General features: G+C 40.4%; 59 protein-coding genes (2 of these 59 running past the window's edge). 11 read left to right on the plus strand and 48 right to left on the minus strand.

From position 1 onward, the window contains the following. Positions 1 to 509, plus strand: partial view of a CPBP family intramembrane glutamic endopeptidase gene (locus tag H4075_RS15850; protein WP_182801806.1) — the 3' portion only. 172 nt of this gene lie to the left of the window's left edge; 509 of the gene's 681 nt are visible here — the last part of the coding sequence; its start codon lies off the left edge, out of view; its stop codon occupies positions 507 to 509. Between the two features lie 86 nt (positions 510 to 595). Here the strand turns inward: H4075_RS15850 and porQ are convergent, their stop codons facing one another. From porQ to pafA, 3 genes are all read right to left on the minus strand, one after another. Continuing rightward, complete coding sequence (gene porQ / locus H4075_RS15855; RefSeq protein WP_182801807.1) at positions 596 to 1660, minus strand: type IX secretion system protein PorQ; 1065 nt, start codon at positions 1658 to 1660, stop codon at positions 596 to 598. Positions 1661 to 1818: 158 nt separating this feature from the next. After that, a complete protein-coding gene (gene lon, locus H4075_RS15860) occupies positions 1819 to 4242 on the minus strand; it encodes an endopeptidase La (protein WP_255460209.1) in 2424 nt (807 codons plus the stop codon). Positions 4243 to 4340: 98 nt separating this feature from the next. Further along, positions 4341 to 5987, minus strand: a complete 1647-nt coding sequence (pafA, locus tag H4075_RS15865; protein WP_182801808.1) for an alkaline phosphatase PafA — start codon at positions 5985 to 5987, stop codon at positions 4341 to 4343. 149 nt (positions 5988 to 6136) lie between these two features. Between pafA and H4075_RS15870 the strand changes: the two genes are divergently transcribed. Both H4075_RS15870 and H4075_RS15875 read left to right on the plus strand, forming a co-directional pair. Continuing rightward, positions 6137 to 7444 (plus strand): aminotransferase class I/II-fold pyridoxal phosphate-dependent enzyme, encoded by a 1308-nt coding sequence (locus tag H4075_RS15870; RefSeq protein WP_182801809.1) that lies wholly within the window; start codon positions 6137 to 6139, stop codon positions 7442 to 7444. Positions 7445 to 7754: 310 nt separating this feature from the next. Continuing rightward, positions 7755 to 10223, plus strand: coding sequence for a T9SS type B sorting domain-containing protein (locus H4075_RS15875; RefSeq protein ID WP_182801810.1), 2469 nt, complete (start codon positions 7755 to 7757; stop codon positions 10221 to 10223). Between the two features lie 74 nt (positions 10224 to 10297). Here H4075_RS15875 and H4075_RS15880 read toward each other — a convergent pair whose 3' ends face one another. After that, positions 10298 to 10978 carry a LolA family protein gene (locus tag H4075_RS15880; protein WP_182801811.1) on the minus strand — a complete coding sequence of 227 codons (681 nt, stop codon included), beginning with the start codon at positions 10976 to 10978 and terminating at the stop codon, positions 10298 to 10300. A gap of 191 nt (positions 10979 to 11169) precedes the next feature. Beyond that, positions 11170 to 13704, minus strand: a complete 2535-nt coding sequence (locus H4075_RS15885) for an FtsK/SpoIIIE family DNA translocase (RefSeq protein WP_182801812.1) — start codon at positions 13702 to 13704, stop codon at positions 11170 to 11172. Between the two features lie 95 nt (positions 13705 to 13799). Here H4075_RS15885 and H4075_RS15890 point away from each other — a divergent pair, with 95 nt between their 5' ends. Next, the gene (locus tag H4075_RS15890) at positions 13800 to 15713 is read left to right on the plus strand and encodes a sensor histidine kinase (RefSeq protein ID WP_182801813.1); all 1914 of its coding nucleotides are present in this window, start codon (positions 13800 to 13802) and stop codon (positions 15711 to 15713) included. A 2-nt stretch (positions 15714 to 15715) separates the two neighbouring features. Here the strand turns inward: H4075_RS15890 and H4075_RS15895 are convergent, their stop codons facing one another. From H4075_RS15895 to rpsA, 3 genes are all read right to left on the minus strand, one after another. Next, positions 15716 to 16102, minus strand: a complete 387-nt coding sequence (locus H4075_RS15895; RefSeq protein WP_182801814.1) for a DUF423 domain-containing protein — start codon at positions 16100 to 16102, stop codon at positions 15716 to 15718. Then, a complete protein-coding gene (locus H4075_RS15900; RefSeq protein WP_182801815.1) occupies positions 16095 to 16601 on the minus strand; it encodes a shikimate kinase in 507 nt (168 codons plus the stop codon). The genes H4075_RS15895 and H4075_RS15900 overlap by 8 nt, the downstream gene beginning before the upstream one ends. Positions 16602 to 16837: 236 nt before the next feature. Next, positions 16838 to 18742: a 30S ribosomal protein S1 gene (gene rpsA / locus H4075_RS15905; protein WP_182801816.1), complete on the minus strand. Its 1905-nt coding sequence runs from the start codon at positions 18740 to 18742 to the stop codon at positions 16838 to 16840. 333 nt (positions 18743 to 19075) lie between these two features. Here rpsA and H4075_RS15910 point away from each other — a divergent pair, with 333 nt between their 5' ends. Next, positions 19076 to 19633 (plus strand): RDD family protein, encoded by a 558-nt coding sequence (locus H4075_RS15910; protein WP_182801817.1) that lies wholly within the window; start codon positions 19076 to 19078, stop codon positions 19631 to 19633. Between the two features lie 19 nt (positions 19634 to 19652). Here H4075_RS15910 and H4075_RS15915 read toward each other — a convergent pair whose 3' ends face one another. The 29 genes from H4075_RS15915 to rpsJ form a co-directional block, all read right to left on the minus strand. After that, complete coding sequence (locus H4075_RS15915) at positions 19653 to 20438, minus strand: hypothetical protein (RefSeq protein ID WP_182801818.1); 786 nt, start codon at positions 20436 to 20438, stop codon at positions 19653 to 19655. A 44-nt stretch (positions 20439 to 20482) separates the two neighbouring features. Further along, entirely contained in the window at positions 20483 to 21397 is a 915-nt protein-coding gene (locus H4075_RS15920; RefSeq protein WP_182801819.1) for a 1-acyl-sn-glycerol-3-phosphate acyltransferase, read from the minus strand. A gap of 112 nt (positions 21398 to 21509) precedes the next feature. After that, on the minus strand, positions 21510 to 22064 hold the full coding sequence (locus H4075_RS15925; protein ID WP_182801820.1) for a hypothetical protein: 555 nt from the start codon (positions 22062 to 22064) through the stop codon (positions 21510 to 21512). An 80-nt stretch (positions 22065 to 22144) separates the two neighbouring features. Further along, positions 22145 to 23431: an aminotransferase class V-fold PLP-dependent enzyme gene (locus H4075_RS15930; protein ID WP_182801821.1), complete on the minus strand. Its 1287-nt coding sequence runs from the start codon at positions 23429 to 23431 to the stop codon at positions 22145 to 22147. A 176-nt stretch (positions 23432 to 23607) separates the two neighbouring features. Beyond that, complete coding sequence (locus H4075_RS15935; RefSeq protein ID WP_182801822.1) at positions 23608 to 24861, minus strand: BaiN/RdsA family NAD(P)/FAD-dependent oxidoreductase; 1254 nt, start codon at positions 24859 to 24861, stop codon at positions 23608 to 23610. A gap of 5 nt (positions 24862 to 24866) precedes the next feature. Continuing rightward, positions 24867 to 26381, minus strand: a complete 1515-nt coding sequence (locus H4075_RS15940; protein WP_182801823.1) for a M20/M25/M40 family metallo-hydrolase — start codon at positions 26379 to 26381, stop codon at positions 24867 to 24869. 59 nt (positions 26382 to 26440) lie between these two features. Next, on the minus strand, positions 26441 to 27247 hold the full coding sequence (map, locus tag H4075_RS15945) for a type I methionyl aminopeptidase (RefSeq protein WP_182801824.1): 807 nt from the start codon (positions 27245 to 27247) through the stop codon (positions 26441 to 26443). Between the two features lie 62 nt (positions 27248 to 27309). Then, positions 27310 to 28650: a preprotein translocase subunit SecY gene (gene secY / locus H4075_RS15950; protein WP_182801825.1), complete on the minus strand. Its 1341-nt coding sequence runs from the start codon at positions 28648 to 28650 to the stop codon at positions 27310 to 27312. 76 nt (positions 28651 to 28726) lie between these two features. Next, entirely contained in the window at positions 28727 to 29176 is a 450-nt protein-coding gene (gene rplO / locus H4075_RS15955; protein ID WP_182801826.1) for a 50S ribosomal protein L15, read from the minus strand. Between the two features lie 125 nt (positions 29177 to 29301). After that, positions 29302 to 29484, minus strand: coding sequence for a 50S ribosomal protein L30 (gene rpmD, locus H4075_RS15960; protein ID WP_182801827.1), 183 nt, complete (start codon positions 29482 to 29484; stop codon positions 29302 to 29304). Between the two features lie 55 nt (positions 29485 to 29539). Further along, positions 29540 to 30058: a 30S ribosomal protein S5 gene (rpsE, locus tag H4075_RS15965; RefSeq protein ID WP_182801828.1), complete on the minus strand. Its 519-nt coding sequence runs from the start codon at positions 30056 to 30058 to the stop codon at positions 29540 to 29542. Between the two features lie 28 nt (positions 30059 to 30086). Beyond that, positions 30087 to 30446 carry a 50S ribosomal protein L18 gene (gene rplR, locus H4075_RS15970; protein ID WP_182801829.1) on the minus strand — a complete coding sequence of 120 codons (360 nt, stop codon included), beginning with the start codon at positions 30444 to 30446 and terminating at the stop codon, positions 30087 to 30089. 48 nt (positions 30447 to 30494) lie between these two features. Then, the gene (gene rplF, locus H4075_RS15975) at positions 30495 to 31049 is read right to left on the minus strand and encodes a 50S ribosomal protein L6 (RefSeq protein ID WP_182801830.1); all 555 of its coding nucleotides are present in this window, start codon (positions 31047 to 31049) and stop codon (positions 30495 to 30497) included. A gap of 86 nt (positions 31050 to 31135) precedes the next feature. Beyond that, entirely contained in the window at positions 31136 to 31534 is a 399-nt protein-coding gene (gene rpsH, locus H4075_RS15980; protein WP_182801831.1) for a 30S ribosomal protein S8, read from the minus strand. 90 nt (positions 31535 to 31624) lie between these two features. Then, positions 31625 to 31894 (minus strand): 30S ribosomal protein S14, encoded by a 270-nt coding sequence (rpsN, locus tag H4075_RS15985; RefSeq protein WP_182801832.1) that lies wholly within the window; start codon positions 31892 to 31894, stop codon positions 31625 to 31627. Between the two features lie 3 nt (positions 31895 to 31897). Continuing rightward, positions 31898 to 32473, minus strand: coding sequence for a 50S ribosomal protein L5 (gene rplE / locus H4075_RS15990; protein WP_182801833.1), 576 nt, complete (start codon positions 32471 to 32473; stop codon positions 31898 to 31900). Between the two features lie 27 nt (positions 32474 to 32500). Next, complete coding sequence (gene rplX / locus H4075_RS15995; protein ID WP_182801834.1) at positions 32501 to 32833, minus strand: 50S ribosomal protein L24; 333 nt, start codon at positions 32831 to 32833, stop codon at positions 32501 to 32503. Positions 32834 to 32964: 131 nt separating this feature from the next. Further along, complete coding sequence (gene rplN / locus H4075_RS16000; protein WP_129132878.1) at positions 32965 to 33333, minus strand: 50S ribosomal protein L14; 369 nt, start codon at positions 33331 to 33333, stop codon at positions 32965 to 32967. A gap of 101 nt (positions 33334 to 33434) precedes the next feature. After that, on the minus strand, positions 33435 to 33692 hold the full coding sequence (gene rpsQ / locus H4075_RS16005; RefSeq protein ID WP_182801835.1) for a 30S ribosomal protein S17: 258 nt from the start codon (positions 33690 to 33692) through the stop codon (positions 33435 to 33437). Positions 33693 to 33736: 44 nt separating this feature from the next. Next, a complete protein-coding gene (gene rpmC, locus H4075_RS16010; protein ID WP_182801836.1) occupies positions 33737 to 33946 on the minus strand; it encodes a 50S ribosomal protein L29 in 210 nt (69 codons plus the stop codon). A gap of 31 nt (positions 33947 to 33977) precedes the next feature. Next, complete coding sequence (gene rplP / locus H4075_RS16015; protein ID WP_182801837.1) at positions 33978 to 34397, minus strand: 50S ribosomal protein L16; 420 nt, start codon at positions 34395 to 34397, stop codon at positions 33978 to 33980. A 71-nt stretch (positions 34398 to 34468) separates the two neighbouring features. Then, positions 34469 to 35263 (minus strand): 30S ribosomal protein S3, encoded by a 795-nt coding sequence (gene rpsC, locus H4075_RS16020; protein WP_182801838.1) that lies wholly within the window; start codon positions 35261 to 35263, stop codon positions 34469 to 34471. Between the two features lie 17 nt (positions 35264 to 35280). Beyond that, complete coding sequence (rplV, locus tag H4075_RS16025; protein WP_182801839.1) at positions 35281 to 35631, minus strand: 50S ribosomal protein L22; 351 nt, start codon at positions 35629 to 35631, stop codon at positions 35281 to 35283. 64 nt (positions 35632 to 35695) lie between these two features. After that, positions 35696 to 35968, minus strand: coding sequence for a 30S ribosomal protein S19 (gene rpsS / locus H4075_RS16030; protein WP_182801840.1), 273 nt, complete (start codon positions 35966 to 35968; stop codon positions 35696 to 35698). A gap of 36 nt (positions 35969 to 36004) precedes the next feature. Further along, on the minus strand, positions 36005 to 36844 hold the full coding sequence (gene rplB, locus H4075_RS16035) for a 50S ribosomal protein L2 (RefSeq protein WP_182801841.1): 840 nt from the start codon (positions 36842 to 36844) through the stop codon (positions 36005 to 36007). A 60-nt stretch (positions 36845 to 36904) separates the two neighbouring features. Further along, positions 36905 to 37204: a 50S ribosomal protein L23 gene (gene rplW, locus H4075_RS16040; protein WP_182801842.1), complete on the minus strand. Its 300-nt coding sequence runs from the start codon at positions 37202 to 37204 to the stop codon at positions 36905 to 36907. A 32-nt stretch (positions 37205 to 37236) separates the two neighbouring features. Then, the gene (rplD, locus tag H4075_RS16045) at positions 37237 to 37869 is read right to left on the minus strand and encodes a 50S ribosomal protein L4 (RefSeq protein WP_182801843.1); all 633 of its coding nucleotides are present in this window, start codon (positions 37867 to 37869) and stop codon (positions 37237 to 37239) included. 22 nt (positions 37870 to 37891) lie between these two features. Continuing rightward, positions 37892 to 38509: a 50S ribosomal protein L3 gene (rplC, locus tag H4075_RS16050; protein WP_182801844.1), complete on the minus strand. Its 618-nt coding sequence runs from the start codon at positions 38507 to 38509 to the stop codon at positions 37892 to 37894. A gap of 277 nt (positions 38510 to 38786) precedes the next feature. Then, positions 38787 to 39092, minus strand: coding sequence for a 30S ribosomal protein S10 (gene rpsJ, locus H4075_RS16055; protein ID WP_129132889.1), 306 nt, complete (start codon positions 39090 to 39092; stop codon positions 38787 to 38789). Positions 39093 to 39775: 683 nt separating this feature from the next. Between rpsJ and H4075_RS16060 the strand changes: the two genes are divergently transcribed. Further along, a complete protein-coding gene (locus H4075_RS16060; protein ID WP_182801845.1) occupies positions 39776 to 41278 on the plus strand; it encodes an Ig-like domain-containing protein in 1503 nt (500 codons plus the stop codon). Between the two features lie 111 nt (positions 41279 to 41389). On the opposite strand, the gene H4075_RS16065 is transcribed toward H4075_RS16060, so the two are convergent. Continuing rightward, complete coding sequence (locus tag H4075_RS16065) at positions 41390 to 46021, minus strand: T9SS type A sorting domain-containing protein (RefSeq protein WP_182801846.1); 4632 nt, start codon at positions 46019 to 46021, stop codon at positions 41390 to 41392. A 474-nt stretch (positions 46022 to 46495) separates the two neighbouring features. Here H4075_RS16065 and H4075_RS16070 point away from each other — a divergent pair, with 474 nt between their 5' ends. Further along, on the plus strand, positions 46496 to 47326 hold the full coding sequence (locus H4075_RS16070; protein WP_182801847.1) for a glutaminyl-peptide cyclotransferase: 831 nt from the start codon (positions 46496 to 46498) through the stop codon (positions 47324 to 47326). Here H4075_RS16070 and H4075_RS16075 read toward each other — a convergent pair. Further along, positions 47323 to 47817, minus strand: coding sequence for a phosphoribosyltransferase family protein (locus tag H4075_RS16075; protein ID WP_182801848.1), 495 nt, complete (start codon positions 47815 to 47817; stop codon positions 47323 to 47325). The genes H4075_RS16070 and H4075_RS16075 overlap by 4 nt on opposite strands. 163 nt (positions 47818 to 47980) lie before the next feature. Here H4075_RS16075 and H4075_RS16080 point away from each other — a divergent pair, with 163 nt between their 5' ends. Further along, entirely contained in the window at positions 47981 to 49294 is a 1314-nt protein-coding gene (locus H4075_RS16080) for a (Fe-S)-binding protein (RefSeq protein ID WP_182801849.1), read from the plus strand. A 427-nt stretch (positions 49295 to 49721) separates the two neighbouring features. Here H4075_RS16080 and H4075_RS16085 read toward each other — a convergent pair whose 3' ends face one another. The 9 genes from H4075_RS16085 to H4075_RS16125 are packed head-to-tail and all read right to left on the minus strand — an operon-like array spanning position 49722 to position 56013. After that, entirely contained in the window at positions 49722 to 50414 is a 693-nt protein-coding gene (locus H4075_RS16085) for a LysE family translocator (protein WP_182801850.1), read from the minus strand. 34 nt (positions 50415 to 50448) lie between these two features. After that, positions 50449 to 51519, minus strand: coding sequence for an ATP-grasp domain-containing protein (locus tag H4075_RS16090; protein WP_182801851.1), 1071 nt, complete (start codon positions 51517 to 51519; stop codon positions 50449 to 50451). Continuing rightward, positions 51506 to 52240, minus strand: a complete 735-nt coding sequence (locus H4075_RS16095; RefSeq protein ID WP_182801852.1) for an NRDE family protein — start codon at positions 52238 to 52240, stop codon at positions 51506 to 51508. The genes H4075_RS16090 and H4075_RS16095 overlap by 14 nt, the downstream gene beginning before the upstream one ends. After that, entirely contained in the window at positions 52228 to 52728 is a 501-nt protein-coding gene (locus tag H4075_RS16100; protein WP_182801853.1) for a DinB family protein, read from the minus strand. Before H4075_RS16100 ends, H4075_RS16095 begins: the two co-directional genes overlap by 13 nt. A gap of 27 nt (positions 52729 to 52755) precedes the next feature. Then, positions 52756 to 53298: a YceI family protein gene (locus H4075_RS16105; protein WP_182801854.1), complete on the minus strand. Its 543-nt coding sequence runs from the start codon at positions 53296 to 53298 to the stop codon at positions 52756 to 52758. An 8-nt stretch (positions 53299 to 53306) separates the two neighbouring features. Further along, positions 53307 to 53711, minus strand: a complete 405-nt coding sequence (locus H4075_RS16110; protein WP_220494778.1) for a DoxX family protein — start codon at positions 53709 to 53711, stop codon at positions 53307 to 53309. Positions 53712 to 53741: 30 nt separating this feature from the next. Then, on the minus strand, positions 53742 to 54197 hold the full coding sequence (locus H4075_RS16115; protein WP_182801856.1) for a YHS domain-containing (seleno)protein: 456 nt from the start codon (positions 54195 to 54197) through the stop codon (positions 53742 to 53744). Positions 54198 to 54250: 53 nt separating this feature from the next. Then, positions 54251 to 54952 (minus strand): Crp/Fnr family transcriptional regulator, encoded by a 702-nt coding sequence (locus H4075_RS16120; RefSeq protein ID WP_182801857.1) that lies wholly within the window; start codon positions 54950 to 54952, stop codon positions 54251 to 54253. 20 nt (positions 54953 to 54972) lie between these two features. Further along, positions 54973 to 56013 carry an ATP-grasp domain-containing protein gene (locus tag H4075_RS16125; protein WP_182801858.1) on the minus strand — a complete coding sequence of 347 codons (1041 nt, stop codon included), beginning with the start codon at positions 56011 to 56013 and terminating at the stop codon, positions 54973 to 54975. Between the two features lie 94 nt (positions 56014 to 56107). Between H4075_RS16125 and H4075_RS16130 the strand changes: the two genes are divergently transcribed. The 3 genes from H4075_RS16130 to H4075_RS16140 all read left to right on the plus strand — a co-directional run. Continuing rightward, positions 56108 to 56887: a (Fe-S)-binding protein gene (locus tag H4075_RS16130; protein ID WP_182801859.1), complete on the plus strand. Its 780-nt coding sequence runs from the start codon at positions 56108 to 56110 to the stop codon at positions 56885 to 56887. A 118-nt stretch (positions 56888 to 57005) separates the two neighbouring features. After that, positions 57006 to 57509, plus strand: a complete 504-nt coding sequence (locus H4075_RS16135) for a hypothetical protein (RefSeq protein ID WP_182801860.1) — start codon at positions 57006 to 57008, stop codon at positions 57507 to 57509. A 37-nt stretch (positions 57510 to 57546) separates the two neighbouring features. Then, positions 57547 to 57671, plus strand: partial view of a hypothetical protein gene (locus H4075_RS16140; protein WP_182801861.1) — the 5' portion only. Its footprint extends 397 nt past the window's final position; 125 of the gene's 522 nt are visible here — the first part of the coding sequence; the start codon lies at positions 57547 to 57549; its stop codon lies off the right edge, out of view.

The raw sequence follows: 57671 nt of genomic DNA on the forward strand, positions 1-57671 counted from the left end.
TTGCTGCACGTAGTGAAAAGATCGAGATCCCGTTTAAAAGCAATTTCACTTATACTTCAGTTGCTGCTGCTGTTGCATTGATCGGCGTTGCGCTTGGTATTGCCTGGTTATCACAAAAATTTTCGAAAGAAAAAGACGAGAGTACGCTTCATCATATTCTACCCGATACTAATCTTGAACGCCTGATCTGGATACTCGCTTGTGTAGTAGCAGCTTTTTGTGAAGAATATATTTATCGTGGGGTGTTGTTCCAGATGATCATGGGGTATATGGAAAATACCTGGTGGTTAGCCGCTGTGTTAAGTGCTGTTGTATTTGCATTTGGTCATGGTACACAAGGTGAACGGGCCATTATACAGATCATACCATTTGCGGTAGGTTTTCAATTTCTTGCATGGATCAGCGGCGGATTGTTATTGCCAATGATCGCACACTTTATTTACAATATTCTGGTGGAAGTGTTGTTTGGTGAAAAGATCAAGAGAGATGCGGCGGAGGACAAGTTCTGAGTTCTAAAGTTCTTGGTTCCTTACGTATGCATTTTCTCAGTTGTTTTCAACTTTAGAACTTAACAACTCAGAACTGAAAACTATTTTCACCACCCAACCTTTTCTCCCCAACTACCTAACCCAAAATATTTATTCAGCGGCATGGTCAAGCCAATTTGATTATATGCTGTATTGTTTTGAAAATAAGTTCTTGCATAGCGGAATTGTAGTTTTGAAAATAAAACACCAGCACCCAATGAAAAACCTGTAAGACCATTACCGCCATTACTTACTTTTAATTCTCTTCCACGTAAAATATTATATGCAGCAGTTACCTCTACCCTTTCTCCAATAAGTATCTGTGTAGCGAAAACAAAATGCTGAAATATTTTATCAAGGGTGATCTTTTTTGTGGAAGCATTTTCATAACCGTTGTCGTTATTGAACAACGTATCGTTATACAAAATATCAAACCGATGAAGATGGTGCGCTGTCACAGAAAAACGAATAGGTGCTTTTGCCAGACGCTTGGAAATACCGGCTTGTAAATCAAAAGGCAACTCTTCCGGTTCAGCAGGATTATAACGTTTTAATTGTCCGCCCATATTTACTGCAACAATACTTGCCTGTAAAAAATTCGCCGTGTCTCTATACAATACACCCAGGTCGGCTGCAATAGCCGATGAACGATATGGCCCGTAATTGCTTGCTAAAAATTTCAACGACACACCATACTTCCACCGGTTAAGATACTCCCTGCTTGCCTGCACCTGCACAACAAAATCACGTGGACGATAAAGACCTTCCACATTACCGGAAGCATCTGTTTGTTGTGTAGTACCGTAATCGAAATACAAAATACCGGCGGCAAAATTTGTGTTTAACTTTTTACTTCTGAAAGCAAGTATCCAATGAACATTCTTTACACCGGCATACAATGCGTTGAAGTTGGCTGCCATTTGTGTATGCATACTTGAATCAAGTTGTGCAGGATTGAAAAAAGCAAGTGATACGTCATTTGATTCATTGGTAAGATTAATTCCTCCCAATGCAGAGAGCTGAGGCGATGCAGGAAATTTCAGAAAATTATAGGCAGCTCTGCCGCCTAATGTTTGTGCAAACAGGCTAGCAGAAGCAAACGAAACAACCACGAAACAAATCAATTCACGCATAGCAGAAGTAACTGAGGCTGTAATTTAGGCAAAAAAATATCCCCCATAGAAATGGGGGAGTCTCTTTAACCCTTAAAACAACCAACATGAAATAAATTCGTGTCGATGATTATAATAACAGCTTTTTCAAAGCTTGGTTCACTAAACTTGAAAAAAAATTACATTAATGCAAGATCCAATACTTGCTGCATTGTTTTTACATAATGAAACTTCATTCCTTTAATGTATAAGGAGTTGATTTCCTGAACATCCTTTTCGTTTTGCCAGCAGAGTACCACTTCTTTTATGCCAGCACGTTTCGCTGCTAATATTTTTTCTTTAATGCCGCCAACAGGAAGCACCTGACCACGTAACGTAATCTCACCTGTCATTGCAAGGAACGGCTTTACCCTGCGGCCGGTAAAGGCACTTGAGATTGCTGTGAGCATTGTTATACCTGCACTTGGACCATCTTTAGGTACAGCTCCTTCGGGCACGTGGATATGAATATTCTTTTTCTGAAATTCATCCAGGTCTACTCCTATCTTTTTTGCATTGGCCTGCAGATAGCTTAATGCCGTTGATGCACTTTCCTTCATCACATTGCCAAGATTACCTGTTAAACGTAATTCGCCCTTTCCTTCGGCAAGACTGGATTCGATAAATAATATTTCACCACCTACTGCTGTCCACGCAAGACCAACTGCAACACCGGGCATATTGGCCGTTTTATACAGTTCGTTACTGTAACGTGGCTTGCCCAATATTTTTTCAATATCATTCGCTGTAAGCGTTGGCTTCAGCTTTTCTTTCATGGCATATTCTTTCGCTTGCGAACGCATGATAGATGCAAGTTGCCTGTCGAGTTCACGCACACCACTTTCTCTTGTATAATCTTCAATTACTTTTCGTAAAACAGTATCACTTATTTTAAACGGAAATTTTTCTAACCCGTGTGCTTCTTTTTGTTTTGGAACAAGATAGTTTTTTGCGATCTCAATTTTCTCTTCCACTGCATAACCACTCAAATCAATAATTTCCAAACGATCTCTTAATGCTGGTTGAATAGATGCTAAACTATTTGCAGTTGCCACAAACAATACTTTACTGAGATCATACTCAAGTTCAAGATAGTTATCGTAGAAGGTATGATTCTGCTCAGGATCGAGTAATTCCAATAATGCACTTGAAGGATCGCCACGAAAATCATTACCCAGTTTATCGATCTCATCAAGGATCATAACCGGGTTTGATGTTTTTATTTTCCGTAACGATTGTAAAATACGGCCGGGCATTGCACCGATATATGTTTTACGATGACCTCTTATCTCACTCTCATCATGCAATCCACCTAAGCTGATGCGCACATACTTACGGCCAAGTGCACTCGCTATACTTTTTCCCAATGATGTTTTACCAATACCGGGAGGACCAAGCAAACAAAGAATAGGACTCTTCATATCGCCTTTCAACTTCAACACAGCTAAGTATTCAAGTATACGCTCTTTTACTTTTTGAATACCATAGTGGTCATGATCCAATACTTTCTTTGCTTTCTTCAGATCATATTGATCATTGGTGTATTCGCCCCATGGAAGATCAAGCATCAGATCAAGATGATTATAGACTACCGAATAATCCGGTGTTGACGGATGCATCCTTTCCAGCTTCTCAATCCCTTTGCGAAACATATCTTTTGCAGCATCGCTCCATTTTTTTGTTTCTGCTTTTTTCTTCATCTCCTGGATCTCCAGGTCGTTAGCATCACCACCTAATTCTTCTTTGATGCTTTTCATTTGCTGCTGTAGAAAATATTCACGCTGCTGCTTATCGAGTTCAGTTCTTGTTTTGTTGGTTACTTTATTCTTAAGTTCAGTGTACTGCAATTCTTTTTGCAATAAAGTAAGCAACAATTCAGCACGGTGCTTGATGGTTTGTGTTTCAAGCAAACGCTGCTTCTCCGAAATATCACTGTTAAGATTGTTACTTACAAAGTGAACAAGAAAAGCAGGGTTCTCAATATTTTTTAAAATAATGGATGCCTCGCTTGGAATATTAGGCGACAGTTGAATGATCTGCGCAGCCATATCTTTAATCGATCCTGCAACAGCTTTAAAATTTTCATCTTCGGGTGTTGGCTCTTCCTGCAATACTTCAATACTTGCTTTAAAGAACGGATCATCGGAAGTAAGCATGTTAATGCGGAAACGTTTCTTTCCCTGTATGATCACCGTTGTACCGCCATCAGGCATTTTAATCAACTTCACTACTTTAGCAATAGTGCCGGTATATTCAAGATCAATAACTGTAGGATCTTCAACATTGCTGTCTTTTTGTGCCACTACCCCAACCAGTTTGTTGGTTTTGTATGCTTCGTTTACAGCTTGTATACTTTTATCACGACCAACAGTTATTGGTAACACAACGCCGGGAAACAGCACGGTATTTCTTAAAGGAAGAATGGGCAACTCTGCCGGAATTTCAATATCCTCATCGCTGTCGCTTTCAGCTTCATTTAATGGAATGATGGGTAAAAAATCTACATCCTCATCGCCGGGTCTTAAAAACAAACTCTTTTCATTCATAGTTTTCGCTTTAGTCATTTTGACAGATAAGCCCCTCGAAAAGGGGCTTTCTGCAATTTAGTACTGAAGTGCCAAGATTAATGCCAGAGGCATAACCCTGAAAAATCTTCATGCATTTATTCCACAACCGCAAGTATGGGTTTGCCAATACAACCGCTGGGCATCTGGATACGCAACATTGCAGCAATTGTTGGAGCAATATCCGTCATGTAAACTTCTTGGTTGCTTTTGCCGGGCTTAATTCCCCATCCATACCAAAGCAATGGAATATGGCTATCGTATGGATTCCATAATCCATGTGTAGTTCCTGTGGGTCCGCCATCAATCCAGCCCGGTGCAAACATGATCTGAATATCGCCGCTACGTTTTGGATGCCAGCCATTACCCAGGCGCTCCTTTACTAACGCAGCCATTGGTTGTTCTGTTAATTCTTCAATTTCAAATACACGATCAACTCCTTTAATTCCTTTCGCATACTTTATTACCGTTTGAACAATTGCAGAACGATCAAGTTTTGCGGAATCAATTGTGTGATTGTTTAAACTAATTTGATAATTGTATGCACTCAACACGAGATTATCGGCACCAAATAATGTTTTCAATTGTTTATTCAAGTCGCTCACCATTTTATTATCATCCACTGCACCGCCGGGTAATTTATGTTCAGTTGAAAAACCCGGCACATGCGCCACTCCATGATCAGCCGTCAGAAAACTTACATACTGACCTTTACCGACAGTTTTATCAAGATAATCAAACAGCTCACCAAGATCTTTATCTAAACGCAGAAAACCATCTTCAGCTTCTATCGAATTAGGACCAAATGCATGGCCAATATAATCGGGTGATGAAAAGCTTACAGCAAGAAAATCAGTAATGGCATCTTTACCTAATGCTTCGTTTGCAATAGCTTCTTTTGCCAACATCATTGTCATTGTGTTACCATGTGGTGTTGAAGAAATAGCACCGTAGTTTTTCCCAACAAATTGCTTCAGATCATAAGGAAAGCCTTTCTGATCAGTACCAAATGGTTTTCCCTCATAAGCGTTTTCGTCTTTTGTACTTTGCACATAACTGTTGATGGGATAAACCGTGTTCCACCCTTTTTCATAAAAAGCATCTACATGTTTTTTATCATTGAATGATTTTACCCATTGAGGTAAATCGTTCATGTAGTATGTTGATGTGATCCAGTTACCATTTCGTCCATCATACCAATAAGCTGCATTTGCACTATGGCCTGCGGGTAAAATTCCACCTCTGTCTTTAATTGCAATACCTATTACTTTACTGCGAAAATTAGTTGCTAATCTGAGTTCATCACAAATAGTTGTAGTGAGCATATTGCGTGGGCTCATTTCGCCTGCATTAGATGTACTTCCCACAGTTTTTACTGTTTTGTCTTCGCTGCAATAAACAGTTCTTTTAAGTTCGTTATCAAACCAAGCATTACCCGTAATGCCATGCACAGCAGGTACTGTTCCTGTATAAACACTTGTATGGCCGCAAGCAGTTACAGTTGGCGCATAATTGATAAATGCATTTTCGCAACTCATCCCCTGGTTGAGCATACGTTTAAACCCTCCGTTGGCAGCATAACGGTCGTAATACCGGTAGAGATAATCCCAGCGCATCTGGTCGACCATGATACCCAGCACCAGCTTGGGGCGTGCCACGTTTGCATTGGCTGGATTTGCCGTTGTTTTTTGAGCTGATATCTGAATTGAGCAAAGGATTAAAAGAAAAGAAAAGACAAAACGCATACATTTGATTTAGAGGGGTAAAGATACCGTTGATTGCCTGTTTACAAAGTGATTTTTACACGAACGAATCTCTTCGTTTTCATCCTTTTCTTATCGGTGGCAAAACCTTACCTTTGCCGCAAATTTTTCACCCTTAACAATTTCATCATATGGCAGACATTTTTGAGAAGATGCTTAAGAATTCCGGACCCATTGGTCAGCACAGAGAAAGAGCACACGGTTACTTCGCTTTCCCCAAACTGGAAGGCCCTATCAGCAGCCGTATGATGTTTCGTGGCAAAGAGAAAATTGTGTGGAGTCTTAACAACTATCTCGGATTAGCCAATCACCCTGAGATACGTAAAGTGGATGCTGATGCAGCTAAAGAATGGGGACTTGCTTACCCTATGGGTGCCCGTATGATGAGTGGTAATTCAACTCTTCACGAACAACTGGAAAGAGAGCTGGCTGAATTTGAAATGAAAGAAGATTCAATTCTTTTGAATTTTGGTTACCAAGGTATCATGAGTACAATTGATGCGATCTGCGGCCGGCATGATGTGATTGTGTATGATGCAGAAAGCCATGCTTGTATCATTGATGGGTTACGTTTACATCCAGGTCATCGTTATGTGTTTAAGCATAATGATGTAGAAGATTGCGAAAAGCAATTACAACGTGCCACGGCTCTTATTGAAAAGCAAGGCGCTGGTGGTATTCTGTTGATTACAGAAGGTGTGTTTGGAATGGCTGGTGACCAGGGCAAATTGAAAGAGATCTGTGATTTGAAGAAACAATATGATTTCCGTTTATTGGTAGATGATGCACATGGCTTTGGAACACTTGGTAAAACAGGTGCAGGTGCAGGCGAAGAGCAAGGTTGTCAGGAAGAGATCGATCTATACTTCAGCACATTTGCAAAATCAATGGCATCGATCGGTGCTTTTTTAGCTGGACCAAAAGCAATCATTGATTTTATCCGTTACAACATCCGTTCACAAATCTTTGCCAAGAGTTTACCTATGCCAATTGTGGTTGGTAACCTGAAGCGTTTGGAAATGTTGAAAACAATGCCTGAGCTGAAAGAAAAATTGTGGAGCAATGCCCGCAAGCTTCAAACTGGCTTAAAAGAACGAGGCTTTGATATTGGGAAAACAGATAGTCCGGTTACTCCTGTATACATGAGTGGTGGTGTTGAAGAAGCTACTGCAATGGTGATGGACTTACGTGAGAACTACCACATTTTTGCTTCTATTGTTGTTTATCCTGTTATTCCAAAAGGACATATCATTTACCGTTTGATTCCTTCTGCAGCCCATACTGATGAGGATATTGAGCAAACATTGACTGCATTCTCTGAAACAAAAGCAAAGCTTGATGCCGGTGCTTATAAAGTTGAAGCTATCCCTGATATGGCTGAAGACACAGTGAGTGGCAAAAGATTTGACTACATGCTGGACATACCAAAAAATAAATAAATACAAATAGGTCAATTGACTAAAAGAGGCTTTATCAGATGATATAGCCTCTTTTCATTTTCAGTAAAGTCTTTTGCTGGAATGTAGAAATTACGGTAAAACGTTACGAGTTTTCCTAATATCTGCTAATTGTTACCTATTAACACATACGATAGGGTTGTATTTTTCGTTACTCTTCTTTATTTTCGGGCATTATCATGACATAGTTACGTGTTGGGATAATCACTCAATCATAAAATCCGTTGAGTGTAAATCAGAAAACCGATATCGCTAAAAAACCAATATTCTATTCGACCCAAAAAAATACCGCATGAACTGGATTAGAAAAACCATCCTACTAACCTGCTTTTTTATTGCAACACTTTCCTCGTTTGCACAAATTGATACTGAGTTTTGGTTTGCTGCGCCGGACATTTCTTCAAGTACCGGTCTGGATCGACCTGCCTTCTTACGTATTGCTTCTTTTAAAGATGCCGGCACAGTGACAATCTCGCAACCGGCAGGCGGCGGTTTGCCAACACAAGTGATTAATCTTCCTGCCAACTCCAGCGCATCCATTGATTTAACAGCATGGCTTGCTGCTGTAGAATGTGGGCCTGGCAATACAGTACAGAACAAGGGTATCAGAATTGTTTCAACAGCACAGATATCTGTTTACTATGAGGTGAACCATACAAGTCGTAATCCTGAATTATTTGTATTGAAGGGAAAGAATGCATTAGGAAATGATTTCTTTATTTCATCTCAAAATGCTGGATCAAACACTACAGCGCATACACCTTTGCCTTATTCTTCATTCAATATTGTTGCAACAGAAGATAATACAAACATAACTATAACTCCGGCAAAAAATATTGTTGGTCATTTGGCTGGCGTACCATTTACAATTACACTTAACCGTGGACAGACCTATGCTGCCATCGCAACATCACAGGCACCGGCTGATCATTTAGAAGGTTCGAAAGTTACTTCAACGAAACCAGTAGCAATAACACTTGCAGATGATTTAGTAATATCGCCGGGTTATGCCTGTGCTGATTTAATTGGAGATCAAACAATTCCAATAAGTGTAACAGGCACAGAATATGTAGTTACAAAAGGTTATTTAATAGGTACACAGGAAAAAATTTACATTACTGCCACTGCTAATGGAACTACAGTATCACAAGACGGCATTGTAGTTGGCACATTAAATGCCGGACAGACATTACAAACAAATCTTTCAAATGCATCCTCATATATTGTTGCTTCAAATCCCGTTTATGTTTACCAGATTTCTGGTATAGGTTGTGAACTTGGGGGTGCTATTTTACCGCCAATTAAATGTACAGGTAGTTTGTCCGTAACCTATACAAGAAGCAGCAGTCGTTCAAACTATTTGAATGTACTTATCAGAGCTGGCGGGGAATCATTCTTTAAGGTAAATGGCAGTAATAGTGTCATTAAGCCTACAGATTTTTCACCTGTTCCAGGTACAGCAAACCAATGGCTATCGGCAAGTGTTCTTTTATCTAACTCCATTTCAGCAATCGATTCACCCGTAACTATAACAAATTCCCGAACGTTCTTCCACTTAGGTGTATTGATTGGCAATGACAGAGAAGGAACAGCTTTTGGTTTCTTCAGCAGCTTCAACAATAACTATGCTAATGCAAGCACCACAACTCCATTTATTTGTGATGGAGGTAAGGTTTCTCTTTTTGCAGACACTTTACTTACTGCTACATATCAATGGACGGGGCCCAATGGTTTTACCAGTAATCAACAAAACCCGGTGATAAATAATGCAACAACTGCAAGTGCCGGAAAATATTACTTGACCGTTTCACTACCCGGCTGCGGCAATCAGCTCGACTCAGTTACAATTGGAATTGGTGGAAGCAAAACATCAACTGTCAATCGAACAATTTGCGAGGGTGATACAGTTGAAGGTTATACAACCAGTGGAACATATATTGATACATTAAACACAGCACTTGGTTGTGACAGCATCCGCACATTAAATCTTATTGTGTTGCCAAAATCTGTTCTTACGCTCACTCAAACTATTTGTGAAGGAGGTTCTGTTTTTGGTTACACACAAACAGGTATTTACATTGACACATTAACAGCAGCAAATGGCTGCGACAGTATCAGAACAATTAACCTTACTGTATTACCAAGATCAAGATCAACACTTACAGAAACCATTTGTCAAGGACAATCCTATCTCGGATATTCAACCGCAGGAATACATGTAGATACGTTAGTAGCGGCAAATGGCTGCGACAGCATCAGAACGTTAATCTTGAACGTTGATACGCAACCGCTACCCAATTTAGGTCCCAACAGGGAATTGTGTGTTGGGGATACCATTCAACTTTATCCGGGGCTATATGCTTCGTATCTATGGCAGGATAATTCAACCAATGATCGGTTTGTAGTTAATCAAACCGGCAACTATTCGGTAACTGTAACTAATGCCTGTGGCTCAGCCTCAGATGCTGTTACAATAAGGGCAGTTGATTGTGTAATACTGTTCCCGAACGCCTTTACACCTAACGGTGATGGAAGAAATGACTATTTTAAGATTCTGAATGCATTTAATCTCACAGATTATAAATTAACTATTTACAACAGGTGGGGGCAGCTTGTATATACCACTACCGATTTCAGGCAGGGTTGGGATGGGCAATTGAAAGGCATGCCCCAAGACCCCGGAATGTTTGTTTACTATTCAAGTTATAAAAAAGACAACATCCCTGTTACAACCAAAGGCTCTTTCATCTTAATCAGATAAATTGAAAAATTAATAATTAAGAAAGCCACCATCAAATGATGGTGGCTTTCTTAATTCGTATATTTTTATTTCCTTTAGCGAAGATCAACTACTTCTACACCGGGATATTTTGCTTTATCAAATACAAACTGCGCATCTGCAACAGCGGCTTTTCCATTAAGAGTTGCAACAGTATAAGTATACTTATTACCACTCTTCTCTAACACTTTAGTGCTGTAGATGGTTTGAGCTGCTTTATCTACCCACACAATTACTTTGAAAAAAGATTTTGTTTTATCAACAGGAGTTAATTCAATTTCCTGTAATGTTTTACCGGCTTCTTTCTTTTCCCCATTCAGTTTATAAAGAAAATCTTTATCGTAAAAATTGGTAAACAACTTTTGTGGTGTAATAGAATTCTGTGAAGCATCATATTTTGAAATAGTTACTTCATTTACCGATTTATCATAGTTCCAGATATTGGTACCATCACAATAAATATCCTGACCACCCGTAATGTTTACCCGATACTTTGTACCCTTTGTAAACAAAGAGCCTTTCTTAATGCCCAGCACCTTCCCTTTAGCATCTTCATTCTTAAAAGAAAAACTTGCTTGCACTGCTTTAAACGTCTTGAATTTTGCGCTTACTGCATCAAGAATTTTTTTAGCTGCTGGATCGCTCTTACCCAAACTCTGGCTCTGGGCCATGATCGATAAACTAAAGATCGCAGCTATTGCTGTTAGGAGGATCGCCTTCATTCTAATGGTATTCATTCTGTTCTCTGGTTTTTATATATGGATCGCTTGCACAATCCGGTTGTTTAGTATTCAGAGTGCTATCCAAAGTGATTGGTTGCAACTGAAAAACTTAAGAATTTGTAAAGGTGCTGAACAAATCTAAGGCCGCAAAGATAGGTATCTGCAGGAAAATGGTTGAGTGGAAGCCGCTGAGCAAACTTTAACAACTACCCCATCATCTCGAGATGCTGGTTAAGCTCCGATTCTGTCTTGATCAATACATCTCTTGCCTTACTGCCTTGGCTTGGTCCAACGATCCCGGCTGCTTCCAGTTGGTCCATTAAACGACCGGCACGGTTATAACCCAGCTTCATACGGCGTTGCAGCAAGGAAGTAGAGCCAACCTGGTTCTGGACGATCAAACGGGCGGCATCTTCAAAGAGAGCATCTCTATCTGACAGATCAAAATCCTTTCCCTCCAATTCTTTCTCATCAACATACTCAGGCAGTAAAAACGGCTGCGGATAGCCACGTTGTTTACTGATGAACGAAACGATATCATCCACCTCCGGTGTATCAACAAAAGCACATTGTAAACGGGTGAGTTCACCATTGTAACTGATGAGCATATCACCTTTACCGATCAACTGTTCAGCACCGCCTGTATCAAGGATGGTACGACTGTCGACCTTAGACGACACTTTAAAAGCGATCCTTGCAGGGAAGTTGGCCTTAATTGTACCAGTGATAATATTTACTGAAGGACGTTGTGTTGCAATAATGAGATGGATACCAACAGCACGGGCCAACTGTGCCAGGCGTGCAATCGGCATCTCCACTTCTTTACCGGCAGTCATGATCAGATCAGCAAACTCATCAATAACCAATACAATGAATGGAAGATATTGATGCCCTTTTTGCGGATTGAGTTTACGTGCAACAAATTTTTCATTGTATTCACGAAGGTTACGACATCCTGCTTCTTTCAACAGATCATAACGGTTGTCCATTTCAATACACAAAGCATTAAGTGTATTGATCACTTTCTTGGTATCTGTAATGATCGATTCTTCTTCACCCGGCAGTTTTGCTAAGAAATGGTTTTCGATGTGACGATATAAACTCAACTCCACTTTCTTAGGATCGATCAACACAAACTTCAATTGCGATGGATGTTTTTTATACAACAGCGACACAAGTATCGCATTCAAACCAACTGATTTACCTTGTCCCGTTGCACCTGCCATGAGCAAGTGAGGCATAGTTGTAAGATCAACAATGAAGTTTTCGTTATCGATCTTTTTTCCAATGGCAATCGGCAAACCAAAATTGTTATGTTGAAATTTTTCTGAAGACAAGAGTGTTTTCATACTCACCACCGTCTTCTTCACATTCGGCACCTCAATACCAATGGTACCTTTGCCGGGAATTGGTGCAATGATACGGATACCCAACGCTGCAAGACTTAACGCAATATCATCTTCCAGGTTTTTGATACGTGATATACGCACACCTGCGGCAGGAACAATTTCATATAATGTAACTGTTGGACCAACCGTTGCAAATATTTTCTGTATTTCTATATCGTAGTTGCGGAGTGTGCTGATGATCTGATTTTTGTAACTCTCCAGTTCATGCGGATCCTGTACAATTTTTTCGCTACCGTGATTTTCCAGCAAATTCAGTGATGGAAATTTGTAATCTTTCAGATCAAGAAACGGATCATATGGTGGCAAATTCTCTACTACTTTTTTAACAGGCGTTTCATCATCGTCATCTTCGTCCTCATCATCAGTTACATTCTTTATTTCCAATGCAGGCCCAATTTCCTCTTCATCGATCTTAGCTGCCTTCTTTGGTTTATCTGCATATGGAATGGTCATTTCAACTGATGACTCAGTTTGTGGTTGTTCTGCAAAAGGAAGCGGCGTTAGAGGCGCAACATCTTCTTCCTTTTCATTGATGATAAAACTATGAAGTGGATTTTCTTTTTCTTCTGTTAATGGAACCGGTGTAAAAGAAGATTCTTTTTTCAGTTGGTTTTTTGCCTGCTCTTCAATTGCAAATTTTTCATTCACATCAATGGCAACACGTTCAGCAATTTCTTCGGGCAATGGATCAACAATAATTTCTTTTGGTTTGCGTGCAGGCAATTTAAACACCGGGTTAAAACGCCAGATAAGGTAAGAAACTGCAGCTAATGACAAGATCAATCCCGTACCGGCAGTACCAACAAAACCATTTAACCAACTTGCTGAATAATTACCAAATGCCCCACCCCATGGAAAACCAAATCCTTTCATGAAAAATGAAAAGAACACGGGCAACACCAGTAAGCCAACCAACACATACTTGAGGTTACGGGCCATGGAAAAAACTTTCTTCCCGAATAAAAAATTGGTACCGATGATAAAAAAGAAACTGCAGATGAGATAAGATGATACGCCAAATCCTTTGTAAAAAAACAAATGTGATACCCAGGCACCAAAGCGGCCCAACAGGTTAGAGACTGCTACTTCTTCATCAAACAATACACCCGCTCCATGACGCAATACTTTGTCCTGGTCTTCTTTCCAGGTAAACAGGTAAGACGTAAATGCAATAAACAAAACAAGTGAAACAATAAACAAAGCAATGCCGGCGATCTTATGTGTTCGCTCGTCTTTCACCAGTTCCTTTACGTTTATCTGCTCCTCTTTTTCCTGCTTCAGCTGTTCAGGGCTTTCCTTTTTCTTCTTGTCTTTCGTGCGGTTTGAGGCCATAAAAACAAAGATAAAGAATGGAAACATCCTAACAACGGCCAAAAGGAACCTGCTTTCCGCAAAAATTTCTATCTTTCTGCTGAACTTTCTGCTACATGAAAAAATACTGTCTACCCATTATTCTGTTCTTTCTGAATCTTTCCGTGGCCGGTGCCCACCAGGATACAAGTTTGTCGGTGATCTATACATCCAAGGTGATCAATCTGCATTTTCTTCAACCCAACATGCACGTGTTTGTTGATAAACAAAACAATACCGATATACAGACTCTCCGGGGATCAATGTTTCTCCACCTGAACGAAAAACCAAAGCGGAGTGTATCGAAAAACTCTCTTAGCGGATCAAATATCTATCTCCTCTTCTGGATCAATAATGATGAAGAAAAACCCCGTAATTTCTATATTTCGCCGGGCATTTATGCAAGAGAATGTGTTGTGTTTTCAAGGTTGAATAATGATTATCCGTGGGTTGAGATACCCGGGCAGATCGATCCTTCAAAAAACGAAAACGCTTACCGTTATTTTACTGTTCCGTCAGGTGTGGAGATGCAAATACTTGTCCGTTGCCGGTACGCAAAGGCTGCTGTTGTATCACTAAAGCCGTTCCTGATCAATCCTATTTATTTCGACGATCACGTTAACAAGATCCACAATAACTGGTATGGTTTAAATACGTTTACTTACTTGTTATGTGGATTGCTGTTAATGATGTTACTCTATTCATTTGCAAACTATGTGCAGAATTATAAACGATCATTTTTATACTATTCTATCTATGCACTTTCTATTGCTGCACTCCTTTTTTTAAAAGCAGTTTTATACCAGCGATCGATACCCTTCAATTTCTTTTATGAAGAATATTTCGATTACTTCCTGCAGATCATAGGTTACATTTTCTACATCGGCTTTACAAGAATGTTTCTTGATACGCCAAAGAATTATCCCCTGCTGAACAAGATGTTCATTATTGCAGAAATAATACTGGCAGTGTTCCTTACTGTTTTTACAATACTATATTTTACCGGCGAAGCATACAGCAAGCTTGAATCAACAGAAAATGCAAGTAAATTCTTCCTGATCTTTCTCGGAATTATGTACCTCGTTTTGGGTATTGTGAAACGTAACAAGCTGATGAATTATTTACTGATGGGAAATATCGCAAATCTCATCGGTGGTGGTATATCCATGTTTCTTATTTCATTTCCTTCAACCAGTATTTTTCCTTCAACAGGATTATTCCGTCAATCATTATTTTATTTCGAAGTAGGTATTTTGTTTGAATTGATTTTCTTCCTGCTTGGTCTTGTCTATAAAAACAAAATAGAATTGATTGAAAAAGTAAAAATGGATGAAGCCATTAAACAGGAAGCCGACAGGCAGGAGTACGAAAAACAGATCGCTATATTAAGTGCGCAGCAAGATGAACGTAGCCGTATTTCTGCAGACATGCATGACGAGTTAGGAAGTGGTGTTACAGCTATCCGCTTGTTGAGTGAAATTGCACGGCAGAAAACAAAACAGCAACCTATCGACGAAATCTCACGCATCTCCTACAATGCCAATGAACTCATGACCAAGATGAATGCCATCATCTGGAGTATGAATCCCGGCAACGATACGATGAGCAGCCTTGTAGCCTATATCCGCTCCTATGCATCTGAATACCTCGATAATTTTAATATGGATTACAACATCAATGTTACAGCTGATATTCCTGATGAAGATGTGTCAGGTGTAAAGCGCCGTAATATCTTTTTGGTATTAAAAGAGTCGATCAACAATGTAATGAAACATGCAAAAGCTACACAGGTTGAGATCAACATTCGTTTTGCCAATGAAAATATGCTGGTTGAAATCGTTGACAACGGCAAAGGAATTGATCCTGAAAAATTAAACCAGTTTGGTAATGGTTTAAAAAATATGCAGCGACGCATGGAAAGTGTTGGTGGAAGTTTTACCATTCTTAACCATAATGGAACAACTGTAAAATTAGAAATGCCTTTGCACTGATTCTATTCTTTTCGTACACCCAGGAAGAGAAACAACCATCCGGCAATAAAACATACACCGCCAATTGGCGTAATAGCACCTAGCCAGTTTACTGATGTGGCACCTGTTGCTTTTAAAAGTATCATAGTGTAGAGTGATCCGCTGAAGACAAGAATACCTGTAATGAATAAATAACCTGCACGCTTATACCAAACATTAATTCCCTGCTTTAACAGTACACCCGTAAGCGCAATTGCAAACAAATGATAGAAATGATATTGTACTGCAGTTTGCCAGGTTTGTATGGCTTTTTCATCAACCAATTCTCTTAATGCATGTGCACCAAAAGCACCAAGGGCAACCGCAATTGCACCAAGGATAAAACTGATGCTTAAAAACTGCTTATCCATTCCTGCGTATGATTTTTTGAAAGTTATCGAGGCTCATAAACTCAGCCGGCAAATGATACATTGCCTGGTTGTAAAAATGTTCCCGCTCGGTAAGTTTACCCGTAATGAATTGTGCCAGCACCTCATCATTCATACCGGCTATCAATGGCCTGGTTTCCTTTTCTGTATGTAAACGTTTTACCAGTAACTCAACGGGACTTTTGATGTAGATCGTTACACCTTGTGCATTCATCCGTTTCATATTATTATGAAAACAAGGCGTGCCGCCACCGCAACTGAGAATAAAATTATCAAGCTTCATGTAAGTGCAAAGCGTTTCTTTCTCCATCTTTCTGAACGCTTCTTCACCTTTCTCTTCAAAAATTGCAGTTACCGCTTTCCCTTCACGCTTTTCTATTTCTTCATCAAGATCGTAAAACTTCAACCCAAATTTCTCACTCCATTGCTTGCCCCAGTATGTTTTACCGCTGCCCATAAACCCTGTAATGAAATATCGCATGAAGGAGTTAGTTGTTTGCTACGAAGGTAGTGAGTGATAAGGGATGAGTGATGAGTTACTTCAACTTATTTTATTGCTTACGAATAAAGTGAGTGGCGAATGGTGAGTGTGAATAAAACCCTCGACACAAAATTCCAACGATTCATTGGATATGTCCGATTGCGTATTCACCATTCACAACAAAAAAGCCCATCGTTTTTCAACGATGGGCCGTATAAAGATCAGTTATAACTGTCTTATTCTGCGCTCTTGCTTTCTTCAGCACCGCCATCTAGCTTCTTCTTCAGATCGGCGAGAACACCTAAGTCACCAAGCGTGGTTTTTTCCACTTTGCTTTGTACTTCTTTCACCGCTTTCTTGGTGCGTACAGCATCAGCTTGTTTTTCTTTGAACTCAGCGTTCTTCTCGTCAGCAATTGCTTTTTCCCAGATACGTGCATGACTGATTACAACACGCTTTTCGTTACGATCGAATTCGATCACGACAAACTGTGCAGTTTCGTCTGCCATTACCTGTTTGCCATCTTCCTTGTTCAGGTGACGGTTAGGAGCAAAACCTTCAATACCGTAAGGTAATTGTACAATTGCACCTTTATCGTCTTTTCTTGTTACATGACCTTCATGAACAGTTCCGATTGCAAATGTTTCTTCCAATGCATTCCAGGGATCTTCTTCCAGTTGTTTGTGTCCTAACTGGAGTTTGCGATTTTCCTTATCAATGCTGAGGATCATTACTTCAATATCCTGTCCAACCTTAGTGTATTCACTTGGGTGGTTGAAACGCTTGGTCCAGCTAAGATCACTGATGTGGATCATACCGCCGATACCTGCTTTCAATTCAACAAACACACCGTAAGGAGTGATGTTCTTCACTAAACCTTTGTGCTTGCTTTCTACAGGGAATGAATCTTCAATAGTGCTCCATGGATCCTGGCTCATTTGCTTAATAGAAAGACTCATCTTACGAGCGTCTTTATCAAGTGTAACGATCTTGGCTTCATGCTCATCACCCATTTTGAAGAATTCTTTCGCATTAACCGGCGTGTTAGCCCAGCTGATTTCACTTACGTGAACCAGACCTTCAACACCAGGCATAATTTCCAGGAATGCACCATAGTCTTCAATGTTTACAACCTTACCTTTCACCGTGTTACCTTCAACGATTGATTCGCTGAGTGTATCCCATGGGTGAGGAGTCAATTGTTTCAGACCAAGGCTGATACGTTTCTTATCATCATCGAAGTCGAGAACTACAACGTTCAATTTCTGATCCATCTTCAACACTTCTGTAGGATGGTTGATACGGCCCCAGCTGATATCAGTGATATACAACAAGCCATCAACACCACCGAGGTCAAGGAACGCACCGAAATCAGTGATGTTCTTGATCGTACCTTCCAGTACCTGACCTTTTTCCAGTTTGCCCATGATCACCGCACGTTGTGCTTCAATATCGCTTTCGATCAATGCTTTGTGACTTACAACAGCGTTCTTAATGGTTTCGTTGATCTTCACCACTTTAAACTCCATTGTTTTACCAACAAACTGATCGTAATCTGTTACAGGCTTCACATCAATTTGTGAACCTGGTAAGAATGTTTCCATTCCAAATACATCAACGATCAAACCACCTTTCGTTTTGCTTGTAACAGTACCGGTAACAATTTCACCAGTTTTGTGTACTTCCATAATACGCTCCCATGCACGTGTAATGCGGGCAAGCTTGCGGCTAAGATGTAAGTGACCTTCCCTGTCTTCTTTCTCAACAACCATTACTTCAACAGTGTCACCAACTTTTAAACCTGGTAAATCACGGAACTCGTTCAAAGAAACGAGACCATCACTCTTAAAGCCAATGTTTACTACAACATCTGTTTTTGTTAATGCCACAACCTGGCCATCAACAATTTCAGCATCGTTTACCTGCTTGAAAGTACCATCATAAACTGAATCGTACTTTTCACGCTCTTCCTGTGTGTAAATGGCAACGTTACGTTTGTCAACGCTCCAGTCAAAATCATCATGAGCAGTTTGCTCAATTACAGGTGCCTTTGTTGTCGCTGTAGATGTTTCGGCAACTGGTGTTGCTTCCACGTTCTCCTGTGCATCAGCGTTTGAGTTAACAATTTGATTTTCTGACATAAAATAGCCCCGATTTGTTTAGTTGATTCGGGGGTGCAAATGTAGGCTAAAAAGCTGTTGGGGCAAGGGTTTTGAGCTTGGTTTTTTTGAAGAGGAAAGGCATTTTTTGTGATCGGCTCCGGTATTTCATGGAATCGCCTGTTGCCACAGTTTATCCCGATCGCTATCGGGACTCGCTTCGTGGTCCCGAATTCTGATTTTCAGTGTGTTACCTAGGTATGCCATAATTATTGCAGAGTGATAAATTTCAAGCCCCTTAACAAGTATGGCATACCTAAAGCTGCCTGCCGCAAGTATGGACCGCCTGGCTTATTTTTATGAACTATGGAACAAATGGAAAACTTGCTCAACGATTTTGAAGAACCACAGTACAGCTATGTTGGATTCTGGCCACGCTTTGGCGCACTGCTTATTGATGGAATTATTCTTGTAGTTTTTGCGTACCTGCTGAGGCTTTCACTTGCAGAACTGGAGAACAGTCTTGTGCTGCTGATTGTAACCGCAATTGTTCCCCTGTTCTATAACCTGTTTCTTGAATATAAGTACGGGGCGACACTTGGTAAAATGTTGTTGAAGATAAAAATCGTGAATTATGAGTTACAGCCACCCACCATCAGCAATGTTATTCTTCGCAATATCATTTACATTGGTTTGCAGTTTGTTTCTTTTGGTATTGATCTAAACAGTTACCTCAAATCACAATCATCCGATCTGGGCGATTTTACAGGATTCGCCAGTTATTTTACTCCGGAAGTAATAATTGCGGTTATCTATGCTGCCTGCGTATTTGTTATTTACATGATTGAAATGATCTTCCTGTTAAATGATCCAAAATACAGAGCCTTACATGACCGGATTGGAAAAACTTATGTTGTCAGAAATTCAGCATGAGTAATTGAAACAACAAAGCTTAAGCTTCTTTAATCCTTGTTGTTCTGATCAAACCAATCACAATCATCAAAAGACAAAGACCAATGCCGCCATAAGCAATAGTTACAATTTCACTGTACTCTTTTTGTGAAACAGAAATTCCATAAAAGGCCCATGCAACAACAAGCGTATAGAAAAAATCTCTGCGAAAGATCGAGAAGAACGCTCCAAGCAATGCTGCTATAGTGATCATGATACAACTCCACATCACTGCATCAACGCCAAAGCCATTCCAGTTATAATGAACCAATAAAGCCGTTGTATTGGCAATAGTTGCTACACTAATCCAACCGAGATAAACAACAAACGGCACATAAAGGAACATGCTTTTTACACCGTTTAGTTTTGATCTGTACGGTTGCATTTTTATATAGATCAGGATGAGCGTACCTAAAAACCACAACATAAAAAGCAATGACAATTCAATTAACAACAGGTGCCACATAATGATCCACACCCCGTTCAACGCACAGGTAAGAATAAAATACGGAGCAACTGTTTTTACAACAGGCATCATCGCATCTGCATCATTCTGCTTCCATAAAACAGACGAACTGAAAATAACATAGCCCAGTAAGAGTAAATAAATAACACCCCATATACTGAATGTAAAACCAGCCGGCACAAACAGGTTCGGATACATGGCACTTATTTCGCCTGTTGTATAACCATTCAACGGCAAGCCATTGGCCAGTGCATTCATGGTGATCATGAATGCAAAAAACAAAAGCTGATAAATGGCAAGATGACGAGTGTTTGTGATCATTGCTGTTATTTATACAATTTACAACTGAATCGCCATACTGTTCACTATTTCCACATCACATAACTTTTTGCAAGCAATGGCAAAACTACTATTGAAGCAAGTGCCCACCATCCTCCAACAAAACAACACAGCAATGCAGCAATAGACAATAAGTAGAGAGGATACAAAAATGCCATCAGGCAAAAAAGAATACTATCATAGTACTGTTCACCACGCAATTTCCATGCAAGACGTTCTAAAGGAAAATAGAAAAGGATATGAGTAAGTACACCCAATATGGCAGGAATGAAAAGCAAAGGCTTTGGAATTTTTATGCTGCTATCAGCATTGGTTATCTCCGATAATTCCTGCAACTGCACTTCTGCGGCTTTATTGATAGCTACTGAAGCTAAACCGCTTTCCATATTTGCCGAGATCACTTCTCTACCAAATTGCTTTCCAAAATTGATATCAAACGTTTTGGGAAAGTCAACAAATGAATTATACCTGATCCACACGGGTAAAAAAGTTACATCCAGTCCATCGGCCCATGCCTGCATCAACATACGTGGTGCACCCTTTTTAAGGGGTAGTTGTAACGTTGTTTGGTGTTTGCAAAATCCTTCTACAAATATGAGCACATGTTCGCCACGTTGCAGGATCTTTCTTACTTCTTCAAATGTTGCATCGTTATTTGCAAGCTGACCTTTCCCATCGCTCATACGATAAATGGGAATCATGTTTACTGAACGTAATATCTTTCTTACAATCGGATTTTTGAACACACCACTTCTTGTAATAAAATGCACACGATGGTCCATGACGGTACCAACTATAACAGCATCAAGAAATGAGTTGGGATGATTCACGCCCAGTACCATGGGAGTTACGATCTTTGTTGCGTCTGGATTATAAATACTCAGCCGTTTGCAGAAAATCAAAAAATAAAACTTTGCCAGGATCTTGGTAAAAATATACATCCGGTAATAAACTTAAGTGTGGCAAAGTAAGGGAAAAATCCAATGATGGAGTTACCGTTAACTAAAAACGCCACCCGGAAACCGTGGTGGCGTTTATTCACTTACTGTTATTTTATTGTTCAGACACCAGCTTACCTCTTTCATCAAACACAAAAGTTCTTTTCTTACCTGCCTGCTCCATAATGATCTGAAAAAGGCTCGGGTTCTTTGGCTTTTCGATCTTGATCACATCTGTTGGGCTTCCCTTTGGAAAGCGACGCAGAATTTCATCCAATACCGGGCGTGGAGCCTGTTCTCTTGCCATGGGTGTTCTGGTGTCAACACGTTCGCCATTACTATGGTAAGTTGCTGTTGAACGCCATACGCCATTACCAAATACAACTGTCCAATCACCACGGTTCTTTGTCCAGGTTGCATTTACTGCATTCGGATATTCACCGGCAAAAGCGCTGCCTACTTTTGTGGGAATGTTCTTTCTTACTTTGCTGTTACCGTTTTGTTGTGTATTAGCAGGGTTCTGTCCGTTGTTCTGATTATTGTTACCGTTCGTTGTTTGAACAGTTTTATCAGGCTTTTGCTTATCCTTGGTTTTTTCTTTGCTTTTGCCCTGGGCAAAACCAATAGCTCCTGCCAGTAGAAAAATAATGAGAGTAAAAAATTGTTTCATACGTGTATTTTTTGTTCATGGCCAATTAAAGATCAGGTGCAAGTTAATAAGAGCAATTAATATACCAAATGGTTGCAGCATCAACCTCCTATCTGCCTGATAGCAGTTACTAACCTATCCAGATCTTTTGTTGAGGTGTAAACATGGGGCGTTACTCTTACGCCATGAATATTTTCCCAATCAATGGAAACAGTATGAATTTTATATTTATCATGTAACTTTTTGGCAACCTCTCCCGGCTTCATTCCTTCGATGGCAATATTGGAAATAGCACAATAGAACTTTTTATTTTTGGGTTGAAGGAACGATACTTTTTTCAGATCGCTTACTTTATCGATCCAGTAATCAGTTAAATAACGAAGTCGCTCTTCTTTTCGTTTTGAGCCAATGATATTGTGAAAATCAACTGCATTACCAATAGCCATTTCACTGGCAAAAGAACGTGTTCCCAATGACTCGAATTTTCTTATATCTGCACCATCCGGTTCTACGGCACTCAGCAAAGCCCAGATGTTTTTGATCTTTTCTTTTTTGATCCATAACAAGCCGCTGCCGAATGGAGCGCATAGCCATTTGTGTAACGAAGTAGCGAAGTAATCGCATCCGAGATCAGGTATCTTGAAATCAGTATGACCAAACGTATGTGCCCCATCTCCTATTACTTCAATACCACGTTTATGTGCTTCATCTGCAATTTTACGAATAGGAAGTATTTGCCCCGTCCAGTTTATAAGATGAGTCACGTGTACAATCTTTGTTTTAGATGTAAACGCATTTACATATTGCCGAACGATCTCGTCTTCATTTTCAATGGGCAGTTCAAGATTCAACCACACTAATTTTATCCCATCTCTTTTTTCACGCTGCTTCCATGCATTGATCATGTTGGGGTAATCCTGTTTGGTCAATACCACTTCATCTCCTGCTTTTAAATTCAATCCGAAGATGACGGTATTCAATCCTTCTGTTGCATTTCGATTGATCGCCAACTCTTCTGCATCACAACCTGCAAGCTCAGCTAACTTTGTTCGCAGCCCTTCTCTGCCTTCATCCAATGTTCGCCACATATAATACGACGGCCCTTCATTACTGAATTGATAGAAACGTATATGTGCATCCTGCACAATTTTCGGTTGCGGGCTTACACCACCATTGTTGAGATCAAGCAAATTTGGCGAAACGGTGTACTGCTCCTTTACCCATCCCCAAAAGTCTTCATCCGTCATTGCATCGTGGGGAGAGAGTTGTTTGAACTGATGATATTTTTGTTCTGCTTCTTTTGAAAACAATGAATTGGTAAAAGGAAGAAAAGTAAAAACACCTGTTGTTGCTGACAGATTTCGGATGAAATTTCTACGGGACGACATGCATTTGGGTTTAGCTAAAGATAGTTTTTTTGAACAAGTACAAGACTGATAAAAATCACTCCGGCAATAAACCTATAGAGCTGTTTTTCATCAAACCGTACTGCTAATTAGCTATAAAAAAGCTGAGATATTTTTTTATTTATTATCCGTGACGAATAAGTTTATATCTGTGCAGCTTATTGGGAATTCAGCGACATAGCAGCAATGGTTTTTGCGGCAATAAAACCACTCGTCCATGCATGTTGAAAGTTGAAGCCACCGGTAACACCATCTACATCAAGTATCTCACCGGCAAAAAATAAATTGGGATGCAGTTTACTTTGCATTGTGTTTGGATCAACCTGTTTCAGATCAACGCCGCCTGCAGTTACAAACTCTTCTTTAAAGGTGGTTTTGCCTTTCACATGAAATTCATGGTTGCATAAAAGCTGAATGAGTTTGTTCTGCTCTTTAGCAGGAACATCGGCCCAACGCCATTCATCTTTTATTCCTGCTTGCTGTAACAGGAATAACCATAAACGGTTGGGCAATTGAAAAAGATTATTGTTAGCTATCTTTTGTGAACCTTTCGTGTTACGTATCAACTGCAGCTCATCTTTTAGTTCCTGTTCTTTTGCATCGTTTAGCCAATTCACGTTGATGGTGAAATCATAATTACGTTCCTGTAATTCTCTTGCACCCCATGCTGATAGTTTCAATACACATGGTCCGCTCATTCCCCAATGTGTAATAAGCAATGGCCCGGTGTTCTTTAATTTGGTTGACTGAATTTTAATCGTTGCTTCCTGCACTACCACGCCCATCAATTCTGTGATCGGATGCTTCGGCATATTGAAGGTGAACAAAGAAGGTACCGGTGAAATGATGGTATGATCTGTTCCTTTCAACCAGTCGAATTGTTGCAGCTTGGGAAAACCACCGCTTGCAATGCAAACAAAATCTGCTTCCATATTTTCATCGTTACTTAATCCCACTTTCCATTTTCCATTTTCCACTTTCAATTTCTTCACCTCCCTGTTCATCAGCACTTCTATTCTGTTTGCATTTACTTCTTTCATCAAACAATCAATGATCGTTTGTGATGAATCAGTAACAGGGAACATTCTTCCATCGGCTTCTGCTTTCAGTTTCACTCCTCTTTCTTCAAACCATTTAATTGTATCGGTTGTAAAGAATTGATGAAATGCTTTACGTACAAAATGTTCTCCACGAGGGTAACGTTTACTCATCTCCTGCAATTCAAAACAGGCGTGTGTTACATTGCATCTTCCACCACCACTCACTTTTACTTTCGATAATAACTTACTTGATTTCTCAAGGATAGTTACCTGCAATGCAGGATTCATTCGTGCTGCGTTTATTGCACAGAAAAAACCTGCGGCACCACCGCCGATCACTACTAAGCGTTTTTGATTTTTTTCTCCTGACATTCGTTTTATTTCATCATCATCAAAGCAGCCATTGTTTCAATTCCGTTCCAGAAATTCAACAACCTGATATTTTCATTTTCTGCATGTTGATTGTTATCATGATTAGCAATGGGTACAGAAATTGTTTTTGCATTGAGGTATTGTTCAAACAAAAACAAGGGAAGACTTCCTCCCGCTGTTGGCATCAGCACAATGGATTCAGTAGTTGTTGATTGTACTGCTGCAATGATCTTTTTTGCAATCGGCAGATCCATTGGGGTTTTCTGCGCATTGTAACCACTGCTCAATGTAATCTTTGCAATTTTATCGTACTTACTTCTCTCCTCTTCTGTTGGTTCTGCAGTTGTAATATAGTATCCCTGACTCCTGATATGTTCAACCACAAGCTGTTGCTGTTTTTTCCAATCATTCCCGGCAACCATGCGAAGATCAAGAACTGTTGTTGCAGTTGTTGGTATTACATTACTTGCATTTTTACCAACATTGGCACTGTTTATTCCATTGATGTTAAGTGATGGCAATCCGATTGATTGGGCAAGGTTGTAGTCTTTCATTTCACGTTTGCTGAAACCTAACTCCTTTTTCATTTGCTCATCCACCGGTGGTACTGCTGCCAATGCTTTCTTTTCCATTTCACTCAATGGAATTACATCAGCATAAAAATCTTTGATTGTAACATTACCATCTTTGTCTTTCATTGATGCTAGTAGTTGCACCAACATCATGGCGGGGTTTGGTGCCCAGTTCCCATAATGGCCACTATGTAACGGCCGTTTAGAACCATACACTGTTACTTCCACATGTGCATCACCTCTTACACCAAACACCACTTGCTTTTTACCCGATTGATGAACCGGTCCGTCACAAAAAAGCCAGAGATCGCTTTGCAATAAGTTTTTGTACTGCTGTAAAATTTCATGAAGAAAATCAGAACCTTTTTCTTCTTCGCCTTCAAAAAAGAATTTGATATTCACGGTAGGCTTCATGCCTGATTTTAAAATTGCATCATATGCATTCAGTATAGCCATAACACCGGCTTTATCATCACTTGCACTTCTTCCATAAATTCTCCATTGCGGATCAAATGCTCTATCAGCCGTTGGAAATTCAATAACACTTCCACTTTGTTCAAGTGAATTAGTAAGCAGCTTTGGTTCAAATGGAGATAATCCTTTTGCCCACTGCGCTGCATTCACCGGTTGACCATCGTAATGCGCATAGAAAATAATTGTTTGCGTTGCACCCGGTGTTATTACTTCTCCATAAACAGCAGGTACGGCTTTGTTTGATGCGGGTGTGAGTAGTTGGATATTTGTAACTCCACGCTTCTTCATTGCATCCATTATGAATGCAGCATTTTTATAGATGCCTACTGAATCGCCTACAATGTTTGGTAGCTTAAGAAAAGAAACAAATTCGGAAATGATGGCATGTTCATTGGCTTGCCTGTATTGCCTGATCTTTAATACATCCGGGCTTTGGGCCAATAAAAAATGAGTGCAGCACATTGCAACACTCATGAATATTATTTTTCGCATCATACACTTTTATTAGAAGTGTAATTTACTGATTTGTGCAATCAGTAGTAAGATGAGTCAAGATTTGTATTGGCTTTCTCAGCAGCTTCAATAGAACTGAACGATGAAAGTATATCAGCCTTTCCCTTCTTGATACATACATCATGTTCGTAGTGTGCCGATGGCAAACCATCTACTGTACGGATCGTCCAGCCATCCTGATCATGATAGATCTCTTTCTTTCCGAGATTGATCATTGGCTCAATAGCGATCACCGTACCTTCTTTTAATTTTGACCCTGTTCCTCTCTTTCCGTAGTTAGGCACTTGCGGATCTTCATGAAGATTACGACCTAAGCCATGTCCCACCAATTCACGCACAACACCATAACCGTTTTGCTTCTCTGTATAATCCTGGATGGCAAATGAAATATCGCCTACCCGATTACCATGCACAGCTTTTTCAATGCCTTTGTAAAGCGATTCTCTTGTTACCCGTAACAACTTCCTCACTTCATCACTTGTACTTCCAATAATAAATGTGTAAGCACTGTCGCCATGATAACCGTTCATGAATGCACCTACATCAACAGAAACAATATCACCATCCTTCAACACATTATTTGTAGGAAAACCATGCACTACTGCATCATTCACTGAAATACATGTTGCGAATGGATATGTGCCCTGATAGTTCTTAAACGAAGGCACAGCACCATTATCACGTATGAATTGTTCAACCCTTGCATCAACCTGCATGGTGGTGATTCCTGCCTTCAGCATTTTAGCAGCTTCTGCCAGAGCATCACCAACAAGCAATGCGCTTTTGCGGATCAATTCAATTTCTAATGGTGAACGATAATGGATCATAAATCTTTTATTGAAAAAACCCCGGCTTTACGGCCAGGGTTTCTTATATGTTATTCTGTTTATTAAATAGCTGAGGAAGATACGGTCTGGCGTCCTTGTATCTTTCCGCCCTTCATCAAGCCATCGTATTGTCTCATCAACAAATGTGTTTCAATTTGCTGGAGTGTATCAAGGATAACACCTACCATGATCAACAGTGATGTACCGCCGAAGAAGGTAGAGAAACCACTTGTTACACCGAGATTCTTTGCAATACCCGGTAAGATACCAACGATCGCAAGAAACACCGCACCCGGCAATGTAATACGATCCATGATCTGGCCAATATAATCAGCAGTTGGCTGACCAGGCTTTACACCCGGAATGAAACCATTATTCTGCTTCAGGTTATCAGCGATCTGCTTTGGATTAAAGATCAAGGCTGTGTAAAGGAAGGTGAATCCAATTACAAGAATTGAATAAATAATCATGTACCAGATATTACCATGATCGCTCAACGTAGCTGCAATACCTTTTGTAGCATTGAAGCCTGTAAGCAATGTAGGCAGGAACATGATCGCCTGAGCAAAGATGATTGGCATTACACCGGAGCTGTTCACTTTAATTGGTAAGAACTGGCGTGCACCACCAAACTGGCGGTTACCAACGATCTGTTTTGCGTAGTTGATTGCGATCTTGCGTACACCCTGTACAAGAATGATCAATCCCATGATGATTGCAATAAGTACAGCGATCTCGATCATGAAACGGATCAAACCACCACCTGCACTTCCACTCTTTGCATCAAATTCCGCAGCAATAGACGCAGGGAAACGTGCAAGGATACCGATCATGATGATGAGTGACGTACCGTTACCTAAACCTTTATCAGTAATACGCTCGCCCAACCACATTACAAACAATGTACCTGCAGTTAAAACGATCGTTGTAGATAACCAGAAGAATGGGCTGAATGAAGGAATAACAGCAGCACCTGCAATTTCAGGGCTCTTTAAATAAGTTACATAAGCACTTGCCTGGAAGATAGTAACAATTACTGTGAGGTAACGTGTCCATTGATTGATCTTCTTGCGGCCGCTTTCACCTTCTTTCTGCATTTTCTGTAACTGAGGAACAAGTATGCTCATCAATTGCATAAAGATAGATGCAGAGATATAAGGCATGATACCCAATGCAAAAATGGAAGCACTCGAAAATGCACCACCTGCAAATGAATCAAATATACCGAGGATACCTTCTTTAGCTTTTGTGTTTAATTGCTCTAATCCGTTTGGATCAACACCTGGCAAAACAATATGTGAACCCACACGGTAAACCAGTAACAACAAAAGAGTGTACACAATTTTATTGCGCAACTCTTCAATGCTCCAGATATTCTTTAGGGTCTGTATGAGTTTTTTCACTGGAAAAAATCTTTTTAAAAATTTGCTGAAAAGAAAAAAGACGCATTTTCATGCGTCGGGCAAATATCGGGAAAAATTACTTTACAATTTCAACAGAACCACCGGCAGCTTCAATAGCAGATTTTGCTTTTTCGCTGAGTGCGTTTACTTTGAACGTAAGTTTTGTTTTGATCTCACCATTAGCAAGGATCTTCACCTTGTCTGTACGGCTGATTAAATTATTCACATACAGGTTTTCAACAGAAACCTCAGTGATACCATATTTTTCAGCAAGTTGTTCAATTTGTCCGAGATTGAATACACGGTACTCAACACGATCCGGGTTTTTGAAACCACGCTTTGGAACACGACGTTGAATTGGCATCTGACCACCTTCGTGTGCCATTTTGCTTTTGTAACCGGCACGGCTCTGTCCACCTTTGTTACCTTTTGTAGAAGTACCACCCTTACCGGATGCTTCACCACGACCTAAACGTTTTTCTTTGTGTGTAGAACCTTCAGCAGGTCTTAAATTGTGCAGTTTCATCTTTAATTGATTTTGAACTTTCGGGGAATCACCCCTCGCATTAATAATTTGAAAATTTGTGAATTTGAAGCGTTGAAAATGAAAGAACCAGAATTTTCAAATTGGCTCATCATCAACTATTCAAATTAAGCTACTTCTTCAACTTTCAGGAGATGGCTCACTTTGTGAATCATACCTAAAACCTGTGGAGTTCCTTCAACTTCTTTGCTTGAGTTTGTTTTGTTCAAACCAAGCGCTTTCAGTGTTTGCTTCTGACGCTCAGGTCTGTCAATTGGACTCTTTACTAAAGTGATTTTTATCTTTTTCATATCTCAGTCTTTTTTGACTGTCGACTGCCGGCTCACGACGTTCGACTGTATTCAATTATCCGTTAAATACTCTTTTTAATCCGAGGCTACGCACTTTCGATACGGCGATTGGTTCACGCAACATTGCTAAAGCCTTAAAAGTAGCTCTAACTACGTTGTGAGGATTAGCCGATCCGAGTGATTTTGCCAATACGTCGGTAACACCAGCGCTTTCCAATACAGCACGCATGCTGCCTCCGGCAATTACACCTGTACCGTGTGCAGCAGGTTTGATCAATACTTTAGAAGCACCTTCTTTTGCTAATTGATCATGAGGGATAGTTCCTTTCATAACCGGAACCTTGATGAGATTTTTCTTCGCATCTTCAATTCCTTTCTGAATGGCCATTTGTACTTCTTTGGCTTTTCCTAAACCATGACCTACCACGCCATTTTCATTTCCTACCACAACTACTGCAGAGAAACTGAAGGCACGGCCACCCTTTGTTGTTTTAACAACACGGTTAATGGCAACTACTTTTTCTTTCAGTTCCAGGTCACCTGCTTTTACTTTGTTTACAATTACTTTCGACATTTATGCTTTATTAAATGTTTACAATTGATTAGAAATTTAAACCTGCTTCACGTGCGCCTTCAGCTACCGCTTTTACACGGCCGTGGTATAAGTTACCACCACGATCAAACACAACAGCCGAAAGACCCAGCTCAGTTGCTTTGCGTGCAATAGCAGCACCAACCAGTTTGCTTTTCTCAATTTTCGTTACTTTCTGTGCCAGAATCTCTTTGTCTTTTGATGATGCAGCTGCAATAGTTACACCTGTAACATCATCAATCAACTGAACATAAATATCAGAGTTGCTGCGAAACACACTCAGGCGTGGTCTCACATTAGTACCTGCTACTTTCTTGCGAATTGAGTAGCGGATCTTTTGCCTTCTGACTAATTTGTTATCTGTTTTCATCTTTCTGTATTTAATATTCCTGATTCTGCCAGGAACTTAGTTTAATGATTATTTACCTGCTGCTTTACCTGCTTTACGACGGATGTATTCACCAACGTATTTCACACCCTTTCCTTTGTATGGTTCAGGCTTGCGCAAGCTGCGGATCTTAGCAGCAACAGCACCTAATAATTGTTTATCAATACCAGTGAGTGTGATCGTAGGGTTCTGACCTTTTTCCTGGGCAGTAGCTACTTTCAATTCATTAGGTATTTCAACGATGATGTTGTGTGAATAACCTAAAGCAAGATCAAGAATGTTACCTTGGTTTGCTGCTTTATAACCCACACCCACCAGTTCAAGTTTCTTTTCGAAACCTTCTGTTACACCTTTCACCATGTTTGAAACAAGTGAACGGTATAAACCATGCATCGCACGGTGACGACCCTGATCAGTTGGACGGTTGAATGTTACTTCACCATCTTTTACTTCTACAGTAATATCACGATCAATTGATTCTTTCAATTCGCCCTTTGGTCCTTTAACTGTAACCACGTTATCTTTTCCGAGTGTAATAGTAACACCCTGTGGAATTGTAACCGGATTTTTACCTATACGAGACATAACTTATTCGTTTTAATTTATTTTGATTTGTTGTTGACCGGTCAGCTTAGTATAGTTCAGCTTAATGTATCATCAACTTTTACTTCTTAGTAGATATAGCAAAGAACTTCACCACCTACATTGCTTGCTTTCGCTTGCTTATCGGTCATTACACCTTTAGATGTACTGATGATAGCAATACCCAAACCATTCTTAACACGACGGAAATCTTCAGGCTTAGAGTACTGACGTAAACCCGGACGGCTTACACGCTCTAATGATTGAATAGCCGGTACACGTGTTTGTGGATCGTACTTCAAGGCAATTTTAATAACGCCTTGTTTGCTGTCGTCTTCGAATTTATATTTCAAGATATACCCCTGATCGTACAAAATTTCAGTCATACGCTTTTTGAGGTTTGAAGCAGGAATCTCTACAATTCTGTGACCTGCCATCTGCGCATTACGAACACGAGTGAGAAAATCTGCAATAGGATCTGTAACCATTTTATTCTTTAATTGAATGATTTAAAAATTTGTTGCTTTGTGCATCATATTCAATACCTGCACAAACTTCCCTTTCGGGGTTGGCTGTTATTACCAGCTCGCTTTCTTAACACCTGGTATTTTACCATTCAGTGCCATGTCACGGAACATTACACGTGATATTCCAAAGTAACGCATGTAACCTCTTCCACGACCAGTCAATTGACAACGGTTCTTCAAACGTACAGGCGACGCATTTTTTGGAAGTTCATCCAAAGCAGCATAATCACCAGCAGCTTTAAGAGCAGCACGCTTCTCAGCATACTGAGCTACCTTTTTTTCTCTTTTTTGTTGACGGGCTGTAATTGATTTTTTAGCCATAACTTATTGTTGATCTTTTTTAGCATTTTTGAATGGCATTCCCATTTCTTTCAGCAACTCATATGCTTCTTCGTTAGTAGAAGCAGTAGTTACGAAAGTGATATCCAAACCGGTGATCTTATTCACTTTATCGATATCGATCTCAGGGAAGATGATCTGCTCAGTAACACCCATTGTGTAGTTACCACGACCATCAAATGATTTATCGTTGATACCTTTAAAGTCACGTACACGTGGTAAAGATGCAGAGATCAATCTGTCGAGAAACTCGTACATGTTTACACCACGTAAAGTAACACGTGCACCAATCGGCATGTTCTTACGGAGCTTAAAGTTTGAAATGTCTTTCTTAGACATTGTTGCAACTGCTTTCTGACCAGTGATGGTAGTAAGTTCATCAATTGCAATATCAACCAGTTTCTTATCGTTCACCGCACCGTTTACGCCACGGTTCAAACAGATTTTTTCCAGCTTTGGAACCTGCATGATGCTTTTGTAACCAAAACGTTTCATTAAAGCAGGTATAACTTCTGTTTGATACTTGCTTGCCAAACGGGGTGTATATTTTACAGTACTCATTTTCTTCTTGTTTTAACCTTCGTTAAATTATTTTACAGGCTGACCTGATTTTTTTGAAACCCTTACCAGCTTACCTGTTTCACGGGTACGCTTTACTTTAGTGGCTTGCTTACCATCCCACAACATCACGTTAGAGATGTGAATTGGAGCTTCTTTCTTTACAATACCACCTTTTGTATTTTGAGCACTCGGCTTTGTGTGTTTGGTTACGATGTTTACACCTTCAACCAATACACGTGCAGCGTCAGGAAATACTTCCAGAACAATGCGAGGCTTCTTTACATCTTTATCATCACCGGCAATTACAACTACTGAATCGCCTTTCTTGATGCTAAACTTGGGTTTAAATCTATTACTCATTGTCGTTTACTTTATCTCAGTTAGAGATTGTTGTTTATGTTGTTACCGGCTTACGGTACATTTATCATCTGTTGTTGCGTCGCACTCTTCAATAATCAGTTCAAAACTCATCACTGATTATTCATCACTCATTACAATACCTCAGGTGCCAATGAAATGATCTTCATGTAACCTTTATCACGCAACTCTCTTGCTACCGGCCCGAAGATACGTGTACCACGAGGCTCATCAGAAGCGTTAAGAATTACAACTGCATTATCATCAAAACGGATGTAAGAACCATCCTTACGACGTAACTTGTTTTTAGTACGTACAATTACAGCTTTTGCAACAGTACCTTTTTTGATACCGCCACCTGGTAATGCATCCTTTACAGTTACTACGATCTTATCGCCAATCTTAGCATAATCCTGGCCGCTGTTTCCTAATACCTTGATGCAAAGCACTTCTTTAGCACCACTATTATCGGCTACGTTTAATCTACTTTCTTGCTGAATCATTTCTTTAAACTTTTAACCCGTTGTTGTTACGCAGAGTATTTAAAAATTTTATTGGTTGCAGAGGCTTGCGGCTATTCGCCTAAAGCTTACGACAGAATTGGTTATTTCGCTTTTTCTACTACTTCTACCAGTCTCCAGCGCTTTGTTTTGCTGAGCGGACGGCTTTCCATGATCTTCACTGTATCGCCAATACCGCACTCATTTTTTTCATCATGAGCATGGAACTTGGTCGTTTTCTTTACGAACTTTCCATAAATAGGGTGCTTCACCTTACGTTCAACAGCTACAGTAATGGTTTTATCCATTTTGCTGCTGGTTACTACACCTGTCTTTGTTTTACGCAAATTTCTTTCTAACATTTTTTTGCTTTTTATCTTTATTCCCCGTCAGGGATTAGGGTCAATCAGATACCCATTTGTTTTTTTCTTAACTCAGTTTTCAAACGGGCAACGTCACGACGTAAGCCACGGATGCTCACCGGATTCTCCAATGGAGAAATAGCGTGTGCAAATTCGAGCTTCTTCAAACGCTGCTCATCTTCTTTGATACGTGCAGTGAGATCTGTAACATTCAGCTCTTTTATGCTCTTTAAAAAATCAGTTGTCTTTGCCATGTTAATCAGTTTAATCAGTTCAACTTTTTAATTACGCAACCAAGTCTCTGCGTACAATGAATTTTGTTTTTATCGGAAGCTTCTGTGCAGCCAGTTCCATTGCTTCTTTAGCAACTGTTTCAGGTACACCATCCGCTTCAAACAAAATACGTCCTGGTTCGATAATGGCCGCCCAACCTTCGGGGTTACCTTTACCTTTACCCATACGTACCTCTGCAGGCTTGCGGGTTACGATCTTATCAGGAAACACTCTGATCCACACATTACCTTCACGCTTCATCGCACGTGTCATTGCCTGGCGGGCACTTTCAATCTGGCGGTTGGTTAACCATACAGGTTCCAAGGCCTTCAAAGCATAAGAACCAAATGAAATGCTGGTTCCACGCTTCGCCACAGCACGGATACGTCCTTTCTGTGATTTTCTGTGTTTTGTTCTTTTCGGCTGTAACATTGCTTAATATATTTCTTGTTACTGTTTGTTGTTTTCTTTGTACTTGTTACTTCGTAATTCGTACTTGATTATTATCCTTTACGGCTGTCTCTGCGTTGGCCACCACCTTGTCCACCACCACGACGGTCATCTCTTCTGTCACCGCCTCTTCTGTCGCCACCACCATCTTCACGACGATCTTTACGATCGCTCACATCGCTCTTACCACCAATGAAGTTGGGGTTAAGATCACGCTTGGTCAATACTTCACCTTTACAGATCCATACTTTGATACCAATTTTACCATACACTGTTAATGCAAACAGGTTAGCATAATCAATATCCATACGGAAAGTATGCAATGGCGTACGGCCTTGTTTGATTTCTTCAGTACGTGCAATTTCAGCACCACCTAAACGACCTGAAACTTTAATCTTAATTCCTTCAGCACCCATGCGCATTGCAGAAGCAATTGCCATTTTAATAGCACGCTTGTAGTTGATACGGTTTTCGATCTGGCGTGCGATTGTATCAGCAACAATTGTTGCATCTACTTCCGGACGACGGATTTCCAAAATGTTGATCTGTACATCATCTTTACCAGTCAATTTCTTCAACTCTTCTTTAATACGATCAACTTCACCACCACCTTTACCGATAATGATACCAGGCTTAGATGTGTGAATAGTTACAATCAATTTGTTGAGTGTACGCTCAATCACAATTTTAGCGATACCGCCTTTATTGATACGGGCATTGAGATAAGTTCTGATCTTGTTATCCTCGATCAACTTACCAGCATAGTCTTTTTTGCTACCATACCAGTTACTCTCCCATCCGCGGATGATCCCTAACCTGTTACCAATTGGATTTGCTTTCTGACCCATAGAATGGTTTATAAGATTTAATCAATTAATTTTTTGTCTACGATAATAGTTACGTGGTTGCTGCGCTTTCTTACTCGGTAAGCACGGCCCTGTGGTGCAGGACGTAAACGTTTTACCATACGTGCACCATCAACAAAGATTGTTTTTACAATCAATGATGAATCAGCTGCACTTTGTCCGCTATTCTTTTGTTCCCAGTTGCTGATAGCACTTTTTAAAAGTTTACCAAGTGGTGTAGCGGAATGTTGTGGATGAAAATCCAGTAAAGCCAACGCTTTTTCAACATCCATTCCACGGATCTCATCAGCCAACAGACGCATTCTGCGGGGCGATGTGGGATAATTTCTGAGTTTTGCTACTGCTTCCATTTCTTTATTTTTTGGTTGATGGTTTAAAGTGAAGAGTATAGAATCTTCCTTTTACCTTTCACCATTAAGATATTTTCTTACTTGAGTGTCCTTTAAAGTTTCTTGTTGGCGCAAATTCACCAAGCTTATGACCTACCATGAATTCGGTTACATAAACAGGGATGAATTTGTTTCCGTTGTGCACCGCAAAAGTGTGACCAACAAAATCCGGGGTAATTGTAGAGCGGCGGCTCCATGTCTTAATTACACCTTTCTTTGATTTACCCTCGTTAATAGCGAGCACCTTTGTTTCGAGGTGAGCTGCTACATAAGGACCTTTTTTAATCGAACGAGCCATGTTATATTTTCGATTTTAAGTTTTTCGATTTCAAGTTTACTTCGCCAGTTTTTTACCATCCTTACGTTGGATGATGAGCTTGTTAGAACCTTTATGCTTAGAGCGAGTTTTCTCACCTTTTGCATACTTACCGGTTCTGCTACGTGGGTGACCACCACTGCTACGGCCTTCACCACCACCCATCGGGTGATCAACTGGGTTCATCGCAACACCACGGTTACGTGGGCGAATACCTTTCCAACGGTTAACACCGGCTTTACCAGCTGTTTCCAAACTATGATCGCTGTTACTTACTACACCTACTGTTGCATAACAGTTGATGAGTACTTTACGCAATTCACCACTTGGCATTTTCAATACAGCATACTTCTCTTCTTTGTTAGTGAGCTGTGCGCTTGTACCTGCACTGCGTACCAACTTACCACCTTGACCAGGCTGCATTTCAATGTTGTGAATGTTAGTACCCAATGGCATGTTCTTCATTTGAAGAGCATTACCTAATTCAGGTGCTACTGCATCACCCGCTACTACTGTTGCACCAACCTGTAAACCGTTTGGAGCAATGATGTAACGTTTTTCACCATCCACGTAATTCAGCAATGCGATGAAAGCTGTACGGTTCGGATCATATTCAATAGATGCTACTTTAGCAGGAACATCTTTCTTGCTGCGTTTGAAATCAATTACACGGTATTTCTTTTTGTTACCGCCGCCAATGTAACGCATAGAACGACGACCTTGAGCGTTACGGCCACCTGTAGACTTTACGTTTTCAAGCAAAGACTTTTCAGGAGTATCAGTGGTGAGCTCAGCATAAGCATTGCCGATTCTCCATCTGGTACCTGCGGTTACCGGTTTGTATTTTTTTAATGCCATTTTTAAAAACTTTTATTGTTCAACTTTTGCGGTAGTTGATCTACCATTCTTTGTTTCTTATTACACTGTACCGTACAGGTCAATTGCTTCACCTTCAGCAACTGTTACGTATGCTTTTTTGTACGCTGGTTTGCTACCCTGGATGTAACCGGCTTTGGTCATACGGTTCTTCGCTTTACGGGGAGCTACCATTGTGTGAACATCAGCAACTTTCACGTTGTAGAATTCTTCTACTGCTTTTTTGATCTCAAGCTTGTTTGCTTTACGACCAACACGGAAAGCGTATGTGTTCTTCTTTTCTGTTAAACGATTGCTTTTTTCAGAAACAATCGGCTTTATTAATATTTCACTCTGTCTCATCTGGACGTTGTTTATTCAGTTCAATGATTCAATTAAGCTGCAGCTTCTTCTTCAGAAAAAACTTTAGCAGCGCTTTCAGTTAATACGAGTACATCGCTGTTGATGAGATCGTATGTATTTACATCAGCTAACAAAGTACCCACCACTTTAGGAAGGTTACGGAGGCTGAGGTAAAGATTATCGTTATAATCAGGGATAACAACCAGTGCTTTCTTACCTGCAATGTTGAGGTTGCTCAACACGCTTACAAATTCTTTTGTTTTAGGAGTATCAAAAGTCAAATCTTCAACTATAACAATTGCATTTCCTTTTGCTTTATAAGAAAGAGCTCCCATTTTAGCCAGATCTTTCACCTTACGGTTCAATTTGAAATCGTAACCGTGTGGTTTAGGCCCAAACACAGTACCACCACCTTTATACAAAGGGTTACGAATATTACCTTTACGTGAACCACCTGTACCTTTCTGGCGGTGAAGTTTACGGCTTGCACCTTTTACTTCAGCACGTGTCTTTACTTTGTGTGTACCCTGGCGTTGTGCTGCCTGGTATTGCTTTACAGCGAGGTAAATAACATGGTCATTGGGTTCGATACCAAAAATCTCTTCCGGTAATTCGATCGTACGACCTGTTGCTTTTCCTGATTTATTTAAAACGTCTACTTGCATGACTTCTTTAATTAATTAGTGATTACTTCTGGATGTATACGATTGAACCGTTATAACCTGGTACAGAACCGCTCACAAGGATGTAATTCTTTTCAGGGAAAATTTTCAACACTTTCAATCCTTTTACTTTCACTCTGTCTGCACCCATACGGCCAGCCATACGCATACCTTTCATTACACGTGAAGCATCAGAAGAGTTACCAAGTGAACCGGGAGCACGCTGACGATCATGTTGACCGTGCGATTGACCGCCTACACCGTGGAAACCATGACGTTTTACAACACCCTGGAAACCTTTACCTTTTGTAGTACCCACAACTTCAACTTTATCGCCTTCAGCGAAGATGTCTGTTGTGATAGTTTCACCAATATTTTTTTCGAGAGAATAGTTGCGGAATTCTTTTACGAATTTCTTAGGAGAAGTGTTTGCTTTTGCGAAGTGATTCTTTTCAGCGGAGGTAGTGTTCTTTTCTTTCTTTTCGCCAAAAGCTAATTGAAGTGCGCTGTATCCATCAGCGTCTTGAGTTTTGATCTGTGTAACAACACAGGGGCCAGCTTCAATGATGGTACAGCTCTGCTGTTTACCATCGGGACTGAAGATGCTGGTCATGCCAATCTTTTTACCAATAATACCTTTCATTTGTTTACAGTTTATGCCCTGTAAGGTTGTTGAGACATGACGCTGGCGGCGTCATTCAATCCCCGTTTACCATCGACCTTTTCCTTTTTTCCACTTTGGATCGGAAGTACCGATGGTAAACTAACCACGAAGGGCTAGTTTATATGTTCCTCAACTTTGGGTTGAGAATGTTTTTGAAATTCAGAGCTCTTTTTTACAGACCGAAGTTGTATTGAGAGATGAAATGATTACTTATTTATAAGAACTATAGACGAGTGGTCCGCAGGGCGGACAATCATCATGCTTTAATTTCTACGTCAACACCGCTTGGTAAGTCTAACTTACTCAACGCATCAACTGTACGGCTGCTGCTGGTATAAATATCCAGCAAACGCTTATGTGTGCACAGTTGGAACTGCTCACGGCTCTTCTTGTTAACGTGTGGTGAACGCAATACAGTAAAGATTCTTTTACGAGTAGGTAAAGGAATAGGTCCTGTTACTACTGCACCTGTACTACGAACCGTTTTCACGATTTTTTCTGCAGATTTATCGACCAGATTGTGGTCGTATGATTGCAATTTTATTCTGATACGTTGAGCCATAAGATCTGTCCCAAATTTTCAATTGGGAGCGCAAAGGTAGGGTTTGAAATGTTCCCTGCAAAAAGTTTGGGAAAGTTTTTTCCAGAAAAAAGAGCAAAAAGCCCTCATTTTTCCCGTTACCTGGGTTTTAAGGCCAAAGCTTAGTCATTATACCGCTATTAAAGCAGGGTTTACCGGGTTAAAGGGAGGTTTCCTTACTGCTACTTTCCCGGCTACCCCATCTGTTTATTAAGCTATATTGTTCCTGCTGCAGGATCAGGTGAAAGAAGAGTTTAAACGACCCACATCTTTCTGGTATAATACGACTCTGTACACAGACTAATGCAGATTTTTAGATAGACTATAAAGACTTTAGAACAAAATAATGGTAAACTCTGAGCGGGTAACTCTAACCACTTGGTTATTACATTTTCTGAGAAGAAAACCCAAGGTCTCGTATCGTAATTATTCGTTTTTTCACTACAAAAATGTAGTAGTTTGTCCTAGTGCTTAAACTTGGATGACAAATTGTGGTTGTTTAATTTTACAGCAGAATCAATAGCCCAATATCCGCCCCTTCCGAAGAACCATTCCCCCATCAGCAAGGACTTGTTTTTTACATGCATCCGATTTTCACCTGAGAATTCTGTGAAAATATTTTACAAGAGTCATTATTTATTCGAACATATCTAAAAAATCCGTCAATGAAAACCGCAATCCGCTACTATGCTTTGCCGATGCTGCTTGTACTTACTGTTTTGGCTGCATCCTGTTCAAAAGAAAAATCATCCCAGTCACCCGAAGAGCAAACAGAAATTCTGCAAACCCGTAATGGAGGTGTTGTAGATGATGACTCTGCATTACAAGCAAATGTGCCTGTAATTGTATCATCGGGCTTCCTTCAATCCGGAGCTTTAATTGAGAACATTCCTATTTCAAGAATTGCGGCAAAAGGGAAACCTGATGCCATCGCCCCAACTGTAAGCATTCTGTCTCCGGCAAACAGCGCCTCAGTTTCGGGTACAATCAGCATACTTGTTTCCGCAACTGATAATATTAAGGTTACTTCTGTAACGTTAAGTGTGGATGGAAGTGCGAAAAGCAGCAGCACGACTGCTCCTTTTACAAACGTGTGGAATTCAGGCACTGTGCCTAACGGGACTCATACTTTAACGGTAACTGCTAAAGATGCTAAAGGAAACAGCAGCTCAAGCTCGATACAAGTCTCAGTAAATAATGTTACTGCAGGTGATATTACTGCTCCAACGGTTAACATTACCTCGCCAACAAGCGGAGCTTCGTACGATGCAAATACTACTATTACTATCAATGCTTCGGCATCAGACAATGTAGGTGTGAGTTCACTGAATATCAGTATTGATGGAACTGTTGTTGGCAGTTCTTCGGGCTCATCTTACAGTTATACATGGAATACAAATACCGCAGGAAGCGGAATTCACACCATCTCATCAACAGCAAAAGATGCTGCGGGCAATCAATCAATAAAATCCGTTACAGTAACAATAAATACTGTTGTAGTTGAACCACCTTCAACCTCAGGTGTACGTTTAACAATGCCTCCTGTGAGTAACCAGGGAAGTGAGGGTTCATGCGTTGCTTTTGCAGTTGGTTACGCTGCCCGTTCCGCAGAACAATATTACAGATCCGGTGCTTCTACATACAGTAACTCAACAAACATCTTCAGCCCTGAGTTTTTATACAACCAGGTTAAGTTTGATGTTGAGTGCAGTTCAGGTACAGCTATGCAAACTGCACTTGACTTTATGAAAGTAACTGGTATTTGTACCTATCAATCGATGCCTTACAGTAGCAGCAACGGTTGTTCTTTACTGCCTAGCTCAACTCAATCTACTGAAGCCTTCAACTATAAGATAGCAAGCTATGCAAAGCTTTATACAACTGACAGAGCTGCGATCAAATCCATGATTTCGCAAAAGCACCCGGTCATAATTACAGTTGTTGCAGATAATTCTTTTATAGCAGCCAAAGCAGGATTTGTATGGAAGACTTATTCAGGATCAGGATCATTAGCTCATTGTATTGTTATTTGTGGCTACGATGACGCTAAAAACGCATACCTGATCATGAATTCATGGGGCACAGGATGGGGTGATGCAGGCTACAGCTGGATTGATTACGATTTCTTTACAACAAGAACAGGAACCTACTGTTATGCTATTAATTAAGAAACAAGTTTGATATAGACAGAAAAGTCCCGGCCTTAGCCGGGATTTTTTGTAGCATTAAAAAAGGCTGCCCCAAGGGGCAGCCTTACCAGTCGATTTTTAATTCGCCAGTTATTGTTTTAGATTAACCAGTTTGCCTGTTACTTGCTTACCTGCAACATTCAATCTGTAAACCAGTGTTCCGGCAGCAATTGTGCTACCAGGTCTGAATTCAACAAGCTGAGTTCTGCCTGCAGTTAAGTAACCTTCATAAACAGTTTGGATTTTCTGGCCAAACATGTTGTAAATCTCAAGCGAAGCTTTTCCTGAAACAGGTGATACTATCGCAAAGCTTACTTTCTCAGCAAACGGATTAGGATATGCTGATACACGAAGGCTTTCAACTGTTTGAGCTGCTAAATCGGCACTGTTAATTACACCTGAAGAATTGAGATTGATTCTTGTTGATGGAATTTCACATGGGCCAACATTCCAGCCAATAAAGATTCTGCATTCGTCGAATCCTTCGTTGATGCTTCCTACTGCATTTGTAATGTCGCCAAGGCTTGCGCCGCATTCTTTACCCGCTTCACCATCTACATTACCTAATGCATCGTTTGCAAGTTGATACAATCCGCCAACTGTATGATCGTATCCTTTACAATCAAGCGCATCAATGATGCTTTGTGGAATTGTTTTGTAAACATATTCGTTCACAACTACCAATTGACCAAGCTCATTCAGGTAACAGCTACGCTGTGTTGGAGTAGTTGAACCACAGCCACCTTCAGCTTTTGCAGTTGCAAATGTGCCAGCTTCTAATGCAAAGTCACCTAAACCACCGCTTACACGCAAGTTCAAACCAAGTGTGATTGTTTGTGACAAGAGCACATTATTGATCTTACCTTGTTTCGTAATGTAAGTAGTTGAATTGTTTGTACCAGGAGTCCAGCATGCTGGTAATGGTACATTATCAACTGTACAGCTACCAAACAACTCTCTTGAACCACCACCACCTGGCATTGACTTGTTGAGCAATTCAGCAGCAGTTGCTGTTGAAGGAATGGTAATAAACTTACCGTTACTTCCAATGACCAACGGATTGGCAACACCACCAACACCAAGCATTGCTTTGATCATATCAACCACGGTTGGATAAGTGATTGCTACGCCATCGCCGATACCATCACCATCGCAAGCAGGGCTTGTGTTACCATACTTACCTTGAGTGTAAGTGCAATAACCGCCACATGGTACAACAGTAACTTCGTATTTACATTCACTTGGAGTTAACTCTGTATTTGCGTAAGAAATTGTAAGAGTCAATGTAAAGCTCTGACCACCTGCAATTACCTTAACTGACTGTGCATTATCTGCACCATCAATAGATGCACTATTGTTTACGCTCCATTTCCATGTTTCATTTGCTGTTGGTGCCCTTCCTGCTGTATATGTATTGGTTGATCCGTTACATATTTCAGAGGTTGGAACTTCCGGACAACTTTCAGCTGCCCTTACAGGAATTGAACATTCACTCATGCTGCTACATCCTGTAATCTTATGTGTTACAGTTACAGTTACTGATACAACCTGACCTGCATCAAGCGGACCTGCTGTGTAAACAGGATTCTTAATGTTTGTAAAGTTGAATGAACCGGTACCGTCTTCAGTCCACACATAAGTATAATTATCAGGATTCATATCCGCACTTCCGGTAAGATCTACATCAAACTGAGCATTATGAGCCGCAGATGTAATGTCGATTGTAGACGGAGTTTTAGTACAAGCGATAACTGGTAATGGGTTCACTGTCAATGTACGGTTACATGTGCTGGTACAACCTGTTGGATTGGTTACAACAACTGTGTATGTACCTGCTGCTGTAAGACCACTGATGGTTGCTGTATTTGCTGTGTATCCACCAGGACCTGTCCATGCATAGGTTGCTCCTGCTGCACCGCCTGATGCTGTAAAGCTGGTTGAACCGCCTACGCAGATCGCATTGTTACCTGTGATCTCACAACCTGGATTTGGATTCACTGTCAATGTACGGTTACATGTACTGGTACAACCTGTTGGGTTAGTTACCACAACTGTGTATGTACCTGCTGCTGTAAGACCGCTGATGGTTGCTGTATTTGCTGTGTATCCACCAGGACCTGTCCATGCATAGGTTGCTCCTGCTGCACCGCCGGAAGCAGTAAAGCTGGCTGAAGCTCCAGCGCAGATCACATTGTTACCTGTGATCTCACATCCGGGATTTGGATTCACTGTCAATGTACGGTTACATGTGCTGGTACAACCTGTTGGATTGGTAACTACAACTGTGTATGTACCTGCTGCTGTAAGACCGCTGATGGTTGCTGTATTTGCTGTGTATCCACCAGGACCTGTCCATGCATAGGTTGCTCCTGCTGCACCGCCTGAAGCAGTAAAGCTGGCTGAAGCTCCTGCGCAGATCACATTGTTACCTGTGATCTCACAACCTGGATTTGGATTCACGGTCAATGTACGGTTACATGTGCTGGTACAACCTGTTGTGTTTGTAACAACAACTGTGTATGTACCTGCTGCAGTAAGACCACTGATAGTTGCTGTATTTGCTGTGTATCCACCAGGACCTGTCCATGCATAGGTTGCTCCTGCTGCACCGCCTGAAGCAGTAAAGCTGGCTGAAGCTCCTGCGCAGATCACATTGTTACCTGTGATCTCACAACCTGGATTTGGATTCACTGTCAATGTACGGTTACATGTGCTGGTACAACCTGTTGTGTTTGTAACTACAACTGTGTATGTACCTGCTGCTGTAAGACCGCTGATGGTTGCTGTATTTGCTGTGTATCCACCAGGACCTGTCCATGCATAGGTTGCTCCTGCTGCACCGCCGGAAGCAGTAAAGCTGGCTGAAGCTCCAGCGCAGATCACATTGTTACCTGTGATCTCACATCCGGGATTTGGATTCACTGTCAATGTACGGTTACATGTGCTGGTACAACCTGTTGGATTGGTAACCACAACTGTGTATGTACCTGCTGCTGTAAGACCACTGATGGTTGCTGTATTTGCTGTGTATCCACCAGGACCTGTCCATGCATAAGTTGCTCCTGCCGCACCGCCTGAAGCGGTAAAGCTGGCTGAAGCTCCTGCGCAGATCACATTGTTACCTGTGATCTCACAACCTGGATTTGGATTCACTGTCAATGTACGGTTACATGTGCTGGTACAACCTGTTGGATTGGTAACTACAACTGTGTATGTACCTGCTGCTGTAAGACCGCTGATGGTTGCTGTATTTGCTGTGTATCCACCAGGACCTGTCCATGCATAGGTTGCTCCTGCTGCACCGCCTGAAGCAGTAAAGCTGGCTGAAGCTCCTGCGCAGATCACATTGTTACCTGTGATCTCACAACCTGGATTTGGATTCACGGTCAATGTACGGTTACATGTGCTGGTACAACCTGTTGTGTTTGTAACAACAACTGTGTATGTACCTGCTGCAGTAAGACCACTGATAGTTGCTGTATTTGCTGTATATCCACCAGGACCTGTCCATGCATAGGTTGCTCCTGCTCCACCACCTGAAGCAGTGAAGCTTGCTGAACCACCTGCGCAAATCACATTATTTCCTGTGATCTCACATCCAGGATTTGGTAACGTTGCTACATCCACTTCATTACTTGTAGAAGTACAAGAAGGAATGGATCCCGATCCAACCACATAATAACCGGTTCCTATTGGAACACCGGTCCAGGTTAAACCTGATCCATCACCTGGTTTAGGAGCGCCAACTGCTTGGTCTGCGCTATTATAGAGTTGATAAGATGCTCCTGCTTGTGACGTAGTGGAAGTTATTGTTCCTGTACCCGGTGCAGATGCACAAACTGCACTGCCGGTTAATACCAATGCAGGTGGCGTAACATTAAATGCGCCTCCTGCAAAGTCATCAAGTGAAGCTGTTATAGACTGTGATGATCTTGTTTCAAGAATGAAACTTGTATTACATAAATTCAAAACGCCTAAACCTGTGAGATTAACAGTTCCTTCAAAAAACATGTTATTGTCGTAAGTCGGCTGAATAAATGACCATCCTGTAGGAATTGGATATTGGTTGTCATTGTTTTCCGCAACTGTACCTACAAGGTTGGTTGTTCTTAAATTATTATTCGTATTTGGTACAATTGTTTGCCCGGCAGGCGCAACACCATCATCATCCCACTGATAAATGGTTACAGTGGCATTTCGACCACCGCCTGTAAAATCGGCAAGCACCAAAACGTCACCATCAACATGTGGCGGACTGAAAATATTATTGCCACCAACCGTTACGGGCCCTGTTCCATTGAGGTAGAGCCAAAATCCAATCTGGGCGTCACCATTATTGGATGTACGGTCGCCGGCAAAATACAAAATACCATCTTTAATGATGGCTGCGGCATTGGCAATGTCGTTCTTTGCCTTTGTTTGACTGATAGACCAGACTAACTGGTTGGCAAAAAAGAAATCTTTTGAGCCTTCCGTAAACTGGTTGTCCACAACACCATTACCAAACGCATCGCTTGTGTACTGTTTGATTGCGAACAGATTAAAATTAGCAGAATTCCAGTCGATGGGGTTACCATCGATCACCGGATTCACTTGTGCCATCAGCCCCGTTGGACTAAAAGCTGAAAGAAACATAACAAGAAAAAGCATCTGTCGCCAGAGCCATTTCCCGCCACGCCCGTTTTTCTCACCTTTTAAGGTGTGTAGCAGTTTGTTCATCATTGTCGAATTTTTTAAGTGAAAAATGTCTAACATTTCACAGGAGGCTTATTAAGAGGATCTTAAAGACAGGACAGTTTACACCAAGCACACGAATGACAGTACCTCTTCAGGAGGCATAATTTGAGTGCTCAGTTAAAACAATAAATCGAGAGGACAGTAAAAAGGACTACTGAAAATTAAAGCAAGGATTCATTGGCATTAAAGCAATTCAAAGGGGAACAGAAAGCATAGAGGTATAGAATACATTACATAGAAACGGCGTTTGCTTTCAGTGGGGTGGTTTTACGTTCGTAAACGTAGATACATTTTTTTTAAAATGCAATACCCTAATTAGGGTATAGATATATATTTTTTTTTATAATCCAACGTTGATCAGTTTTATCTTTACTTAAGGCTTCATTTTACTAATGGCAGATCCATTTCATTCACATGATTTTCACAACAGCATCAATTGCTTTTACTTATTTTTGACGCATGTTGAAACAGATGAATTACAGCTTATTCTTTGGCCTGGTCTTTTTAGTTGCATGTGGTAATGATGCTGAATCGGACGAAACTCAATCTAACTTATCAGGCATTCCGGCCCCAACAAGCATTACTTATAACCTTGTAAAAGATTACCCACATGATACGTCTTCTTTCACCCAGGGTTTGATCTTTTATAAGGGCAACATGTATGAAAGTACCGGCAACCCAAACAACGCAGTGAATAATGGTTCATGGGTTGGGCCCGTTGATTTAAACACAGGTAAGCAAACAAAAAAAGTCACTCTCCCGGCTGATATTTTTGGAGAAGGCATTACGATCTTAAATGATAAAGTGTACCAGATAACCTGGCAAAACAACAAAGGTTTTGTGTACGATCTCGCTACTTTCAGGAAACTAAAAGAATTCAACTACAACCACGAAGGCTGGGGCATTACCAATAACGGCAAAGAATTAATTGTGAGCGATGGCAGCAGCAATCTTTATTTCTGGGATCCTGAAACATTAAAGGAAATACGCCGCATCAGCATCCAGGATAATAACGGACTCCGGAATAATATTAATGAACTCGAATTTATCAATGGCGCTGTGTATGCCAATGTTTGGGAGACAAATGAAATACTCAAGATCGATCCTGCTAACGGCAATGTAACCGGCAAACTTGATATGAGTAGTTTAAAACAATCTTACCCTGAATTAGAAGGGGCCAATGCCAGCGAGAAAGTACTCAACGGTATTGCATGGGACAGCAGTGGCAACCGCTTATTTGTGACAGGTAAAAACTGGAGCAAATTATTTGAACTGAAACTGCTTAATTAAAGCAGGTAAGCTCCTGTAATCTCATCGCCTTTCAGTTCTACATAAATATGCTCTTCCAATGTAGTGGCAATGGATAGCCCTACATAATCGGGTTGCACGGGAAATGTTTTATGTGTGCGCTCAACCAATACAAGGGTTTGAATTTTCTTTGGTTGAAAACCAAGAAAAGGTTTCAAGGCATACAGCATTGTTTTACCACTGTTGGCCACATCATCGATCAACAAAACAGATTGGTTGTTAAAGCCGATCTCCCGGTCAAGAAATACTTCAACAGGATATTTTTTATCCAGCGTTACTTCCACCAGCTCCACATGAATATTGCTGATGTTCATCACTTCTTCTGCCAGGGTTTTTGCAACGATCAAACCATTTTGCCTGATGCCTGCAAAAAACATCTGCTGCTCATCATAATTGCGTTCCACAATTTCAAACGCAAGCCGTTTCAGTTTACGATTGGTACTATCCTTATCTAAAATGTATTTCTTTTCCATAGTTGAGAAATTAAAGATGCAAAGAAAACAGCAATAAGCCAAAGAGAGATTTCACTTAAGTAAAAGAAATTAGCAGGAATATTGGTTGACTTGCTATTGTCCCTTAACTCTTTTTCTATCACTCGGTATCTACCCTTATCTTAGCAATACAAATAACGTTTGTATGCAGATCGTTCAACAGGTTTTATTTGCCCTTTGTTTTGCGGGAGCTGTTTGGTTCTTCAGCAAAAAAGTAAAAGAGATCCGCCGGAATATTTTTCTTGGTGTGGATGAAAACCTGACAGATAACCCAAGTGTACGTTGGAAGAATATGCTGCTGTTGGCTTTCGGGCAGAAGAAAATGTTTAAGAATCCGCTGGTAGCAGTAATGCACCTGGTTGTTTACGTAGGATTTGTGATCATCAATATCGAAGTGCTCGAAATTGTATTGGATGGATTACTTGGAACACATCGTTTATTTTTTCCACTACTCGGTTCGTTCTATTCATTCCTGATCAATTCATTTGAAGTATTAGCGTTATTGGTTTTAGTAGCCTGTGTGATCTTTCTTGTACGTAGAAATATGTTGAAGCTGAAACGTTTCCTCAGCAATGATCTCAACGGATGGCCACGCAGTGATGCAAACAATATTCTCCTTACTGAAATTGTATTGATGGGTTTGTTCCTGCTGATGAATGCAACCGACCGTGCGTTACAATTGAATGGCGCCGATCATTATCATGATACAGGCAATTTTGTGATCTCGGGTTTATTTGCTTCTTCATTAGCAGGTTTGTCAGAAACAACCTTGGTTGCAATTGAACGGAGTGCCTGGTGGTTACACATACTCGGCATTCTTGCGTTCCTCAATTATTTACCGTGGAGCAAGCATCTGCATATTTTACTTGCATTCCCGAATGCATGGTATGCACGTCTTACCAATACGGGTGAAATGACAAATATGACTTCCGTTCAAAATGAAGTGAAGTATATGATGCAGCCCGAGCTTGCACCAACCGATGCAACTCCCCCATCAAAATTTGGAGCGAAGGATGTATTTGATCTTAGTTGGAAAAGTTTATTGGATGCGTATAGTTGTACAGAATGTGGCCGTTGCAGTGCAGCCTGTCCTGCAAACACTACCGGAAAATTATTGAGTCCAAGAAAGATCATGATGAGCACACGTGACCGCTTGGAGGAAGTGGGTCGCAACATCAATGCAAACAAAGAATTTGTTGCAGATAATAAAACCTTGCTTAACGATTACATCACAGTTGAAGAGCTACGTGCCTGCACTACCTGTAATGCATGTGTTGAGGAATGTCCTGTAAGCATCAACCCGCTCAGTATTATTCTTGAACTGCGTCGGTCCCTAATCATGGAAGACAGTAATGCTCCCGGAGAGTGGAATGCAATGTTCAGCAACGTAGAAAATAATTTTGCTCCGTGGAAATTCAGTCCTGATGAGAGAGATAAATGGGCTGAGGAGATGAAATAAGTTGCGAACAATTTATGAATAAAGCATATTCATTAACACGAGCCCTTTCACTGATTTCTTATTGCTTTATTATTCTGCAGGGATGGATGATTGGGCTTCCCTTTATCATGGTTCTGTTTTTTTCTCTCTTTGAGTTTGGGAGTTTTGCTCAATTAACTGCTACCCTGTCACTAACAGGATTTATCTTACTGATATACCCTTTTCACTTTAAAACACTAAAACAAAAAATCATACTTCAAATCTTAATATATCTTCTCCTTCTTTCACCAATACTTGAGAGATTAATTAGTGTGCCAATGTATCTCTTTAACTACGCTTCCTTTATCATTCCTACCATATCATTTACGCTCCTTTTCCCATTATCTATACTATTCTTATACAAATCAAGAAGTAATTTGATTTATAACAACTCTGATTTGCAATAATATCAGTGAATATTTTTCTCCAACCCTCCTGTTACTTCTTCCGGATGTTCTAACTGATGGATCGCATCTTTTTTCCGGAAAATGCGGTAGAGTTGGAATAAGGCTGTGAATAAAAACACGCCACCAATGATCCAGTTCAGTAAATGCTGACTGGCATTTAAACGGTCAACCAATAATCTTCCTCCAAAAATAAAAATGCAATTACCGGCAAACGTGCCGATGCCGATACCAATGATGTAAAAATTATAATTACCGGCTTCGGGTTTTAATATTTTCTTTGTGAACAACACCGTACTCCATCCAAACCAGAAAGGAATCTGCACAGGGTTAATAAGACTCATGGTAAATCCAAGTAATCCACGATGCATGCCACTTGACAAGATCACATTCTCTCCCACCGATGGATGTGCTGCAGCCCAAAAACTTGAGATGGCGAGTGCCAACACAATAATAAACGTGACCCACTCCAACGCTTTCAATAATTTCTCCTGCTTGCGTACCCAATCCATGGCCACCAGCGAAAGACGCACATAAATAATTTCGGCTGTTAATGAACCTGCAGAAAACCAGAGTGCAGGCGAAATACCGTCGGTAATACCGATCTGCATTGCTGCAATGTTAAGTGTTCCAAGAGGCAATGAACCAAGAAAGCTGATGATAAAGCCCCACATTAGAATTTTTGCAAACTGTGGCATAAAACAAATATAAAGGCTTGAAGCAAATGAACGATTATAATTTTGGAGCAATGGCATCCAGCGCTGTTACATGCAGGTTATTACTGCGAAACATCGCTTTCGCTTCTTTCAATGTCATATACGGATGGCCCTTTGCATGATTCTGTTTACTGATGCGGTATAAAATAAACCAATGCCTGATAACTTCCTTCCATGCAAAGAATAAGGAATGCTTCGGATCGTACATATGTGTTGGATCGCTACCTGCTCCATTGAGTTCAATGATGTGAAAGTTTTTTCCTTGCCGCAGATCATCCCAGTCGTTATACATCACATCCAAACGGCCGTAATGAAATCCATTGATCTGCGTGCAAACAGCATCAATATTTTTAATGAATTCAGCATCGGCTTTGTGTGTCCAGTCAACAAACTTCGAACCTCTTGCATGGTTTCCATATGGTGCAAGGATCAGCTCTTTCCCCTTCGGTAAAACCTGCAGAATATCCTTTCCATACATCTGCTTCAATGCATCGATCTGCAGAATATAACGAGGCTCTTCTAAAATAAGTTGATACAACGTTGAAACGCCATCGCCAACAACCGTCATTGGTTCTTTCGCCACAATACCTGTAACAGTTCCGATAGTTTCATTGGGCATTCGATGATAAAAAACTCCCACTTCATGTTTGTAGGGTGAAAGTTCCTGCACCATATAATCAACCGTACAAACCTCTGCATAATGTTTTAACTCATCAACTGAGTTCACTTTCTTCACTGCTTTTCCCTGCATACCAATTACAGGTTTGGCAATAAGCGGAAATTTGAATTGATAAGTTTGAACTTGTTGTTGAATATGTTCGATGGATGTTCCTGCAGGTACAAAAAAGAATGCAGGATAATATTGTTTCGGTATAAGTGGATAGATATCCTGTTTCGGCTCCATTAAAAAACCTCCGTGCTTAATGGTTGGATTAGCAGCCGTAAAAAAAAACTTACCGCCTGCTCTTAAACAAAGCACGGCAAAGATGGGATAGATCCATCCATACACTGTAGTGAAGCTCCAGTATTCCCAATGAAACAGGCGGATAAAAAACGGGTGATGCGTAAACAGTTTAGACAGACGCATGCAATGATGAAATAGAATGATTGAACTGTTGAGTAGAAATTTGATCAGTTACAAGATCATGATAATGCATGAGCGATAGTTCTTTTTGGCGATGCAGTTGAGTAATACTTACTGTAAAAAGTTCATTGTCTCTGTTCATCAATACATCATTCTGTTCATCGCCATCGCCGGCAAAGCGATGGAAATGCAAAATTTCCTTACTGCCGATGGTTGTATATTCTTTCTGAAAACTTTCGAACCAGTTTTTTCTTTTTGTAATGATGTCGTCAGTATATAACGTAGCAGACGACCAGATGTAAGAAGAAGAAGGATCTAATTCCCTGATTGTTTTTTCCTGCCCGTCCCATCTTGTTTCAAACAATTGATTCGTTTGTCTTATTACTAATGTAAATGGTTCTATCTTATGAAGATTGATAAGTTCAAATGCAGCTATTGGTTGCGGATGATCGAATACATCCAAAAAGATCAACCCCCTGCTTTTGCGATAAGGTGGATTGTAATGATGATTGACAAAGCCACCGTTGAGTAATACCATCGCATTCCCGTTTTCATGTAATGCCATCCATGTGCCACCGGCATTTCCATCTTTTGGAAATAACAAATTACCACTGGCAAACTTGTACCATTGTGGCTGCTCTGCTTTTAAACGTACTTTTTTTTCATCCCTGTTTGATGTAAGGAAAAAAGAATCGTTGTTGGGTATATAAGTTACTGTGCACATTGTTCACGGTGGCGGATAGTGGAAGATGCAATGCCGAAATGTTCTCCCACCGGTTCTGTTTTTAATTCTTTTAATCCCACACGGATCAACGCCATGTGGTGTACTGTATGTTCAAGATTATAAAGTAATTCACGGTTGTAGTTGGTTGTAAGATGAAGTTTTTCTGTTGATGTTTCATCATACACACCTGCAAGCTGCAACTCAATATTCTCATGTTCAATAGACGATGCAATATCTGCTAACAGTTGCTTTGCAAACAAAGGATCGGTTTCAATACGCACATCACGTTTCCTGTCATCATAACAAACAGTTCCGTTTGCATAACCAGCCAGCAAACATTGAAATAATTCAATGATATGACGTGTATGCTGACCAACAGAAGAACCGGACAAATTTTCTGAAGGAGTTTGATATTGCTCAACGGTCAAATGATCAATCACTTCATTCAGCTGTTGAAAAGATGTTCTGATAGCGCTGTATAACTGCATAGATAGTTTGTTGCTTTTTAAAAATAGTTATTTTTTAGCGAGTACGTTCAATTTCACTTTTAAATCGTTGGAAATTGTATTTTTTCCACCCACCCCAAAATCACGACGTTTAATATTGAATTCGCCTTTAAAGCGGTAAGCTCCCGCCTCTGCTGTAACTGTAAAAGGGAAACTGATGTCTTTCGTTGTTTCTTTAATAGTAAGCCTTGCAAAAACTACGTAGTAACCGGGTGTAACAGATTTGGCCACCTTTACCGATTGAATCTTTATTTGTGGATAAGTTTTCACATCAAAATAATCTTCGCCACGCAAATGCTTATCTCTTGTGCCATTATCGGTATCAATACTGGCTGCGTTTACTGTAACAGCAAAGGAAGAAGCAGACAGATTCTTTTCATCAAACAAAACTTTCCCATTTAAACCATTGAGTTTACCTGTAACATCAAATCCAAGATTGCTGATCACAAATTCAACTGTTGAGCCTTGATCAACAGGCATTAATTGTTGTGCTTTTGCTGCAAGCGCAAGCAACAACGCTCCGGCTGCAAACAGGTATTTTCCTTTTTTCATAATTATACTTACGATCTTTTTGGCAGAATGGAGTTGAGCAATATTCTTATCTGCGACTGATAAACAAATAACAATATCGCAGAACTGATAAGAACAAGCAGTGCATAAATGAACAACAGTCCACCATCAGCTTTTACTTCAATTCCCAGTGTGGTAAGATGAAAGAACAACGCACCACTCATTAGACCGATGGCAAGCAAAGCTCCAAAAGCAGTTGTGCGTGGAATTAAAATAAGTATTGCAGCAATCAGTTCCATGACGCCTGTGCCAATACGGCCCCAGGGCTCCATACCAATGGTTGAAAAAATATAAACTGATTCATCGCTGGCTGAAAATTTAAAGAAGAGCGTATGTAATAAAATAACTGCTGCAAGCAAACGCAACACCCAAAGAACAATTGTTAATGGTTTCATGATTGACATATAGATGATATAGTAAAAAGATCAATGAGAAAGCTTACTCCAATTAGCATCAGCTTTTGCTTTTAATGCCTGCTCATCTTTATTCCAGGTTTTGAGCGTATTGTTGAAACGTTTGTTATAGAAAAGATAGAGTTTGCCATTTAAAACCTTAAACGTTTCCGGATCGATCTCAACTTTCTCTCCTGTTGCACCCATTGCATATGCACACCATCCACCATACTGCGGTTCATATTTACCGGGATTCTTTTTAAACTCTTCTTTGTTGGCAGTTGATGAAAAATGATAACGGATACCTTGATGAATAACAGCTAATGACGACTCGCCTTTTATTGCTTTACCACTGAAATAAGCAACTGCGTCATAACCCTGTATGGCAATTCCTTTTTCAAGATTAAACGTGCTGACACGTTTTTGATCCTGTGCTGAACTAACAAAAACTGTTGAAAAGAAAATGATGACTAGAGAAATCTGCTTCATTGTGTTGATTTGATGAAACAAAAGTAACGTATGGTTGAAGCTGCCTATGTCGCTCAACTGACAGCTAAACTCTTTTGCAGATTTTTAACGGACGGGATGTTGATCAACTGTCGGGTAACAGTCAGGAAACCGGCTGTTTCCAATTCGTTGAGCATGGTGGTTACAGTTTGCCTGCTGCTGCCAATAAGCTGGGCAATATCTTCATGTGTAAGAAAATTCTGGATACTGTATTCGTCTTCATTACTCGTTTCGCCTTCTTCACGTGCAAGCATCACTAAAAAATTTACCAGTCTTGTCTTTACATCTTTATTCAAAAGATTCAACAAACGGCTTTCAAACTTGCGTAGTTTTTGACCAACCTGTTTTGTATAATGAAAGCCAATATTGGGTTTGGTTTTGAGTAAGCGTTCAAAATCTTCAATATTAAATGCGCAAAGGGATACATCTGCTTTATAGGCCTGCGCAAATTCACCGTTAAGATTATTACGTTCCAATGTAAACTGCCCGAACACTTCTCCTTCACGAATGATCTCTTTAATTACTTCTTTGCCTTCTTCATCAATATACCCGATCTTGATGGTGCCGCCTTTGAGAAAATATAGTTTGTTGTGATATTGAGAATCGAAATAAATATACTCGCCTTTGTTGGCTTCAATAAAATGATGATCAAGATGCAGCTCCTCATATTCCTCATCACTGATATGAGCAAACAAATCGTAGTTGCGTATCAACAGGAACTTTTGATCAGTACTCATAAATTGAATTGAACTTGAAATTAATCATATTTCTGCAAGAGCTTAAAATGCTGCTGCGATTGTTTCAAAAACCTGTAGCCACGTTGAAAATTCCAGTACGGAAATCCATGCCTGTTATTATGTTTACTGATCTCAAATAAGGCTTTCCAGTGTTTTAGAATTTCACGGTAGGCTTCACCTAAACTCATGTTACAATCATAAATGTGATTCGGTTCGGCACCGCAGCCATTGTATTCAAGTATAACAAAATTTTTACCCTGTTTCAGATCTTCAATACTGGTTGTTTTAATATCGTACCTGCCATAATAAAAATGTTTTGAATAATGACTCAGCTCGTCAAATACATGATGCAGGTTTTCATCAATCTCGTTCCTCAGGTTGGTGAAATGCGCTCCCCTGTTATGGTTACCTGCATACGACAAATAAAAAATATGATCCTTTTCAATAACCCTTTCGAAACGATGGGCATGACGATGCTGCATTTCTAACATACGGTGTTTAGCACGTGGATGGTTTGCGATCAATTGTTGTAATGTATCTGCGCCATTTCCAATTACATGCAACAACTCTTTATTAATAAAACCACTTACGGTTCCTTTTTGGGCTGACGGGTGACGGAAATAGAACACACTTACTTCAACCGGCAACTCCACCAGGTCCTGCACAATGTATTCAACCGGGATGCGCTCATGATATTTTTTCAATTGATCTTCGGAGTCGATCTTTCGAAAAAGAATCCCTTTCATCCCCACATCAGGCTTTACAATAAAAGGATAAGTGAATCCTGCCAACTCAAGTTTCTTCTTCACTTCTTCAAACGAAAGGTCATGCATTATATAAATTGTGCGGGGAACTGTATGAGGTGGCAATTGATCATACATTTCTTTTTTTCCTTCACCTTCAAAACCACCGAATGCAATCGTTGGGTTTGATGGTGTAAAAAACCAAAACGCCCTGCTGCGTATCATATACCATACCCACACAAAGCTGATCGGGAAATAAATCAGTGCAAAAGGCCACAGTTCCCAATTCGTCAGTCGTTCAAAAAATTTCTTCAACATGAAAATCAAAGATAACCGCCTCACAGAATATATGAACAAAGAGCTGCCTGTAATTTCATCGCTTTCACTTAGTTTTGAAACAAATTGAATATTTATGCATGTACCATCAATGGCTGAAATGATGGCGAATAACGAAACACCTGAAGTGCTTTTTTGGGTGGGCTGTGCCGGTAGTTTTGATCAACGTGCACAAAAGATCACGAAAGCATTTGCTACCATTTTAGATAAAGCAGGAATAAAATTTGCCATTCTTGGTAAAGAAGAAATGTGTACGGGCGATCCTGCCCGTCGTTCCGGAAATGAATTCCTGTTCCAGATGATGGCCTACAATAATATACAGGTGTTGAATGGCTATGGTATTAAAAAAATTGTCACCACTTGTCCGCATTGTTTCAATACACTCAAAAATGAATACCCGGCTTTAGGCGGTTCATACGAAGTGATCCATCACACAACTTTATTACAACAGTTGATTGATGAAGGAAAAATAAAACTGAAAGAAGGCGGATCATTCAAAGGAAAAAAAATTACTTACCACGACAGTTGTTATCTGGGTCGTGCAAATAATATTTACGAAGCACCACGCAAAGTATTAGAAGCTCTGGATGCAGAGTTGGTTGAAATGAAACGTTGCCGCAGCAATGGTTTGTGCTGTGGTGCCGGTGGCGCACAAATGTTTAAAGAAGAAGAAAAAGGAACAACCCGGGTAAACTGGGAACGTACAAATGAAGCTGTTGAAACCGGCGCTGCAGTAATTGCTGCTGCCTGCCCGTTTTGCAATACCATGATGACGGATGGCGTTAAGGTGGCCGAAAAAGAAGAAACGGTGCAGGTATTAGATGTAGCTGAATTGGTTGCTGCCAGTTTAAAATGAGGCTTTGCAAAATAACTCACATGAAATAACCATAAAAACAAACGTACTGACCCATACCACCAACAATGATAATTTTTATGGTTATACTATGTGGCCAAAAGAAAATATCAATTAACACATGAAAAACTTTCTGAACGGATTTAACTGGAAAAACTTCTTTCAACGCACAGCGTTGTTTTTTCTGGTGTTTCTTGTGATTCGTGTGTTGGTAGACTGGTTTGAGGGTAACTTTTCTTTTAACAATATTTCACAACAGGATTTTATCCGCTATCTTATTCTTGGTCTGATTCTTGGCTTGCTCGACTCCGATACTTGGTCAAAAACAAAAAGTATGGGTACAAAAGAAGAGCCGCTGAAATTTCGCAATTTTCGGTCTGCCTTGTTTCATTATATAGGTCTTGCATTCTTTATCGCATTGCTGTGCGGAGTTATTTTCGCCGCATTACTTTCGTTGGTTTGGGGCATCAGCCGAATAACAGGCACAGAAGTAAAAGGAAGTTTTTCAGAAGCCTGGAGAACTTACCTGCTTATTATTGTCACCATCGGCATTTGTTTTTCTGCCTACGATGCCATCAGAAATTACATGCGTGTAAAGCGATTAAAAAAATCCGGGAACGATTAGCCGACTGCAATCGATCATCTCCCATTAACTTTGCAGTATGAACCTCGAATACAAACATTTGCTCCCTGCCGATTTTGCCCCCGATTCCCGTGTTTGGATCTACCAAAGCAGCCGCATGTTCAGTTTAGGTGAAGCCATACAGATCGAAGACCTGCTGAATCA

Origin of the sequence: Lacibacter sediminis (genome assembly GCF_014168535.1) — a bacterium.
GTDB classification, from domain to species: domain Bacteria; phylum Bacteroidota; class Bacteroidia; order Chitinophagales; family Chitinophagaceae; genus Lacibacter; species Lacibacter sediminis.

Excerpts from the sequence above, each read along its gene's own strand:
- H4075_RS15925 (WP_182801820.1), bottom strand. The coding sequence starts at position 22,064 with ATGAAACAATTTTTTACTCTCATTATTTTTCTACTGGCAGGAGCTATT.
- rplE (WP_182801833.1), bottom strand. The coding sequence starts at position 32,473 with ATGAGTACTGTAAAATATACACCCCGTTTGGCAAGCAAGTATCAAACA.
- H4075_RS16095 (WP_182801852.1), bottom strand. The coding sequence starts at position 52,240 with ATGTGCACAGTAACTTATATACCCAACAACGATTCTTTTTTCCTTACA.
- porQ (WP_182801807.1), bottom strand. The coding sequence starts at position 1,660 with ATGCGTGAATTGATTTGTTTCGTGGTTGTTTCGTTTGCTTCTGCTAGC.
- H4075_RS16100 (WP_182801853.1), bottom strand. The coding sequence starts at position 52,728 with ATGCAGTTATACAGCGCTATCAGAACATCTTTTCAACAGCTGAATGAA.
- rplO (WP_182801826.1), bottom strand. The coding sequence starts at position 29,176 with ATGAAACTGCACAATTTAAGACCTGCTGAAGGTTCTACACACAAAGAA.
- H4075_RS15930 (WP_182801821.1), bottom strand. The coding sequence starts at position 23,431 with ATGTCGTCCCGTAGAAATTTCATCCGAAATCTGTCAGCAACAACAGGT.
- H4075_RS15885 (WP_182801812.1), bottom strand. The coding sequence starts at position 13,704 with ATGGCCTCAAACCGCACGAAAGACAAGAAGAAAAAGGAAAGCCCTGAA.
- H4075_RS15940 (WP_182801823.1), bottom strand. The coding sequence starts at position 26,381 with ATGAGTGTTGCAATGTGCTGCACTCATTTTTTATTGGCCCAAAGCCCG.
- rplW (WP_182801842.1), bottom strand. The coding sequence starts at position 37,204 with ATGAGACAGAGTGAAATATTAATAAAGCCGATTGTTTCTGAAAAAAGC.
- map (WP_182801824.1), bottom strand. The coding sequence starts at position 27,247 with ATGATCCATTATCGTTCACCATTAGAAATTGAATTGATCCGCAAAAGC.
- H4075_RS15890 (WP_182801813.1), top strand. The coding sequence starts at position 13,800 with ATGAAAAAATACTGTCTACCCATTATTCTGTTCTTTCTGAATCTTTCC.
- H4075_RS16070 (WP_182801847.1), top strand. The coding sequence starts at position 46,496 with ATGTTGAAACAGATGAATTACAGCTTATTCTTTGGCCTGGTCTTTTTA.
- rpmC (WP_182801836.1), bottom strand. The coding sequence starts at position 33,946 with ATGGCAAAGACAACTGATTTTTTAAAGAGCATAAAAGAGCTGAATGTT.
- H4075_RS16075 (WP_182801848.1), bottom strand. The coding sequence starts at position 47,817 with ATGGAAAAGAAATACATTTTAGATAAGGATAGTACCAATCGTAAACTG.
- H4075_RS16110 (WP_220494778.1), bottom strand. The coding sequence starts at position 53,711 with ATGAAACCATTAACAATTGTTCTTTGGGTGTTGCGTTTGCTTGCAGCA.
- H4075_RS16130 (WP_182801859.1), top strand. The coding sequence starts at position 56,108 with ATGCATGTACCATCAATGGCTGAAATGATGGCGAATAACGAAACACCT.
- H4075_RS16060 (WP_182801845.1), top strand. The coding sequence starts at position 39,776 with ATGAAAACCGCAATCCGCTACTATGCTTTGCCGATGCTGCTTGTACTT.
- rpsA (WP_182801816.1), bottom strand. The coding sequence starts at position 18,742 with ATGTCAGAAAATCAAATTGTTAACTCAAACGCTGATGCACAGGAGAAC.
- H4075_RS16080 (WP_182801849.1), top strand. The coding sequence starts at position 47,981 with ATGCAGATCGTTCAACAGGTTTTATTTGCCCTTTGTTTTGCGGGAGCT.
- rpsS (WP_182801840.1), bottom strand. The coding sequence starts at position 35,968 with ATGGCTCGTTCGATTAAAAAAGGTCCTTATGTAGCAGCTCACCTCGAA.
- rpsN (WP_182801832.1), bottom strand. The coding sequence starts at position 31,894 with ATGGCTAAAAAATCAATTACAGCCCGTCAACAAAAAAGAGAAAAAAAG.
- H4075_RS15920 (WP_182801819.1), bottom strand. The coding sequence starts at position 21,397 with ATGTATATTTTTACCAAGATCCTGGCAAAGTTTTATTTTTTGATTTTC.
- H4075_RS15915 (WP_182801818.1), bottom strand. The coding sequence starts at position 20,438 with ATGATCACAAACACTCGTCATCTTGCCATTTATCAGCTTTTGTTTTTT.
- H4075_RS16105 (WP_182801854.1), bottom strand. The coding sequence starts at position 53,298 with ATGAAAAAAGGAAAATACCTGTTTGCAGCCGGAGCGTTGTTGCTTGCG.
- lon (WP_255460209.1), bottom strand. The coding sequence starts at position 4,242 with ATGACTAAAGCGAAAACTATGAATGAAAAGAGTTTGTTTTTAAGACCC.
- rplP (WP_182801837.1), bottom strand. The coding sequence starts at position 34,397 with ATGTTACAGCCGAAAAGAACAAAACACAGAAAATCACAGAAAGGACGT.
- rpsQ (WP_182801835.1), bottom strand. The coding sequence starts at position 33,692 with ATGTTAGAAAGAAATTTGCGTAAAACAAAGACAGGTGTAGTAACCAGC.
- rplF (WP_182801830.1), bottom strand. The coding sequence starts at position 31,049 with ATGTCTCGTATAGGTAAAAATCCGGTTACAATTCCACAGGGTGTTACT.
- rplC (WP_182801844.1), bottom strand. The coding sequence starts at position 38,509 with ATGAAAGGTATTATTGGTAAAAAGATTGGCATGACCAGCATCTTCAGT.
- H4075_RS15935 (WP_182801822.1), bottom strand. The coding sequence starts at position 24,861 with ATGTCAGGAGAAAAAAATCAAAAACGCTTAGTAGTGATCGGCGGTGGT.
- pafA (WP_182801808.1), bottom strand. The coding sequence starts at position 5,987 with ATGCGTTTTGTCTTTTCTTTTCTTTTAATCCTTTGCTCAATTCAGATA.
- H4075_RS15880 (WP_182801811.1), bottom strand. The coding sequence starts at position 10,978 with ATGAATACCATTAGAATGAAGGCGATCCTCCTAACAGCAATAGCTGCG.
- rpmD (WP_182801827.1), bottom strand. The coding sequence starts at position 29,484 with ATGAAAAAGATAAAAATCACTTTAGTAAAGAGTCCAATTGACAGACCT.
- rplR (WP_182801829.1), bottom strand. The coding sequence starts at position 30,446 with ATGAAAACAGATAACAAATTAGTCAGAAGGCAAAAGATCCGCTACTCA.
- H4075_RS16085 (WP_182801850.1), bottom strand. The coding sequence starts at position 50,414 with ATGCCACAGTTTGCAAAAATTCTAATGTGGGGCTTTATCATCAGCTTT.
- H4075_RS15895 (WP_182801814.1), bottom strand. The coding sequence starts at position 16,102 with ATGGATAAGCAGTTTTTAAGCATCAGTTTTATCCTTGGTGCAATTGCG.
- H4075_RS16125 (WP_182801858.1), bottom strand. The coding sequence starts at position 56,013 with ATGTTGAAGAAATTTTTTGAACGACTGACGAATTGGGAACTGTGGCCT.
- H4075_RS16135 (WP_182801860.1), top strand. The coding sequence starts at position 57,006 with ATGAAAAACTTTCTGAACGGATTTAACTGGAAAAACTTCTTTCAACGC.
- H4075_RS16090 (WP_182801851.1), bottom strand. The coding sequence starts at position 51,519 with ATGCGTCTGTCTAAACTGTTTACGCATCACCCGTTTTTTATCCGCCTG.
- H4075_RS16065 (WP_182801846.1), bottom strand. The coding sequence starts at position 46,021 with ATGATGAACAAACTGCTACACACCTTAAAAGGTGAGAAAAACGGGCGT.
- rpsH (WP_182801831.1), bottom strand. The coding sequence starts at position 31,534 with ATGGTTACAGATCCTATTGCAGATTTTCTCACTCGTGTTCGTAATGCG.
- H4075_RS15910 (WP_182801817.1), top strand. The coding sequence starts at position 19,076 with ATGGAAAACTTGCTCAACGATTTTGAAGAACCACAGTACAGCTATGTT.
- H4075_RS15875 (WP_182801810.1), top strand. The coding sequence starts at position 7,755 with ATGAACTGGATTAGAAAAACCATCCTACTAACCTGCTTTTTTATTGCA.
- H4075_RS16115 (WP_182801856.1), bottom strand. The coding sequence starts at position 54,197 with ATGAAGCAGATTTCTCTAGTCATCATTTTCTTTTCAACAGTTTTTGTT.
- rplN (WP_129132878.1), bottom strand. The coding sequence starts at position 33,333 with ATGATTCAGCAAGAAAGTAGATTAAACGTAGCCGATAATAGTGGTGCT.
- rplV (WP_182801839.1), bottom strand. The coding sequence starts at position 35,631 with ATGGAAGCAGTAGCAAAACTCAGAAATTATCCCACATCGCCCCGCAGA.
- H4075_RS15870 (WP_182801809.1), top strand. The coding sequence starts at position 6,137 with ATGGCAGACATTTTTGAGAAGATGCTTAAGAATTCCGGACCCATTGGT.
- rpsJ (WP_129132889.1), bottom strand. The coding sequence starts at position 39,092 with ATGGCTCAACGTATCAGAATAAAATTGCAATCATACGACCACAATCTG.
- rpsE (WP_182801828.1), bottom strand. The coding sequence starts at position 30,058 with ATGTCGAAAGTAATTGTAAACAAAGTAAAAGCAGGTGACCTGGAACTG.
- rplB (WP_182801841.1), bottom strand. The coding sequence starts at position 36,844 with ATGGCATTAAAAAAATACAAACCGGTAACCGCAGGTACCAGATGGAGA.
- rplD (WP_182801843.1), bottom strand. The coding sequence starts at position 37,869 with ATGCAAGTAGACGTTTTAAATAAATCAGGAAAAGCAACAGGTCGTACG.
- H4075_RS15900 (WP_182801815.1), bottom strand. The coding sequence starts at position 16,601 with ATGCGATATTTCATTACAGGGTTTATGGGCAGCGGTAAAACATACTGG.
- rpsC (WP_182801838.1), bottom strand. The coding sequence starts at position 35,263 with ATGGGTCAGAAAGCAAATCCAATTGGTAACAGGTTAGGGATCATCCGC.
- rplX (WP_182801834.1), bottom strand. The coding sequence starts at position 32,833 with ATGAGTAATAGATTTAAACCCAAGTTTAGCATCAAGAAAGGCGATTCA.
- H4075_RS16120 (WP_182801857.1), bottom strand. The coding sequence starts at position 54,952 with ATGAGTACTGATCAAAAGTTCCTGTTGATACGCAACTACGATTTGTTT.